The sequence below is a fragment of the Kitasatospora sp. NPDC059327 genome, assembly GCF_042752535.1.
Lineage (GTDB): Bacteria > Actinomycetota > Actinomycetes > Streptomycetales > Streptomycetaceae > Kitasatospora.
In genome coordinates this window covers 173,053-221,585 of record NZ_JBHYYB010000001.1, presented here as the reverse complement: position 1 = coordinate 221,585, position 48,533 = coordinate 173,053, and the positions used below count along the sequence as shown (strand labels likewise).

Genomic DNA, 48,533 nt, shown 5'->3' with positions numbered 1-48,533 from the left:
CACCGTCCCGCGGCGCTGCACCCCCGGCTTCCTTCGCGCCCCGGGGGTGGTAACGGACAACGGCGTCCGTTCCCACCCCGGTCGCATTTCTCTGCCGGTCTGCCCGTCTGCCCGTCTGCCCGTCCGCAGGTCTGCCCGCCCGGTCGCCCGTCCGCCCGCGGGTCTGCCCGCCCGGCTGCCCCGAGGGGCCGCCCCGGGTGTGGCCGCGGCCACGTGTGTGGCTGGCCGGCCCTGGCCCGGCCGGCTGCCAAGCTGGAGCGCATGACCAGCAAGAACCGCCTGTCCGCCCTGGTGGCCGTCCTGATCTGCGTGCTCGCCGCGGTCGTCGGCTACCTCCTCTCGGACGACGGGTCGGACCGTCCGAAGGCCGCCGCCACCTCGGCCCCCTCCTCCGTCGCCTCCGCCACGGGTCCCAAACCCTCCGCCCCCAGGCCGTCCCCGCCCGCCGGCACCACCCCGGCCCCGGCCGGCGGCTGGGTGCCGACCGATCCCGCGCTGGCCGACGTCTGCCGCACCAAGCTGCCCACCCAGGCCCTCGACACCCTCGGCCTGATCGCCAAGGGCGGCCCCTACCCGTACCGCTCGGACGGCATCGTCTTCGAGAACCGGGAGAACCGCCTCCCGCGCAAGGCCTCCGGCTACTACCACGAGTACACCGTGGTGACCCCGGGATCCGGTGACCGCGGCGCCCGACGGGTCGTCACCGGCGTTATCGGAGAGCAGTACTGGACGGCCGACCACTACGGCTCCTTCCAGGAGATCGACGCGCGCTGCTGACTCCTCCGGGGCGGAACGCCACCATGGAAAGTACTTTCCAGTCTGGAAAGTAGATGCCATAGTGGAAGTACCGACGACGCCCGGTGCCTGCGGGCACCCGGCCACCCAGGGGGATTCCATGAGCACCGCCGAACCCGCCGACCTGCCCGCTGCCGAGGCGCTGCGCCTGGCCGCCCGGGCCAGGGCCGCCGCCCAGGCCCCGGGCCGCCTGCCCGGCTGGTACGGCCCGGCCTTCGCGGTGGCCTTCGCGGTCTACGGCACCGGGGTCGGACAGGCCGTCGGGGCCGGGCTGAGCTGGCTGAGCGCGCTGTTCGGAGTGGTCTTCGCCGCTCTGACCGGCGCCCTGGCCCGGATCGCGATGAACGAGGGCGGCATCGTGCACCGGATGGCGCCCGGCCTGACCCGCCCGGTCCTGCTGGCCGTCCTCGGAGTGATCGCGGCGGGGCTGGCCGGGATGCTGCTCGCCTGGCTGGCGGGCGGCGGCGCGCGGTGGACGGGAGCGGCGGCCGGAGTGGCGGCCGGGGCGGCGTTCTGGGCGGCCACCGGCCGGCTCAACGCGTGGATCCGCCGGACGCCGGTGGTCCACTGATGCCGGCCGCACTCGATCCGCTGCTCCAGCACCCGACCAGGCTGACCGTGCTGGCCTTCCTGAGTGCCTGCGCCGAGGCCGAGTTCGCCACCGTCCGTGATCACTGCGAGGTATCCGACTCGGCGCTCAGCAAGGCGGCGGCCGCCCTGGAGGAGGCCGGATACCTGGCGGTGAAGAAGGGGTACGTCGGCAAGCGCCCGCGGACCTGGCTCGGCGCCACCAAGGCCGGCCGCAAGGCGCTGGCCGCCCATCTCGGCGAACTCCAGCGGCTGGTGGCCGCGGCCGAGGCCGCCGGCGCCGCGCAGGACCGGGCCTGAGCCAGCGCCCGGCCCGCACGTCCGCGCGCGGTGCGCACGTGGTACCCGGCCTCCGCTCCCACCCGCCCCGCGGCCCGCGCCCGCCCTACCGGGCCGGCCGCCAGCCGATCCGCGCGTGCGGGCCGTGCGGGCCGGTGGCGAGCAGCGCGCGCAGCTCCCGCAGCACCGGGTCCGGGTCCCGCCGCAGCTGGACCGGCGTGGCGCGGACGACCGGCAGGCCGGCGGCGGTGAGGCGGTTGGCCCGGGCCAGACTCCGCTCGTGGTCGGCGGGGCGCAGGTGCCAGGCCCGTGAGTCGATCTCCAGCGCCACGCGGGCCCGCGGCCAGTAGGCGTCCGGGACGGCGAGGAAGTGTCCGTCCAGGAACAGCACCGGGTTCCAGAGCGGCTCCGGCAGACCGGCCGCCCGGAGCAGCTCGCGGGCCTCGCCCTCGACGACCGAACGGACCCCGGCCGCGAGTTCCTCCACCACCTGGGCGACCCACGGCAGGGCCGACGCCCCCGGACGGGCGAGCAACTGGTTCAGCAACTCGCCCAGATCGCAGTGCCGCCGCTGGACAGCCTCCGCGCAGAGCGCGCGGAACCGCCGCTGCCCGGTCTCCCGCGACGCCAGGTCGGCCAGGGCCCGCGCGACCGTCGTGCTTCACAGTCCGTCGTCCCGTTCGAACCCGCCCGGCATCGCCCCGAGGGCCCGGTGGATCCGGACGAAGTCGCGGTCCGCGACCCGGCGCGGGCCCGGGACCAGTACGTCGACGCCCACCAGATCGGCCGGGTGCCCGGCGGACGGCAGCCCGGCCGCGGCCAGCACGGCCTCCCCGGTCAGCAGCACCTCGCCGGGCCGCGCCGACCGTCCCTTCGGAGCCGCGTACGCGAGCGCCGCGCGCAGCCGTTGGTGCGGGGTCAGCCGACCGCTCTGCAGCTGGATCACCCGCGGCAGCACCCGCTGCCACGGCCCGCCCGGTCGAAGCCGGTGCGCGATGGTGCCGGACGGCACCCCGAGCCGGCGCAGCTGCGCCCGGGTGACGATGTGCTGCTGGTCGGCGCCGAGCAGCAGCAGGGGGTCGAGGAGCTCCGTACGGGTCATGCCGGGGTGCTTCCCGACCGGGTCGGGGGTATGCGGAACATCGCCCGTCGGGGGAGCCTCCCGAGAACGGTGTTGACGCGCCGTCGGCCGGCGGGGTGAGCTTGGCCACGATGACGACCCCTCACACCGGCCCGGCGCTCGACGCCCTCAACGGCCTCTCCGTGGGCGACGCCCTCGGCGCCCAGTACTTCGTCCCCGACACCGCCGCGACCCACTTCGCGGCCCGTACCGTCCCGCCCGGCCCCTGGCCGTGGACCGACGACACCGAGATGGCCTGCTCGGTGTACGCGGCGCGGGTGGAGCGCGGCACGATCGACACCTTCGACCTCACCCACGCCTTCGCCCGCCGGCACGACTTCGACCGCGGCTACGGCCCCGCCGCCAACCGCCTGCTGCGCCTGGTCCGCGAGGGCGGCGACGCCAGGGCGCTGGCCGCCGAGCTGTTCGACGGCCAGGGCTCCTACGGCAACGGCGCCGCGATGCGGATCGCCCCGCTGGGGGCGCTGTACGCGGCCGATCCGGCGGAGGTGATCCGGCCGGCCGCCGAGACGGCGCTGATCACCCACACCCACCCGCAGGCCGTCGACGGCGCGGTCGCCGTCGCGGTGGCCGCCGCCTACGCGGTGCGGGCCCGGACCGAGGCCATGACGCCGGAGGGCTTCCTGACGGAGGTCCGCCACCACACGCCGGCCGGCGCCGTCCACGACGGTCTGACCGAGGCGATCGCGCTGCTGGCCGAGCCGGACCTCCGGGTCGCCGCCCGGGTGCTCGGCAACGGCAGCCGGACCAGCGCCGCCGACACCGTCCCCTACGCCCTCTGGTGCGCCGCCCGCGGGCTGACGGACTACCCGGCGGCGGTCCGGGAGGCGATCGGCGCCGGCGGGGACATGGACACCGTCGCCGCCGTCACCGGCGGCGTGGTCGCCGCGCACACCGGGACGGCCGGCATCCCGGCCGGCTGGCTGGCCGCCCGCGAGCCGCTGCCGACCTGGGCGTTCCCGGAGCCCGGCAGCGTCCCCGGCGACCGGGGCACCCCGCCGACGCGGATCCCGCGCCCCCACCCCGTGCCGGACGTGGTGTGGACCGAGGAGCAGTGGCAGCGGATCCGGACCGGGGCGGCGCCGGACGCGTTGGACCGGCGGTGGCGCGTCCACACCCGGGAGGGTGTCCTGCGGTTCTGCCGTCCGGAGGGGCACGTCGTCTTCGAGGTCGTGGTCGGCCGGGTGCGCGGCGGCTGGCGCCCGGTGTCCGCGGTCGTCGAGGCGAGCCACGACCGGTGGCCGGCCGCGCCGGGCCCCGGTCGCGACCTCGACGTCCTCACCCGCCTGCTGAGGGGGGCCGCCACCGGCGAACCGCCGCTCAGGCCGTGATCAGCTGCCCCGCGCCGCCGCCGTGTCTAAGGCACTCCTGGTTGATCGCCCGCTCGGGGGCGCTCGGCGAGGTGGCGGCGGCGATCCGCAGCTCGATGATGTCCCGCACGGCGGGCCATTCGGAGTCGAGGATCGAGTAGAACGCGGTGGAGCGCACCACCCCGTCCAGCCCGCGCGAGTGGGCCCGGCGCACGCCTTCCGAGGTCGCGCCGAGCCGCTCGATCGCGGCCCGGGAGCGCAGGTTGCGGGCGTCGGCGCGCATCGAGATCCGCTGCACCCCCCACTCCTCGAAGGCGTGGCGCAGCATCAGCAGCTTCGCCTCGGTGTTGATGCCGCTGCCCTGGGCCCGGGGGGAGAGCCAGGTGTTGCCGATCTCGGCGGCGTCCGGGACGGCCGTGGCCGGATCGCCGAACGGCACGCCGGGAACCGGCGGCCAGACGACCGGGCCCTGCCAGTAGTCGAGTTCGAGGAACCGGGTGGAGCCGACCACCCGGCCGTCCGCGAGGCTCACCGTCGCGAACGGCAGCGCCCGGCCCGCGGCCCGGTCGGCGAGGGCGCGCGCGATGTACTCGCGGGCCGCTTCCAGGCCGTGCGGGACGGGGGTGAAGGCGTAGGTCGTACGGTCCTCGGCGCCGGCCTCGGCGATGGCCTCGGCATGGTGCGCGGCAAGGGGCTCCAGCCGCACAGTGCGGCCGGTGAGGATGACAGGTACTGGCACGGAACCTTCGGTCCTTCATCGGTCGGAGGGCGCGTCCCGCGCCGGGGTGCGGCTCGGGCTGCGTGGACGTTCGCCCCGACCCCGGAGTCGGACCGCCCGTGCCCGTGCACGCCGGAGGCCGGTCGAGCGGGGTGGGGGGCGGCGGCCCGGAGGCGGGCAGCGCGGTGCCGGAGCGGACACGGGTCGACGGACCGGTCCGGCGGGATGAGCGAGGGGACAGTGTGCGTCCGCGAGATGGCCGAGGAGGAAACGGGAGCGCGAAGGGAAGCAGGCGGCCAGATGAAGGCAAGATGCGTCGTGGGTGGCTGGCCGAGCACCGGGCCGGGACGTGATCGACGGCGTTACGGACGACGTGACGACGACGCGACGATGCGAGGCAGCGAGAGGACGATACCCGCCAGAAGGCGGTGCGTCACCTCACCGCACACGAATGGGCGCGCGGGCCCCCCGGACGGGCGCCCGGGCGTGGCTTCGGGCGCCCGTGACCAGCGGGTTTCCCGTCGGGTGCGATCATGGTTCGGAGGGCGCCGCGGCGGGGCTCCGGGGGCACCCGGGCGGGTCGCCGGGCGTTGGCCGGGGGAAGCGGCCGGGCGACGGTCGCGCGCGGCGGGAATTCCGGCGGCGCCCGGCACGCTGCAGACGACGAGTGGCCGGTACGAGTCGACGAGTAGAGAACGGGGTTGGGTGCGCGGTGCGTGATCCCCAGGAGCTGTACGAGCTGGATCAGCGGGGCGTGGCCGCCGTGGCGGCGGCGAAGGCCGCGTTGGCCGACACCGGTGCGGGCCTGGTGCTGCTCCACCACTTCGAGGGCTTCATGGACGCCGGCGAGGCCGGCGGCCAGGTGGTGGCCCACCTGCTGGAGGAGGGCACGCCGCAGGTGGTGGCCCGCTTCGACCACGACCGCCTGGTGGACTACCGGGCCCGCCGCCCCGCGATGCTCTTCGACCGGGAGCACTGGGCCTCCTACGAGCCGCCGGAGATCCTCCTCCGGCTCGTCCACGACGCGGCCGGCTCGCCCTTCCTGCTGCTCACCGGCCCCGAGCCGGACGTCGAGTGGGAGCGCTTCGCCGCCGCCGTGCGCCTGCTGGCCGAGCGCTTCGAGGTCCGGCTGACGCTGGACTTCCACGGCATCCCGATGGGCGTGCCGCACACCCGCCCGGTCGGCCTGACCCCGCACGGCAACCGGCTGGACCTCGCCCCCGGCTACCCGCAGTGGTTCGAGCAGGCCCAGGTGCCGGGCAGCGCCCAGGCGCTGCTGGAGTACCGGCTCGCCGAGGCCGGCCACGACGTGCTGGGCTTCGCCGTGCACGTGCCGCACTACGTGGCGCGCTCGGCCTACCCGGCGGCCGCGGTGCTCATCCTGGAGGCCGTCCAGTCGGCCACCGGTCTGGTGCTGCCGGGCACCACGTTGCGCGAGCGGGTGGGCGAGGTGTACGCCGACATCGAGGAGCAGCTGACCCACGGGGACGGCGAGTTGCGCTCGGCGATCCGCGGCATGGAGGGCCAGTACGACGCCGTCGCGGGCGCGGAGGGCCGGGAGAGCCTGCTGGCCGAGCCGGTCGACCTGCCGTCGGCGGACGAGCTGGGCCGGCGCTTCGAGCAGTTCCTGGCCGAGCACGAGCGCGGCCCCGAGTAGTCCGCGCGCCCCGGTCGCCCCCGGCCGCGAGCCGGGCCGGTCGGCCCCGAGTCGCCCCGACGTCCGCGCCGGGAACGGCCCGCCCGGCCCGGGAGCGATCGGGGGCCGTCGTTCGTTGCCGGTGCGGTGCCCGGGGGACGGGCCGTTGTCAGAGAGAAACGCCGCCGGCTCCGGCCCCCGGGGGGATTCCATGCCCATGTCCACACGTCCGACCGCGGTGCTCGTCGCCGGGCTCAGCGCCCTGCTGCTGGCCGCGTGCAGTTCCGCCGGCGGCTCCACCGCCGCCCCCGCCGGGTCACCGGAGGGCCCCCGCCCGGTGCGGGCCACCCCGACGCCCACCCCGACCCCGACGCCCGCCGGCCCGTACGTCGCCCTCGGGGACTCCTACACGGCGGGCCTGAAGATCTCCCCGCAGGTCGGCGAGCCGAGGGGCTGCGCCCGCTCGGCCGTCAACTACCCGTCCCTGGTGGCGAAGGCGCTCGGGCTGGCGGACGGCCGGTTCACGGACGTCAGCTGCAGCGGTGCCCGCACCGGGGACCTCACCGGCTCCCAGCAGACCGACGCCGGCGGGGCCAATCCGCCGCAGCTGGACGCGCTCTCCCCGGCCACCCGCCTGGTCACGGTCGGGATCGGCGGCAACGACGCCGGGTTCATGGAGGTCGTCGGCGAGTGCGCCAAGGAGAACCTGGCGGACGCCGTGAAGAGCCTGATCGGCTCGGAGCGGGCCGCGGCGCCGTGCCGGGAGCACTACGCCTCCGCCGGCGGCGCCGCCGACCAGGTGCAGCGCAAGGTGGACGCGGCCGGCGAACGGCTGGGCCAGGTGCTGCGGGAGGTCAAGCGCCGGTCCCCGCAGGCCCGTGTCTACGTGGTCGGCTACCCGGGGCTGCTGCCGGCCGATCCGGCGAGCTGCGTACCGGTGCTCGGCCGGACGGTCTCCGAGGGCGACCTGGGCTTCCTGGCCGAGAAGGAACAGCAGTTGAACGCGATGCTCAAGCGCCGCGCGGAGACGGCCGGCGCGGTGTTCGTGGACGCGGCCGCGTCCTCGGCCGGCCACGACATGTGCGCCGGTGAGGCGGTGCGCTGGGTGGAACCGCCCTTCCCGGCCCCCGGGCTGGCGGCGATCCACCCCAACGCCAGGGGCCAGGAGGGCGTGGCCGCAGCGGTGTTGAAGGCCGTCCGGGGCTGATCCGGGGGCCCGGCCGGACCGGCCCCGCAGGGCCGGGGCGGGGCTGCCCGCCGCCCCCGGGCGGGCGGCCAAGGTTCACGCCCCGGCCCGCGCCCCTTCGCGCGCGGCTCACCCCGGCTGTCCGAGCCGCGGCGTACGGTGATTGACATATGGACGACACCGCGCACCGCCTCACCGCCGCCCCGATCCCGTACGACCACGCCGCCGAGGCCCGCTGGGTGCCCGAGCCGGACAAGCGCCCCGGCCGGACGGCGTTCCAGCGCGACCGCGCCCGCGTGCTGCACTCCGCCGCCCTGCGCCGGCTGGCCGGCACCACCCAGGTGGTCGCCCCGATGCGCAGCGACTTCCCCCGGACGCGGCTGACCCACTCGCTCGAATGCGCCCAGGTCGGGCGGGAATTGGGTGCCGCCCTCGGCTGCGACCCGGACCTCGTCGAGACCGCCTGCCTGGCCCACGACATCGGCCACCCGCCGTTCGGACACACCGGCGAGGAGGCCCTCGACCAGGCCGCCGAGTCCTGCGGCGGCTTCGAGGGCAACGCGCAGTCGCTGCGCATCCTCACCCGCCTGGAGCCCAAGCGCTTCGCCCCGCAGGAGGAGCGGCCCGCCCGGCTCGCCCCCTGGCCCGGTCGCAGCGTGGGCCTCAACCTGACCCGCGCCGCGCTGGACGCCGCCACCAAGTACCCCTGGACGTACGGCGCGCACCCGGTCGACCCGGCCTCCTCCAAGTACGGCGTCTACGCCGACGACCTGCCGGTGTTCCGCTGGCTGCGGGCCGGCTCCCCGGCCGGGCGCAAGTGCTTCGAGGCCACCGTGATGGACTGGTCCGACGATGTCGCCTACTCCACCCACGACGTGGAGGACGGTCTCCAGGCCGGCCACATCGAGCCGGCCGTGCTGCGCGCCCCGGGCGAGCGCGCCGAACTGTTCAAGGTGGCCGAGCGCTACGCCCCCGACGCCGAACCCGAGGAACTGGCCGCCGCGCTGGACCGGCTGCTCGGCCAGGAGTGGTGGCCCAGCGCCTACGACGGCTCGGCCCGCGCCAGGGCCGGTCTGAAGGACCTCACCAGCCAGTTGATCGGCCGGTTCTGCCTGGCCGCCGAGCAGGCCACCCGGGCCCGCTACGGCCCCGGCCGGCTCACCCGCTACGGGGCCGAGCTGGTGGTGCCGCGGGACGTCCGGCTGGAGTGCGCGGTGCTCAAGGCCGTCGCCGTCCGCTTCGTGATGCAGCGCGACGAGCAGGCCCAGCTCCGGGCCCGCCAGCGGATCGTGATCGCCGAGCTGGCCGATGTCCTCGTGCGGCGCGCCCCGGAGGGTCTGGACCCGGTGTTCGCCGCCCTCTACCGCGAGGCGGAGGACGACGGCGCCGCCCTGCGCGCGGTGATCGACCAGATCGCCACCCTCACCGACGCCTCCGCCCTGGCCCTGCACGCCAGGCTGCTGGGAACGGCCCGGCCGTGAGGCGGCCGCCCCGGCGCGGTCGGCGATCGGCGCCGTCCCAGTAGACTTCCGGGGTGGCCGGGCGGATCAGGGACGAAGACGTGCAGGCGGTGCGGAGCGCACTGCCGATCGACGTGGTGGTCGGCGACTACGTACAGCTCACCAATGGTGGCGGAGGCGAGTACAAGGGCGTCTGCCCCTTCCACGACGAGAAGTCCGCCTCCTTCTACGTGAACCCCGCCAAGGGCGTCTTCCACTGCTTCGGCTGCCAGGAGAACGGCGACACCATCGCCTTCCTGATGAAGATCGAGCACTTCACCTTCGCCGAGGCCGTCGAGCGGATGGCCGCCCAGGCCAACATCACGCTCCGCTACGAGGAGGGCGGCTACAGCCCCCGCCACCAGCAGGGCGAGCGCACCCGACTGGTCGAGGCGCACAAGGTGGCCGGTGCCTGGTTCCGGGAGCAGCTCGGCTCGCCGGAGGCCGAGATCGGGCGGCGCTTCCTCGCCGAGCGCGGCTTCGACGAGGCGGCGGCGGCGACCTTCGGCGTCGGCTACGCCCCGGCCGGCTGGGAGAACCTGGTCCGCTACCTGCGGGGCAAGGGCTTCAGCGACAAGGAGATCCTGCTCGGCGGCCTGGCCTCGCAGGGCCAGCGCGGTGGGCTGATCGACCGCTTCCGGGGCCGGCTGGTCTGGCCCATCCGCGACATCGCCGGTGAGACGGTCGGCTTCGGCGCCCGCCGCCTGCGCGAGGACGACAACGGTCCGAAGTACCTGAACACCCCCGAGACGCCGATCTACAAGAAGTCCCACGTGCTGTACGGCATCGACCTGGCGAAGAAGGAGATCGCCAAGTCGGGCCGGGCGGTGGTGGTCGAGGGGTACACCGACGTGATGGCCTGCCACCTGGCGGGTGTCACCACCGCGGTGGCCACCTGCGGCACCGCGTTCGCCGAGGACCACATCAAGATCATCCGACGGCTGCTGATGGACACCTCCCAGTACCGCGGTGAGACGGTCTTCACCTTCGACGGCGACGCGGCCGGCCAGAAGGCCGCCCTGCGGGCCTTCGAGGACGACCAGAAGTTCGCCGCCAAGACCTCCATCGCGGTCAGTCCCGGCGGGATGGACCCGTGCGAGCTGCGCCTGGCGAAGGGCGACGAGGCGGTCCGCGAGCTGATCGACAACCCCGTCCCGCTGTTCGAGTTCGCGCTGCGCTCGGCCGTGGCCCGGCACCGGGTGGAGAACCCGGAGGGCCGCTCGGCCGCGCTGGAGGAGGCCGCGCCGATCGTCGCCAAGATCAAGGACCGCTCGATCCAGCACCAGTACGCCGTCCGGCTGGCCGGCATGCTCGGCATCCTGGACGAGCAGTTCGTGGTCCGCCGGATCTCCCAGCTGGCCCGCTGGGACCGGGAGCGCCAGCAGAACCCGCGCGCCGCCGGCCAGCAGCGCCGCCCCGAGCAGCCGCAGCCGGTCAGGGCCGTCACCCCGCTGTTCCGCCTCAACCCGCGCGACCCGGCCCAGTTCGTCGAGCGCGAGCTGCTCAAGCTGGCCCTCCAGCACCCGGACCTCGTCGCCCCGACCTTCGACCACTACGGCGAGGACGAGTTCCCGACCCCGCCGTACACGGCCGTGCGCCGGGCGATCGGCCAGGCCGGGGGAGCGGCGTTCGGCGCCGCCCAGGCCGACTTCACCAGCGCGGTGCGGGAGGCGTGCCCGGACGACCAGGTGCGGTCGCTGGTGACCGAGCTCACCGTCGAGCCGGTGCGCTCGCGCCGCAAGGTGGACGCGATCTACGCGGGCGAGTTCCTGGTGAAACTGCGGCTCCAGGCGGTGGAGCAGCGGATCACCGAGGGGCGTGCCTACCTCAACCAGCTCCACGCCCGTGGCGCCAGCGAGGAGTGGAACGCGGTGAGCGGCGAGCTCTGGCAGCTCGAACAGTACAAGCAGCGACTGCGCAGCCAGGGCGCCGCCGGGCTGTAGTCCCGTCGGAGAAAGTGCGCGCACGAGTCTCGGCCACGGAGTGTGGCGTGCCGCACACTGGAGGGCGTCCCACCTCCGTCCTGCGCGGGTCCGCCAGAGTCGCGCCCGCCCCGAGGGATGCCCGTGGACCAAGGCCTTGCCGCGACCGCCCGCCCGACCGCCGATCCGCTCGCCCCCCACGACGACGACCACGGCCGGGCCGGGACACCGCCCGCCGACGGTGCCCGGGTGCCCGCGCCGGGCCGTCCACCCGGCCACCCCCGGGCCGAGGACCCGGACCCCGGCCCCGACACCGGCGGAGAGCGGCGGCGCGACGCCGAGACCGAGCCCGAACCGGACCTGGACGCCGACCGGGACCGCGCCCCCGCGGGCGGCACCGGCCCGGCGGCGGACCTCATCCGCCAGTACCTGCGCGAGATCGGCCGGATCCGGCTGCTGAACGCGGCCGAGGAGGTGGAGCTGGCCCGCCGGATCGAGGCCGGCCTCTTCGCCGAGGAACGGCTGAACCGCGAGCCCCCGCCGCCCGACCCGCTGGCCGGGGAGCTGGACGCCCTGGTGGTGATCGGGCGGATCGCCAAACGGCGGCTGATCGAGGCCAACCTGCGGCTGGTGGTCTCGGTGGCCAAGCGCTACATCGGCCGCGGCCTCACCATGCTGGACCTCGTCCAGGAGGGCAACCTCGGCCTGATCCGGGCGGTCGAGAAGTTCGACTACGCCCGCGGCTACAAGTTCTCGACCTACGCGACGTGGTGGATCCGCCAGGCGATGAGCCGGGCACTGGCCGACCAGGCGCGGACGATCCGGGTCCCGGTGCACGTGGTCGAGCTGATCAACCGGGTGATCCGGGTGCAGCGCGCGCTGCTCCAGGAGAGCGGGACCGAACCGGGCCCGGCCGACATCGCCGCCGCGCTGGAGCTGACCGAGGCACGGGTGCGCGAGCTGCTCCGGCTCGCCCAGGAGCCGATCTCGCTGCACACCCCGGTCGGCGAGGAGGACGACGTCGCGCTCGGCGACCTGATCGAGGACGCGGACGCGGCCTCACCGGCCGAGTCCGCCACCTTCCTGCTGCTGCGCCAGCACCTGGAGGCGGTCCTGGCCACGCTCGGCGACCGCGAACGCCAGATCGTCCAGCTCCGCTACGGCCTGGACGACGGCCGTCCGCGCACCCTGGAGGAGATCGGCGCGCTGTTCGGGGTGACCAGGGAGCGGATCCGCCAGATCGAGTCCAAGACCCTGGTCAAGCTCCGGGACCACGCCTTCGCCGAGCAGCTCCGGGGCTACCTCGACTAGGACCCGGCGGCGGGGGCGGCCGTGGGTGAGGGGGCGGACGCGGACGCGGCGGGCGCGGTGGGTGAGGCCGGCGGGGAGGCCGGGCCGATCGGGATCGGGGTCGAGGCGACCACCTGGGCCAGCCCGGAGACGCTCCCCGTGCAGTCGTCCCCGGCCGGCGTGTGGCCGCAGACCCGGAAGGTGACGGCCGGGTCCGCCGCGTTCACCATCGCCGAGTAGTTGTCGTACCCCCAGTGGATCAGCGCGGTCTCCGTCTCGCCGGCGCCGCTGGTGATGGTCGAGTAGTCGTCCGGCGCGCCCTCGGTGATCGCCGCCCAGGCCGCCTGGCACCGCTGGCTGTACCGGAGGTAGATCACCACCTTGCCGATGTTGCCGGTCAGCAGGGTCCGGGCGTCGGCACCGCAGCCGGTGGCCTTGGGGTCCTTGTGCGAGCAGCCCATCGCCTGGCAGGAGGGCGAGCCGGGGGCGGTGCGGGCGGCGGAGGAGGTGGCCGTGCCGGTCACGGCGGGCTGCGCGACGGCGGCCGGCTCGGCCTCGCCGCGGGAGTAGCGGACCCCGGCCAGCACCATCAGCGCGGCCACCACGGCCGCGCAGCCGACCAGCGCCACCGGCCGACGCCACCAGCGGACCGGGGCGCCCGGCTCCGTGTCCTGCCGCTCGGCGGCCGCCGGTGCCGGTGTCGCGTGCTCGGCGTCCGCGTGCTCGGCGTCCGCGTGCTCGGCGTCCGTGCGCTCGTGGCCCCCGTGCTCGGCGTCCGTCGGCCAGGGGTCCGTCGACACCGTGTCGGCGGGCTCGGTGTCCGCCGTCGTGTCCGGGCGAGCCGGGTCCGACCCCGCCGCGTCCGGGGTGGCGCCCGTCACGCCCTCCGCGGCCGCCGCCGTCAGCTCCCACAGGGACCGCAGCGTGCGGCCGTCGCAGTCGACCGCCTTGACGAGGGCGTCGAGCGCCTGCTCGGTGATGACCCGCTTGCCGTTCAGCCAGCGCTCCCACGAGGCCCGGCTGTAGTGGGTCCGGGAGGCGAGCTCGGACAACGAGAGCCCGGTGGCGTCCTTGACCGCACGGAGCTCCTCCGTCAGGCGCCTGGCCGGCACGGAGAGGTCGTCCGGCAGTTGCTTCCAGGCGGAGCCCATAACGGTCATTCCCAACATCGGAGGCGGCGGCGGGGGGAGCGGGAGGGCCCGAGCGGGCTCCGGCCCGGGCCGTGGGGGGCGGGTCCGCGTCTCCAACCTCATCGGCCTGTCGTCTCAAACGCCAGGTCCTGGCCCTGAGACGGACGGAAGTGTCTCACAACCGGGGGTGACGCTCGAACATGTGCCTGCCCGTCATGCATGGTTCTCACACCGGCGCGTTTCGCGGCCCGGATCCTTCGTCCGGGCACCGTTCCCACGGCCGGTCCCTGACGTCCCGATCCCCCACCGGTCGGGACAGCCTCGCGGGGGGAGGCTGCCCCAACCGCAGGGACGCGCGGCGAGGGGAGGGCGCTTCCAAGCGCCCTCCCCTCGCCGTGATCACGGCGCCGGAACGGTTCCGTCCGTCTCCTCGCGCCGGTGAGCGGGCGTCAGTGGTGGAAGGCCGTCCGGTTCGGCACGCCGAACTCCTTGAGCGGCCGGGGCTGCTTGCGCAGCTCGGGCAGCAGCCGGGTGAGGTCGGACAGCAGCAGGTCGGCCAGGTCCCGGGAGAATCCGTTGCGGCAGACCACCCGCAGTACCGAGAGGTCCTCCCGCTCGGCGGGGAAGGTGTACGCGGGCACCTGCCAGCCGCGCTCGCGCAGTCGCAGCGAGACGTCGAACACGTCGAACGTCACGTCCTCGGTGGTGGTGAAGGCGAAGACCGGCAGTTCGTCGCCCCGGGTCAGCAGCCGGAAGCAGCCGAGCGCCTCGATCCGCTCGGCCAGGTAGACCGCGACCTCCCGGCAGGCACCCTGGACGGCCTGGAAGCCGCTCCGGCCCAGCCGCAGGAAGGTGTAGTACTGCGCGATCACCTCCGCGCCGGGGCGGGAGAAGTTCAGCGCGAAGGTCGGCATCTCCCCGCCGAGGTAGTTGACCCGGAACACCAGCTCCTCGGGCAGTGCCTCGCGGTCCCGCCAGAGCGCCCAGCCGACGCCCGGGTAGACCAGGCCGTACTTGTGGCCGGAGGTGTTGATCGAGGCGACCCGCGGCTGCCGGAAGTCCCAGACCAGGTCGGGGTCGAGGAAGGGCGCGACCATGGCGCCGGAGGCGCCGTCGACGTGGACCGGGATGTCCAGGCCGGTGCGCCCCTGCAGCGCGTCCAGGCCGTCGCAGAGCTCCGCCACCGGCTCGTAGGAGCCGTCGAAGGTCGAGCCGAGCACGGCCACCACACCGATGGTGTCCTCGTCGCAGAGCGCCACCGCCTCCTCGGCGCCGAGGTGGAAGCGCTCGCCCGACATCGGCACGGTGCGGGCCTCGACCTCCCAGAAGGTGCAGAACTTCTCCCAGCAGACCTGGACGTTGACGCCCATCACCAGGTTGGGGCGGGCACCGGCCGCGTACCGGTCCGCGTTGCGCCGCATCCAGCGGCGCTTGAGGGCGAGACCGGCCAGCATGCAGGCCTCGCTGGAGCCGGTGGTGGAGCAGCCGACGGTGGCCTCCGGGTCGGCGGCGTGCCAGAGGTCGGCGAGGATCGCCACACAGCGCCGTTCCAGCTCGGCGGTCTGGGGGTACTCGTCCTTGTCGATCATGTTCTTGTCGAGGCACTCGGTCATCAGCCGGGTGGCCTGGACCTCCATCGACGTGGTGACGAAGGTCGCCAGGTTGAGCTTGGCGTTGCCGTCCAGCATCAGCTCGTCGTGGATCAGCTGGTACGCCGTGTCGGCCGCCACCGGACCGTCGGAGAGCCGGTGCAGCGGTGGGGCCAGCTCCATCGCGCTCAGCGGGTCGGCGGCGCCGACGAACGGATTGATGGCCAGCCGGCGGTCGTCGCCGGTTCCCTTGTGCAGAGCCATGAGGTACTGCCGCCCTTCGCGCCGGTGACCGCGTCGCCTCTCACGCTGCCACCGGCCACCCGGCCGCGCATCTCCACGACGGCGCCCCGCCCGGGCACCCCGGGGTACCCGGGCGGCTCAGGCGGCCGTCTCCGGGTGGATCTGCTCACGGGCGGCTCGGTACTGCTGACGCACCGCCGAGCCGACCGGCAGGTCCTGCTCGGCGTCCGGCGTGACGGTGACGGCCTGCGGCAGCTCCCAGTGCGGCGGTTCGGCGGTGCCGGCCAGGGCCCAGGCGGCCTGCCGGGCCGCACCGCGGGCGGCGTGGGCGCCCGGCGGCGGCACCACGACCGGGGTGCCGAACAGCAGCGGGGCGATCTGCCGCACGGCCGGCAGCCGCCCGGCGGCGCCCAGCAGGAAGACCCGCCCGACCGCGACGCCCCGGGCGCGCAGCACGTCCAGCGCGTCCGCGATGTTGCAGAGCATGCCCTCGACGGCGGCCCGGGCCAGGTGCTCGGGGGTCATCGACTCGGCCCGGAGTCCGGTCAGGGTGCCGGCCGCGTGGGGCAGCGCGGGCGTCCGCTCGCCGTCCAGGTAGGGCAGCAGCACCAGGCCGTACGCGCCGGGGGAGGAGCGCAGCGCCAGGTCGCTCAGGCCCTCCAGGTCACGGCCGAGCAGCGCCGCCGTGGAGCGGAGCACCTGGGCGGCGTTCAGGGTGGCGACCATCGGCAGGTGGCGGCCGGTGGCGTCGGCGAAGGAGGAGACCAGCCCGGTGGCGTCCACCACGGCCCGCTCGTGCACGGCGAAGACCGTTCCGGAGCTGCCCAGGGAGACCACCGCGTCGCCGGTCCGCAGGCCCAGTCCGAGCGCGGCGGCCATGTTGTCACCGGTGCCGGCCGAGATCAGCAGGCCCTCGGGGGTGTGTCCGGCGGGTTCGGCGGGGCCCAGCACGTCGGGCAGCCGCAGCTCGTGGCCGAGCGCGAGCTCGACCAGGTCCTGGCGGTACTCGCCGGTGATCGGCGACCAGTAGCCGGTGCCGGAGGCGTCGCCCCGGTCGGTGGTGCGCCGCTTCGGGTGGCCGAGCAGCTGCCAGACCAGCCAGTCGTGCGGCAGCAGCACCTCGGCGACCCGGCGGGCGTTGGCCGGTTCGAACTCGGCCAGCCAGCGCAGCTTGGCGATGGTGTACGTGGGACCCGGGACGGCGCCGATCGCGGCCGTCCAGGCCGCCGGCCCGCCGAGCGCGTCCAGCAGCGCGGCGGCGGCTCCGCTGGAGCGCGGGTCGTTCCAGAGGATCGCCGGCCGGACCAGGACGCCGCCGGCGTCCAGGCCGATCATGCCGTGCTGCTGCGCGCTGACGCCGATCGCCCGGACGCCCTCCAGCAGGCCGCCGGCGGCGGCGTCGCCCAAGGAGTGCAGCCAGACCTGCGGGTCGGCCTCGCCGGCCCGCTGGTCCGGCCCCTCCGGCGTGGGGTGCGGTGCCTTGCCGGACCGCAGCACCGCGCCGGTCTCGCTGTCGCACGCGACGATCCGGGTGCGACCGGTCGAGCTGTCTATCCCCGCGACGATGGCCATGTCGAGATCATGCCTCAGCGCGCGTCCGGACGCGGCCGGGCCCGGTAAGTGTTGCTCGTTCGGTACCGCTCCGGAGTCGTCCCGGCCGATCCGCCGTCACCTCCCGGTCACGGGCGGAAGGTACCCCAGCTGTCGTCCTCGACCCGGGTGCGGTTGAAGTACGACACCCGGTCGGTGACGGCGTTCGGCAGCTTGTCGCCGACCTTGTCGGCGACGGCGCCGGCCGCCTTCCCGGCCGCCGCGCCGGCCTGCTGCTTGGCCTTGTCGGCGGCGCCCTGCACCTTGGGGTTCTGGGCGACCTGCCGGGTGACCTTGGCGATCTGTTCGTACCGCTGGCGACCGGCCCGCGAGCCCAGGACGTAGCCCGCCGCGAGTCCGACGATCAACGACAGCTTCCACATGATCGGATTCCACCCTCTCCTGGCGGCCATTGCCGCAATGCCCTACCCGTCCGTCGGGGCGGCGAACCGCCCGCGCCCCCAGCATCCCCGGGTGCCGCGCCGGGCGCGCGCGGGGCACGCCGGGCAGGGGTGCTCCGCGGGCGGCGGGGGAAAGCGATTGGCGGACCACCCCCCCGAGTGCGCTAATGTATGTCCCGCAGCGAGCGCCGAGGAGCCCGGGGAACCGGGGGCCGAAGCGGAAGCTCGTTCCCCCATAGCTCAATTGGCAGAGCAGCCGACTGTTAATCGGCAGGTTATTGGTTCGAGTCCAATTGGGGGAGCTCAGGTGGCGGGCCTTCGGGTCGGCCGTCCTGGCCGTGGTGCGACTGTGGTCCACCGCGATCCCGCATAGCTCAATTGGCAGAGCAGCCGACTGTTAATCGGCAGGTTATTGGTTCGAGTCCAATTGCGGGAGCTGCACCGGGTCCGCCCGGTGACTGCTCAGAGCGAAGGCCCCCCGGCCACCGGGGGGCCTTCGTGTTTCCCGGGCGCCGGCCGTCCGCCGGGCCCGGGGCCGGGGCCGGCGGGTCAGTCGGTGGCCCGCCGGTAGAGCGCGGTCACCCGGTCGTCGAAGGTGATGCTGTACGAGGTGCCGGGCGTCTCGCCGCCCTCCTGGTAGCCGCCGATCACGCCGACCACCACCCCGGCCCCGGTCACCCAGGGGCTCCCGCTGGTGCCGTCGGTGTAGCCGCCGCAGTCGAAGCGCTCCTGGGTCGGGCTCTGGGAGCGGGTATGAGCCGAACAGGTGATCGGTTCATCGCGTTCATTGGGATAGCCGGTCACCGAGACGGCGAGGCCGAAGCCCTGGTCGGTGCCGAGCGGGTTCCCGCCGACCGCGTCCTCGACCTCCCGGCCGCCGGCCGGCCGCACCGTGACGAACGCCACGTCGTACTCCGGGTCGCCGTCGGAGGCCCAGCGCGGGTCCACGGTGATCGACTGGACCGGCCAGCTCCCGTAGGGCGAGTACCCGTTGCGGTAGCCGGGGGTGAACACCAGGCCGTCCAGCAGGCCGATCCGGTGGCTCTGCACGCAGTGCGCGGCGGTCACCAGCAGATTGCGCCCCGGGCTCCGCACCACGCTCGCGGTACAGGCCCGCGGGCCCTCCGGGGTGCGTACCGCGAGGGTGCCGATCCGGTCGCCCACCGTGCTCTGCGGCGCCACCTCGGCGGTCGGCGCCCGGTCGCTCCCGCCGCAGCCGGTGCCGACGGCGAGCAGCAGGGCCGCCAGCGCGGCCGCCTGGGCCGCACGCGCGGGCCGTACCGGGCGGGAGGGCATCCGGGGCTCCGTCTCGTCCTCGGGGCGGGCACTGCGGGTCGTGCGGTCCGCCGTTCGTGAGGAAGATCTACCAGGCCGGGCCCGGCGACGCCAGCCCGGCCCGGTCAGCCCGTGGCGCGGTCGTAGAGGGCCTGCGCGCGGTCGCCGAAGTAGCTGCTGTACGAGGTGTCCGGACTGTCGCCACCCTCCTGGTAGCCGCCGATCACGCCGACCACGGTGCCGGTGCGGGTCTCCGGGTCGAAGTCGGTCACCCAGGGGCTGCCGCTGGTGCCGCCGGTCCAGTCCGGGCAGTCGATCCGCAGCTGGGTGGGGCTCTGTTCGGAGGTGGTGTTGCTGCAGGTGATCGGGACGTCGCTGGTGCCGGGGTAGCCGGTGACCTTCACCGGCAGCCGGTAGCCGCGGTCGACGCCCAGCCGGTTGGCGCCGAGCACCTGCTGCACCTGCAGACCGCCCTGCGACTGGACCACCGCGAAGGCGATGTCCACGTCCGGGTCGGCGCCGTCCTTCCACGCCTGGTCGACGGTGACGGCCAGCAGGGGCCAGACCCCGCTCGGGGTGTCGCCGTCCCGGTAGCCGGGGACGAAGACCAGGTCGCCGCGTTGGCCGAGCTTCGGGTCCCAGACGCAGTGCGCGGCCGTGACGATCAGATTGAGTCCGGCGCTGTCCACCACGCTGGCGGTGCAGAAGTGGTCGCCGTCCGCGTTGCGCGTGAAGACGGCGCCGACCAGGCCGTTGAGCACGGTGGGCTTGGCGGTGCGGGTGACGCCGGTGTGCCGGGCGAGCGCGCCGCGCAGCCGCTCCCGGCTCCAGCCGTGGGCGTCGGTGCTGCCCGAGGCCGGGTGGGAACTCACCGTCGGGGCGCCGCCGCCGGGGCCCGCCGCGGTGGTGCAGCCCGCGGCCGCCAGCACCACCAGCGCGGCGCCGACCGCCGCCAGCTCACGTACCGTCATCCGCCCAGGCTCCCGGGGCCGCGGGGGGCCCGCCAGCGGGGCTGGGCCGGGCGGGGAGGCGGATATCAGAGCGCACCCCATGTGCGCCCCCGGCGCGCACCACGGGTGATCGACCGGCTATGCTGCCCGGGACGGCCTTCCGGGGCCGTCTGCTGCTGCCGCGACCGGGTCACCGGCGCGCGCGGCGAACCGGGGCGGTAGCTCAGCCGGTTAGAGCAGGGGACTCATAATCCCTTGGTCGTGGGTTCGAGTCCCACCCGCCCCACCCTTCGCCCGTACGACCGGGCTTGACCAGGTGTGGTCATCTGCACGAACTCTAGTGACCGCCGACTGCGGCGACCGTACCGACAGGCCGGGAATCACCCGAATAGGGCCGCGCCGGGGGTGCGTTGACGTCCACCCGCCCGATCCCGGCCGCGGCGCCCCGCCACTGGGGCCGGTGCCGCCGGCTCCGTATCCTGGCCCGATGCTCGAACCCGCACTGCTGCCGACCCCGCTGACGGACTGCGCCGACGAGACGCTGGCCCGGGCCGGGGTGGAGCTGCGGCTCAAGCGCGACGACCTGCTGCACCCCGCGGTGCCGGGCAACAAGTGGCGCAAGCTCGCGCCCAACCTGGCGGCGGCCGTCGAGCGGGGGCACACCCGGCTGCTGACCTTCGGCGGGGCCTACTCCACCCACCTGCGGGCGGTCGCGGTGGCCGCCGGCGCGCTCGGGCTGGAGAGCGTCGGGCTGGTCCGGGGCGAGGAGCTGGCCGACCGGCCGCGCAACTGGTCGCTGCGGGCGGCCGAGGCGGCGGGGATGCGGCTGGAGTTCCTGTCCCGGCCGGCGTACCGGGAGACGGCCGGCGGCTGGGCCGCCGACGCCGGGGTCGAGGCCGCCCTGCAGCGCCGCTGGGGCCCCTGTCTGGTGCTGCCGGAGGGCGGCTCCAACGCCTTGGCGGCGATCGGCGCGGCGGTGATCCCGGCGGAGCTTCCCGACCTCGGTGAGCGGGACGTGGTCTGCTGCCCGGTCGGCACCGGCGGCACCATCGCCGGCATCGCGGCCGGTCTGCCGCCGGGCGCGCGGGCGCTCGGGGTCGCGGTGCTGCGCGGCGGCGCCGGGTACCTGGAGGGTGAGGTCGGCCGGTTGCACCGGGCCGCGTACGGCCGTGAGTTCGACAACTGGCGGATCGACCACGACCACCACGGCGGCGGCTACGGCAAGGTGCCCGCCGAGCTCGCCGCCTTCGCCGAGGACTTCCGGCGGCGGCACGGGATCGCGCTGGAGCACCGGTACGTCGCCAAGCTGCTCGCCGCGCTGACGGACCTGGCCGGCGCCGGTGCCTTCCCGGCGGGCACCCGGCTGACCGCGGTGGTCACCGGCCTGCCCGATCCGCCGCGGGGCGGTCCGGACCGGGGCTGAGACGGCACCGCTAGCCGAAGGTCAGGTCCTTGCAGGGGTCGGTGTCGGCCCCGCGGGCGTTCTCGGCGATGCCGGTCGGGACACCGCTGGGCGCGGCGGTCGTCGGACCCGCCGTCGGACCGGTCGTCGGACCCGCCGCCGGACCGGCCGGGGCGGCGGCGTCGAGCCCGGTGGCCGCCGCCGGGTGGTAGTCGCGGCCCAGCGTGACGATGATCCCCCCGGCGCCCGGCTCCTCGACCGAGCGGGCCTGCGGGAAGAGCAGGGCCAGTTGGTCGGCGGCGGTCTTGAAGGCCGGGTCGTACGCGATCTCGGTCCGCAGCCGGCTGCCGCTGGTGGCGTCCAGGGTGACGTTCTGGAAGCCCTGGGCGCGGACCGTCGCCGCGCCCTTCCCGGCGAGCCCGGGGGTGCCGACGCCGTTGACCAGGGTGATCGGTACGGCGGCCTGTTCGGGGGAGAGCGTGGTGGGTGACGCGCCGGGAGCGGCGGGCGAGGAGGCCGCGGGGGACGGCGAGGCACCGCCCGGGTCCGTCTTGCCGGTGCTCCGGCCGTCCAGCGTGCGGTCCTCCCGCAGCAGCTTCCAGAGGGTGTCCACGTCCGGGTGGACCAGGGCGACCCGCTCGCCGGAGAAGCGCCACGGGGTGGTGACGAAGGTGATGTCGGCGAGCTTGATGCCCTGCAGCGACTGGGTGAAGTCCACCAGCTTCATCGCGGTGCCGAGGCCCTCGTCCACGGTGAGCGAGCGGGTGGCGGCGTCGGCCAGCGGGAGCAGGGTCGGCAGGGAGAAGCCGAGCCCCTGGATCTTGCTGATCATCGAGGAGAGGAAGGCCTGCTGGCGCTTCATCCGGCCGATGTCGGAGTTGTCGCCGAAGCCGTACCGCGCCCGCAGGTAGTCCACCGCGGGCTGCCCGGAGAGCTTCTGCAGGCCCTTCCTGAGCTTGATGTTGTGCGAGTTCACGTCATTGGGGACGCAGACGTCCACGCCGCTGATGGCCTCGGTCATCGCGGCGACGCCCTTGAAGTCGACCACGATGGTGTGGTCTATTCGCAGGCCGGTGAGCGCCTCGACGGTGTTCTGCGTGCAGGCCGGGTTCCCCTGGGGGAACTCGCCTATGGTGAACGCCGAGTTGAACATCTGGTTGGTCCGGGGCTCGGTCCACTTGCCGCTGGGCAGCTTGCAGGACGGGATGGTCACCAGCGCGTCGCGGGGGATCGAGACGCCGACGGCGTGCTTGTGGTCCGCGTAGACGTGCAGCAGGATCGCGGTGTCCGAGTGGCCGACACCCTCCTCGCCGCCGCCGAGGTCGGCGTTGCCGTCGTCCCGGGTGTCCGAGCCGAGCACCAGGACGTTGACCGGGACGGAGGCGCCCGGGGTGACCGGGACGGGCGCCGGGGGCCGCTCGGTGGCGACGCCGCCCGCGTCGAAGGTGGTGATGTTGCTGTCCAGCCGGTGGTAGAACCAGGCGCCGGCCCCCGCGACGGACAGCACCAGTACTGCGGCGAGCCCCACGGCGGTCCGTACGATGCGCCGCCGGCGCGTGCTGCTGCTCATCGTCCGGGCCCCCGCCTTCTGGTGTCGTTCCCGCGCGCACCGGCCCTGGGAGGGCCGGTGCAAAGTCTCGAACTTTAGACGATTCGGCGGAGTGTTCGGTTACAGCCGATGGCGGGCCAATTCGGCCGGATCGGCCGCTGGGGCTGTGATGCTGCTCACGCCCCGGGGCCGGAGGCGCCCGCCAGCATCCGGCGGAGCAGGTCGCGCAGGGCCGTCCGCTCGTCCGGGCCGAGCGCGGCGAGCGGTTCCCGGGCGAAGTTCAGCGACTCGCGCAGCTCCTCGGAGGCGGCCGAGCCGGTCTCGGTGGCGGCGACGAGCTTGACCCGGCGGTCCTGCCGGTCGGCCTCCCTGGTCACGAAGCCGCGCGACTCCAGGCGGTCGACGATGCCCGTGATGTTGGAGGGCTCACAGCTGAGCGTCTGGGCGATGTGGCGCATCGGCATCGGTCCGCGCCGCAGCAGGGCGAGGACCTTGGCCTGTGCGCCGGTGAGTGAGCGGGCGGCGGCGGCCTCTTCGTACTCGCGATGGAAGAGCGCGACCAGATTGGCCATCAGGTCGACGACCTCACGGGTGATCTCGTCGGGCTGCTGCGTGGCGGCCCCGGTCGGCTGGGTGTCCATGGGTGACAGTCTACCTGAACAGTTGACAACATGAACCTTTCATGTCCATCGTTACTTCAGTCGCTCAACCTTTCAGGTCGGGCGGTATGACCCGGGGGACCACCCAGAAACCGCAAGGAGCACCACCGATGGCAGAGCAGGAAGCGCCCGCCACCGCCCGCGAATGGCACCTCGCCGCCCGTCCGCAGGGTTGGCCGGTCCCGACGGACTTCGCCCTGGTCGAGGCGCCGGTCCGGACCCCGGGTCCCGGCGAGATCCTGGTGCGCAACGCCTATCTCTCGGTCGACCCCTACATGCGCGGCAGGATGAACGACGTGAAGTCGTACGCCCCGCCGTTCGCCCTCGGCGAGGCGATGGACGGCGGCGCGGTCGGCTACGTGGTCGCCTCCGCGGCCGACGGCTTCGCCCCGGGCGACGCCGTGCTGCACGGTCTGGGCTGGCGCGAGTACGCCACCGTGCCCGCCGAGCGCGCGGTGAAGGTCGACCCGGCCGACGCGCCGCTGTCCGCCTACCTCGGCGTGCTCGGGATGCCCGGCCTGACCGCCTACGCGGGCCTGCTGGCGGTCGGCGGCCTCAAGGAGGGCGACCGGGTGTTCGTCTCCGGCGCGGCCGGTGCCGTGGGCACGATGGTCGGCCAGATCGCCCGGCTCAAGGGCGCCTCGCTGGTGGTCGGTTCGGCCGGTTCGGCGGAGAAGGTCGCCAAGCTGGTCGACGAGTACGGCTTCGACGCCGCGTTCAACTACAAGGACGCGCCGGTCCACGAGCAGCTCGCCAAGGCGGCCCCGGACGGCGTGGACCTCTACTTCGACAACGTCGGCGGTGACCACCTGGAGGCCGCGATCGGCGCGCTGGGCGTGCACGGCCGGGCGGTGCTCTGCGGCGCGATCGCCCAGTACAACGACACCACCGCCCCGGCCGGCCCGCGCAACCTGGCCCAGGCGATCGGCAAGCGGCTGCGGCTGGAGGGCATGCTGGTGCGCGACCACGCGGCCCTGCAGCCGAAGTTCGTCGCCGAGGTCGGCGGCTGGCTGCGGGACGGGCGACTGCGCCACGAGGAGACCGTGGTGGACGGTTTCGAGAACACCGCGGCGGCCTTCCTGGACCTGCTGCGCGGCGCCAACACCGGCAAGATGGTGGTCCGCCTGAACGACTGACGCCGCGTCGGCCCGTCGGCCGAGCGCGCCGCCCCGCCGCCCCTCCCGGGCGCGGGGCGGTTTGCGTACCGGGCGCAGGGGATCGGGCCGCACTACCGCATTCCGGCCCGATCCGAAAGTGCGTCATCCATCGTGCGGGACGGCGCGGTACGGTGGTCCCGCCTCACGATGGGGCCGTTCGGGGGAGAGATCCGACCGAGGGGTGGACCTCGTTGGGGATTCGATTAGCATTGAGCGAAAGCCTGTCCGTTTTGCTCAATTTAGTGGCTTAATGTCGGCTAACGTGGGTAACTGTGGATCAACTACAGGCGCGAACGCGAGGCAGCTGGGGAAGGCGACCCTCGTCCACAGCCTGGAGGTCCCGGTGACGACACGTGGAGTCCTGTACGTCCACTCCGCGCCCCGCGCGCTGTGCCCGCACGTCGAGTGGGCCGTCGCGGGGGTGCTCGGTGTGCGGGTGAGTCTGGACTGGATCCGCCAGCCGGCCGCGCCCGGGCACTGGCGGGCCGAGCTCTCCTGGCAGGGAGAACCCGGCACGGCCTCGAAGCTCGCCTCCGCGCTGCGCGGCTGGCAGTTGATGCGCTACGAGGTCACCAGCGAGCCCTGCGCCACGGCGGAGGGCGAGCGGTACAGCAGCACGCCCGCGCTCGGCATCTTCCATGCCGTCACGGGCATCCACGGCGACATCCTGATTCCCGAGGACCGGCTCCGGGCCGTCCTGCTGCGCGCCCGCAGCGAGGGCGCCGACCTGGAGGCGGAGATCTCCCGGCTGCTCGGCAAGCCCTGGGACGACGAACTGGAGCCCTTCCGCTACGCCGGCGAGGGCGCCCCGGTGCGCTGGCTGCACCAGGTGGTCTGAGCCGTCCGGGCGGAGCCGTGCGGCACGAGGGGGCCCGCGCTCGTACTGAGCGCGGGCCCCCTCGTCACGGGCTGCGGGGCGGACCTCAGACGGTGCGGAAGGCCAGCACCACGTTGTGGCCGCCGAAGCCGAACGAGTTGTTCAGCGCCGCGATCCGGCCCTCGGGCAGCTTGCGCGGCTCGTCCCGGACGATGTCCGCGTCCACGTCGTCGTCCAGCTCGTCGACGTTGATGGTCGGCGGGGCGATCCGGTTGTACAGGGCCAGCACGGTGGCGACGGTCTCGATGCCGCCGGCGCCGCCCAGCAGGTGGCCGGTCATCGACTTGGTGGCAGAGACGGCGATGTGGTCGAGGTGCTCGCCGAGCTCCTTGCGCAGCGCCTTCAGCTCGGCCGTGTCACCCTGCGGGGTCGAGGTGGCGTGCGCGTTGACGTGCACGATCTCGGCCTTGTCCAGCGGGTTGCGGTCGAACAGGTCGGCCAGCGCGCGGGCCACCCCGGCGCCGGTCGGCTCGGGCTGGGCGATGTGGTGGGCGTCCGAGGACAGGCCCTGGCCCACCGCCTCGCAGTAGATCCGGGCGCCGCGCGCCTCGGCGTGCTCGACCGACTCCAGCACGACCACGCCGGCGCCCTCGCCGAGCACGAAGCCGTCGCGGCCCTTGTCGTACGGGCGCGAGGCGCTCTCGGGGTTCTCGTTGTTCTTGGACATCGCCATCATGTTGGCGAAGGCCGCGATCGGCAGCGGGTGGATCGCCGCCTCGGTGCCACCGGCCACCACGACGTCGGCGCGACCGGAGCGGATCATCTCGATCGCGTAGCCGATCGCCTCGGCGCCGGAGGCGCAGGCGGAGACGGGGGTGTGCACGCCCGCGCGGGCGCCGACCTCCAGGCCGACGTTGGCCGCCGGGGAGTTGGGCATCAGCATCGGGACGGTGTGCGGGGAGACCTTGCGGGCGCCCTTGTCCTTCAGCACGTCGTACTGGTCGAGCAGCGTGGTGACACCGCCGATGCCCGAGGCGATCACGGCGCCCAGGCGCTCCGGCGCGAGCTTGGAGGATTCGTCGGTGGCGGGGGTCTGGTAGCCGGCGTCGGCCCACGCCTCGCGGGCCGCGATCAGCGCGAACTGCGCCGAGCGGTCCAGCCGGCGGGCCAGCGGGCGGGGGAGGATCTCGCCGGGCTCGACCGCGGTGCGCGCGGCGATCCGGACGGGCAGCTCGGCGGCCCACTCCTCGGTCAGGGCAGCCACTCCGGAGCGCCCGGCGACCAGGTTCTCCCAGGTGGTGGCGGCGTCGCCGCCCAGCGGCGTGAAGGCGCCGATACCCGTGACGACCACGGTACGGTTTTCAGTCACTGGAATGTCTTCTCTCACGTTTTCTGCGGGGTTCGGCGGCGAGCCGTGGATGGCCCGGCCGGGCGCCCGGTGGGGCGGCCCGGCCGGCGTGGCGGCCGGCTGCGGGCGCCGGCCGACGTCAGGCGTCGAACGAGTCGAACGCTCAGGCGTTGGCGAGGATGTAGTCCACCGCGTCGCCGACGGTCTTCAGGTTCTTGACCTCGTCGTCCGGGATCTTCACGTCGAAGCGCTCCTCGGCGGCCACGACGACCTCGACCATGGACAGCGAGTCGACGTCCAGGTCGTCGGTGAAGGACTTGTCGAGCTCGACGTCCTCGGTCGGGATGCCGGCGATCTCGTTGACGATCTCAGCGAGACCTTCCAGGACCTCGTCCTTGGTAGCCATACTGGCTGCTCCTCTTCGGTGTTGATTGCGGCCGCCCGGCGGACGGACGCAGGCTTGCGGATGGGCGGGGCGAAAGTTGCCTAGGGGAGCGTAACGACTGCTGCCGCGTAGACCAGACCCGCCCCGAACCCGATGATCAGCGCGAGGTCACCACTACGGGCCTCGCCGCTCTCCAGCATGCGTTCCATCGCCAGCGGGATGGAGGCCGCGGAGGTGTTGCCGGTCTCGGTGATGTCGCGGGCGACGGGCACCGATTCGGGCAGCTTGAGCGCCTTGATCATGGCATCCGTGATGCGCATGTTGGCCTGGTGCGGGATGAACGCGCCGAGCTGGTCGGCGGTGATCCCGGCGGCGTCCAGCGCCTGCTGGGCCACCTTGGCCATCTCCCAGACCGCCCAGCGGAAGACCGACTGGCCCTCCATGCGCAGGGCCGGCCACTTGAGCGCCTCGCCGACGCCGTTGACGGCGTCCTGCTTGGCGAAGGCGGTGTCCCAGGCCTGGGTCTGCGAGATGACGTCCTTCTGGGAGCCGTCCGAGCCCCAGACGACCTTGCCGATACCGGGCGTGTCGGACGGGCCGACGATCGCGGCGCCGGCGCCGTCGCCGAAGATGAAGGCGGTCGAGCGGTCCGACTGGTCGGTCAGGTCGCTGAGCCGCTCCACGCCGATCACCAGCACGTACCCGGCGCTGCCGCCGCGGACCATGCCGTCGGCCAGGCTCAGGCCGTAGCCGAAGCCGGCGCAGGCGGCCGAGATGTCGAAGGCCGGGGCGGTGCCGCAGCCCAGCCGCTCGGCGATCTCGGTGGCGATCGCCGGGGTCTGCTTGAGGTGCGAGACGGTCGCGACGATCACGCCGTCGATCTGGTCGGGGCTGATCCCGGCCTGCGCGATGGCCTTGCCGGCGGCCTGCACCGACATCTCGGCGACGGTCTCCTCCGGGCCGGCCCAGCGGCGCTCGGCGATCCCGCTGCGGGTGCGGATCCACTCGTCCGAGGAGTCGATCCAGTTCAGCACCTCGGCGTTCGGGATCACCCGGACCGGGCGGTAACCGCCGACGCCCTGGATGCGCGAGTACCGGGCGCCGGTGACGGGCCTGATCTGAGGCTGGGTCATGCCGTGATCTCCTGCTCCTGACCGCCGTGCTCCGCGACGAGCTCACGGGCCCTGTCCAGATCGGCGGGGGTCTTGAGGGCAAGCGTCGCCACACCCTTGAGGTTGCGCTTGACCAGTCCGGTGAGGGTACCCGCAGGGGCGAGCTCGATGACCGCGGTGGCGCCCAGCTGCCGCAGGGTCTCCATGCAGAGGTCCCAGCGGACCGGGTTGGAGACCTGCGAGACCAGGCGGTCCAGCACCTCGGTGCCGTTCGTCACGACCTCGCCGTCCCGGTTGGAGACGTACGCGACCTTCGGGTCGGCGACCTCCAGCGTCGGGGCCAGCTTGGCCAGGCGCTCGACACCGGGCGCCATGTGCTCGGTGTGGAACGCGCCGGCGACCTTGAGCCCGATCAGTCGGGAGACGGGCGGCGGGTCGGCCTTCAGGGCCTCCAGCTGGGCCAGCGTGCCGGCCGCGACGATCTGACCGCCACCGTTGTTGTTGGCCGCGGTCAGGCCGTGCTCCGCCAGCTTGGCGGCGACGGTCTCCGGGTCCCCGCCGAGGACGGCGAGCATGCCGGTCTCGATGGCCGCGGCGGCCTCGGCCATCGCCAGGCTGCGCTCACGGACGAAGGTCAGCGCGTCGTGCGCGGACAGCACACCGGCGCCGGCGGCGGCGGTGATCTCGCCGACGCTGTGGCCGGCCACGGCACCGACCAGCGCACGGGCGCGGTCCTCGTCCGGGAACAGCGCGCGGGCGGTCACCAGACCGGCGGCGACCAGCAGCGGCTGGGCGACGGCGGTGTCCTTGATCTCCTCGGCGGACGCCTCGGTACCCGCGTGCACCAGGTCGAGCCCGGCGACCTCCGACCAGCCGCGCAGGCGGTCGGTGACACCGTCGAGCTCCAGCCAGGGGCTGAGGAAACCGGGGGACTGGGCACCCTGTCCAGGGGCGACGATTACGAGCACGGTTCAACCCTCTCTCGCCAGGCGCCCGGGGGCGGGTAGGCGACGGTAACGAAGAAAAGCATCCGGGATTGTCAGTTCCCTACATCGGGGTCAACTCTGCTCCCCGGCCGCGGCGAGTCGGCCCAGCGCCAGTGCGATACGCAGGGTGAAGGCCGAACGTACATCGGAGGGAGCGTAGCCCGTGACATCTGTCACACGTCGGAGCCGGTAGCGCACCGTGTTGGGGTGAACGAAGAGCATCCGGGCGGCTCCCTCCAGGGAGGAGGCCTGCTCCAGATAGACACTCAAGGTCTCCAGCAGTGCCGAGCCGGCCTCGTCGAGCGGTGTGTAGATCTCCTCCACCAGCTGACGGCGGGCCGCCTGGTCCCCGGCGAGCGCCCGCTCGGGCAGCAGATCGTCGGCCAGCGCCGGGCGCGGGGCGTCCGGCCAGGCGGCGCAGGCCCGCAGGCCGGCGGCGGCGGCGTGCGCCGAGCGGGTCGCCGACAGCAGGTCGGGGACGGTCGGGCCGACCACCACCGGGCCGGGCGCGAACTGGCCGATCAGGGCCCGGGCCGCGTGCACCGGCTCCTTCTCGCCGCCGACCACCACCACCAGGCGCTTGCCCAGCACCCCGGTCAGGACGTGCAGTTTGGCGTAGCGGGCGGCCCGTCGGATCGCCTCCACGACCAACTCGCTGTCGCCGTCCGGGGCGCTGCCCATCACCACCCGGACCTGGCTCGGCTGGCCCCAGCCCAGCGCGGCGGCCCGCGAGAGCACCCCCTCGTCGGCGTCGCCGGAGAGCAGCGAGTTGACGACCAGTGCCTCCAGCCGGGCGTCCCAGGCCCCGCGCGCCTCGGCGGCCTGGGCGTACACCTGGGCGGTGGCGAAGGCGATCTCCCGGGCGTAGACCAGGACCGACTCGCGCATGTCCGCCTCGTCGCCGGGGGAGGCCACCTCCTCGATGGCCTCCTCCATCACCTCGATGGTGGTGCGGATCAGTTCGACGGTCTGGCGCAGCGTGATCGCCCGGGTCAGCTCGCGCGGCGCGGTGCCGAAGACGTCGGTGGAGATCGCCTGCGGGGCGTCCGGGTGGCGGTACCACTCGGTGAAGGCGGCGATGCCGGCCTGGGCGACCAGGCCGATCCAGGAGCGGTGCTCCGGCGGCATCCGCCGGTACCAGCCGAGCTGGTCGTCCATCCGCGCGATCGCGGCGGTGGCCAGCTTGCCCGAGGACTTCTCCAGCCGCTTGAGCGTCGCGACCCGCCGTTCGGCCCGCTCGGCGGAGAGTCTGCGCTCCTGCGCGGTCAGGCGTGGCGCCGCCCGGCCGGGCCGGTCCCGGCCGGAGCCGGGCGTCGGGCCCTTCCCGGTCTTGTCGGGCTTGGCGGTCGGATCGTTCTTGGAGTTCGCGGAGGCGGCTGGCACAAGGACAAGACTGCCTCACCGGAGTGACTGCTCGTGCACACCCCCCGGCGCAGCGGCCCGGTGAGGACCGTCGCACCCGGTGGCCGGAGCGACCGTCGGCGGCCCGGGCCGCGGCGGCTCCCCGTGGCCCGGGGCCCCGGAAGGAGCCCCTGTCCCGGAGGCCGGGGCGCCCCGGGGCGGACCTTGATCCGCGCTACCGTGGGGCCCGTGACCGACGCCCCCGCCCGCCCCCGCGCCGACCTGCGCCGCACCGCCGAGCGCTACCGCTCCACCCCGGCCGAGGGCATCGAGACCAGACACGCGTTCTCCTTCGCCGGCCACTACGACCCGAGGAACACCCACTTCGGCGCGCTGCTCGCCTGCAACGAGGAACTGCTCGCGCCCGGGGCGGGGTTCGAGGAGCACAGGCACCGGGACACCGAGATCCTCACCTGGGTCCTGGAGGGCGCGCTGGCGCACCGGGACTCCCGGGGCCACAGCGGCGTGGTCCGCCCCGGCATGCTCCAGTACCTGGGCGCGGGCTCCGGGGTCAGCCACACCGAGCGCAACGTCGGCGGCGCCGACGGGCCGGTCCGCTTCGTCCAGATGTGGCTCCAGCCGGACGTGTTCGACGCGCCCCCGGCGTACGGGCTGCGCCGGGTGGAACCGGCGGACGGCGGGTTGACGCTGCTCGCCTCCGGGCTGGAGCGGGACGCCGGGACGGACGCCCTGCGGCTGCGCCGAAGCGACGCCGCGCTCTGGCTGGTGGCCGCCGACCCCTGGCAGCCGCTGCCGCCGCTCCCCGCCGCCGCCTGGCGGTACGCGCATCTGACGGCCGGCTCGCTGGGCTACCGGACGGTGCCGGGGCCGCAGGGCGGCGGCCGCTCGATGGCGCCCGGCGACAGTGTCCGGATCACCGGTGAGGCCTTCGCCGACCCGACGGCCGGCGCGGACGGCGCCCGGCTGTTGCTCTGGGAGATGCACTCGCCGGTCACGTACGGCTGAGGGCGGGCCCCGGGCGGCCCGCCCGTCGGGCTCAGCCGCGCGGTTCGGCCAGGACCGCGTCGCCGAGGACCGGCCAGACCTCGGCGGCCCACGGCCCGAAGTCCCGGTCGGTGAGCGCGACGCAGGCCACGCCGGCCTCCGGGTCCACCCAGAGGAAGGTGCCGGACTGGCCGAAGTGGCCGAAGGTGGCAGGGGAGTTGGTGGTGCCGGTCCAGTGCGGCGCCTTGCCGTCCCGGATCTCGAAGCCGAGGCCCCAGTCGTTCGGCCGGCGGTGGCCGAAGCCGGGCAGCACGCCGCTCGTCCCCGGGAAGGCGACCTCGCGGGTGGCCGCGCGCAGCGTGCTCGGGTCCAGCAGCTTGGGCGACTGCAGCTCGGCCGCGAACAGCGCGAGGTCCGCCGCGGTGGACAGGCCGCCGGCGCCGGCGGGGGACTTGTGGGCGGTGTTGATCAGCGTCGCGTTCATCCCGAGCGGTTCGAACACGGCCTCGGCGGCGTAGCGGCCGAACTCGATGCCCGAGGCCTGCTGGAGGGTCTGCGCCAGCACGTCGAAGCCGGCGTTGGAGTAGAGCCGGCGGTTGCCCGGCTCGGCCATCACCCGGTGTTCGTCGAAGGCCAGACCGGAGGTGTGCGCCAGCAGGTGGCGGACGGTCGAGCCGGCCGGCCCGGCCGGGTCGTCCAGCTCGAAGACGCCCTCCTCGACCGCGACCAGGACGGCGTACGAGGTGAGCAGCTTGGTCACCGACGCCAGCGGGAACAGGTGCCGCAGCGGGCCGTGCCCGCCCAGGACCGCGCCGTCCGCGCCCCGCACCACCACCGCCGCGGCGTTGGGCACCGGCCAGGTCTCGATCATCCGCAAGCTCTCCATGGCGCCGACTCTAACGGGCGGCCGGAGCCGGGTGCCGGGAGTGCCCGGATGGCAGGCTTGCTTGGAGTGCGCTCCAACTCACTAGCGTCGTCGTCACCGCGAACCACTGGGGGTACCGATCATGGCAACGCTCGCACCGATCCACGTCGACCTGCGGACCTGCTCCGACGTCTTCAACACTCCGGTCGGCGAGCCGGACCGGACCCCTCGGCACTCCATCAGCGAGGTGGCGGCGGCCAGCGGACTGACCGCCCACACCCTGCGCTGGTACGAGCGGATCGGTCTGCTCGACCCGGTCGACCGCTCCGCCTCCGGCCAGCGCCGCTACCGCGACGCCGACCTGCACCGGCTGGCCTTCCTCGGCCGGCTGCGGCTGACCGGCATGACCGTCGCCGACATGCTCCGGTACGTGGAGCTGGCCCGCCGGGGCGAGCGGACCATGGAGGACCGGCGCGACCTGCTGCTCGCCCACCGTGAGGAGGTGCGGCAGCGGATCGCCGACCTGCACGCCACCCTCGCCGTCATCGACTACAAGATCGACCTGTACACCGGGAAGATCGCCGACCGCGACGACCAGGCGGACGGCGGCGCCCCGGTGGACGGCCCGAAGCGAAGGAAGCAGAACGCATGACGCGCCCCGCCCTCCCCACCGTCCGGCTCGGCCAGGACGGACCGGTCGTCGGCGCCCAGGGCCTCGGCTGCATGGGCATGAGCGAGTTCTACGGCCCGACCGACACCACCGAGGCGCAGGTGGCGCCGGCGTGGGCGCACCAGCGGGCCGAGGTGCACGGCCTGACGGTCGTGCCGATCCCCGGGACCCGCAGGCGCGACCGGCTGGCCGAGAACACCGCCGCCGCGACGCTGCGGCTCACCGCCGAGGAGCTGGCCGTGCTGGAGCCGGTCGCCGGCCGGGTGGTGGGCGACCGCTACCCGGACATGGCGTTCACCTCGGTCGGCCGCGAGTAGCCGCGACACGCCGGTCGGGCGTGAGTGGCCGCCGTGAGCGGTCCGCCGGGAGGGGCGCTCCCTCCCGGCGGCGGGGTCTCAGACCTCGCGGCCCAGCCAGGCCGCCAGCCGGGTGTAGGCGTCGGCGCCGGCCGGCGCGGGCCGCACCGGGCCGAACGGGACCGGACCACCGCGGTGCTCGGGCGCCAGCACGGCCTCGGCGATCGACAGCGCGGTCAGCGCCAGCCGCTCGTCCAGCGCGAGCCGGCTGCCGAGGGCCCGCGCGATGTCCCAGGAGTGCGTGACCGTCTCCATGACGTAGCCGCCCAGCGCGGCCCGGCCGGGCACCTCCCCCCAGGGCGCGACGGCCGGGCGGTCCAGCTTCGCGTCGTCCGCCCAGGCGGCGACGGCCCGGGCGCGGGCCCGGCCGAGGGCGGCCGGCCAGGCGTCGTCGGCCAGTTCGTCGGTGGCCGCCACGACGTCCTCGGCGCGGCCGCCCTCGCCGATGTAGGCGAGCCGGTGCACACCGCCGACCACGTGGCTGAGCAGTTGCCGCAGGTCGTACGCGGTGCACGGGGTGGGGCGTCCGAGCGCCTCCGGGGTCACCTCGGCGATCAGCTTCTCCAGCTGTCCGAGCGCGAGCAGGTACAGCGGGCGGGGGTCCTGGGTGGTGTCCATGGGCGATCGGCTCCGTCGGCGCGTAGGTGTTCGGCTTTCAGGAGGCAATCTCCCGGTAAAACCTGACAACCGGCGTCATGATTTTTGGAATCCTCCTCGCATGAAGGCCGACCGTCTGCTCTCGATCCTGTTGTTGCTCCAGACCCGCGGCCAGGTGTCCGCCACCGAACTGGCCGAACGCCTGGAGGTGTCGGTCCGCACCATCTACCGCGACGTCGAGGCGCTCTCCTCGGCCGGCGTCCCGGTCTACACGGAGCGCGGCCGGCACGGCGGGATCGCCCTGCTGCCCGGTTACCGCACCGACGTCAGCGGGCTGACCGCCGACGAGGCCCGCGCCCTGTTCGTGCTCTCCGCCCAGGGCGCGCACAGCGACCTCGGGCTGGACGGCGCGCTGGGGTCGGCCCTGCGCAAGGTGATGGCCGCGCTGCCCGCCCCGCACCGCCCGGCCGCCGAGCGGATCAGCGAGCGCGTCCTGGTCGACCCGGCCCGCTGGCTCCAGGCCGGCGCACCGGCCGGGCCGGACCTCGGCGACCTGCAGTACGCCGTGTTCGCCGACCGCCGGCTGCGGCTGCGCTACCGGCACAGCGGCACACCGGCCCCGGTCGAGTACACCGTCGACCCGTACGGCCTGGTCAGCAAGGCCGCCGTCTGGTACCTGGTGGCCGATCTGCGGGGTGAGCCCCGGCTGTTCCGGGCCGACCGGGTGCTGGTCGCCGAGACCACCGAGGAGCCGGTGCGCCGGCGCCCGGGGCTGGGGCTCGGCGAGGTCTGGGCGGTGCTGCGCGAGCAGGTCGAGCGGCTGCCGAAGGAGGTGTCGGTGAAGGTCCGGGTGCGGCGCGGGCGGCTGGACCTGTTCGTCCGGATCCACGGCGGCCGGCTGACCGCGCCGCCGCCCGAGTCGGGGGCCGGGGCCCCGGACGAGTGGGTCGAGCTCGCGATGGGTTTCCAGGCCCTGCCGGCCGTCCGCGCGCTGCTCTCCTTCGGGCCGGACGCCGAGGTGCTCGCGCCGCCGGCCGCCCGGCGGGAACTGGCCCGGGCCGCCGCCGAGGCGCTCCGGCTCTACCAGGACCAGGGCCCGTCGCACTGACCCGGGCGGACCGCGGCGGGCTCAGGCCTCGGGGGCGGGCCGGACCACGTCCTCGTAGTGGCCGAGCGAGATGGCCGCGAAGTTGTGCAGGCTGTCGGTGCCCTCGGTGAAGTAGCCGTTGTGGCCGGAGGAGCGGGCCGAGGAGATCTGCTCGGCGCCGAACTCGGCCGAGGTCGGGTCGGCGCCGTGACCGAGCCCGCCCACCTCCAGGTACGGCACGTTGCCGATCCAGTCGCTGCCGTTGCGGGTGGCCCAGACGTGCACGCCGGTGCCCAGCTCGGCGGTGCTCTGCACGCCCATGCCGGGGCTGCCGAACACCATCAGGTCGGTGACTCCGGAGGTGTCGGACGGCGAGGTCGCCGCCCGGGGGATCTCGGGGGCGGCGTTGCCGCAGACCACCGAACCGTAGGAGTGGCAGAGCAGCGACGGCGGCACGTCCGGCCGGGTGGTCTCCTTGAGGCCGGCGAGCAGCCGCTCCAGCCGGGGCGCGCCGACGTCGGCGAGCCGGGAGGTGACGGCGTCCGGGCCGAGCCCGGAGGGCGTGACGTAGCCGGTCCAGGCGATCACCGCGGTCCGGGTGCCGGGCGACTGCCGCCGTTCCTCGGCGTACAGCGCGCGGGCCATCCCGGCGGGGGAGCGCAGGGGTTCGGCCGCCTGGTCGAAGTGGCCGAGGTCGGCGTCCGAGCCGGGCACGAGGACGGCGATCCGGTCGGCGTCCGCGAGGTCGCCCCAGACCTCGGTGACCAGGCCGCGACCGCGCGGGTCGAAGGCGAGCACCTGGCGCTCGGGGGCCAGCAGGTGCTCGGCGTCGTTGGCGCGGGAGACGGCGAGCGCGCGCAGGTCGGAGTCCAGCTTCGGGTCGGCGGCGCGGGCCCGGGCCCGGTCCCGTTCGGCGGCGAGGGCGATCCGGTTGGCGCGGTAGCGCAGCTCGACCGGGGCTCCGTCGAAGTTGCCGACCACCAGGGGGTAGTCCTGGATCAGCCGGTCCAGCTCGGTGGGCGCCAGCGAGGCGAAGAACTCGGCGGCGGCGGCCGGCGTCGTGCTGCCCGGGTCGGGCAGGGTGCGGCCGAAGGAGTGGTCCTCGACCCAGGCGGCGCTGCCGGCCGGTGGCGTGGAGATCGCCAACTGCTCGGTGGAGGCGGCGGCCTGGGCCGCGGCGGCGCCGGCATCGGCGAGCACGGCGCACCCCGCGAAGGCACCGATCAGAACACGCTTCCACCGCCGACGGCGCATCGCGTCAACTCCCTAGGGGCCCGTGACCGTTCTGCGGGCGGGGCCCGAAGGGTGGTACGACTGCCAACTTCCCTGGGTAAGCGTAGGGGGCTCGGCGCGGTGTCGGGCCCGCGCAAACTGTGGGATGGGTCACATGAACCTCCGGTGTCGTTCCGGCGTCACCGGGCCTGCGTCGCGTCGAACTCCCTGACCATGCGCTTCGGCGCGGCGCGCCGCCAGGCCTCGGTCAGCAGCTCCCGCAGTTCCTCCGGGTCGACCCGGTCGAGCCGCACGCCCACCCAGCCGTGCCGGCCGACGTACGGGGGGTACGAGAACACCTCGGGCTCGGCGGCGAGCAGCTCGCGCTGGTCCTCGTGGGAGGCCTTGACGCTGACGCTCCCGCCGTCCGGCGAGCCCATCGCGAAGATCTTCGTGCGGACCCGCAGGGTCTCGATCTCCCAGGTGGGTTGCTGCGCGGCCTCCGGCAGGGCGAGCGCCATCGCGCGGAACTCATCGAACGTCACCATGGCGGCAGCGTAGGGCAACGGACCGACACCCGGGCCCCCGTCCGCGTCGCGTCGCGGACGGGGGCCCGGGCGGCCGGCTCAGGCCAGGGAGTTCCAGGCGTCGCACGGGCGGTCGTCGGCGAGCTTGCGGTCCGGGTGGCCGCTGCCGTCGGCCACCGAGATCCGGCGGTACCGCTCGCCGTGGAACACCCAGTACTCGCTCGTGCCGCCGGCCCGCTGCTGGTCGGGCACCGGGAGGAAGCAGTCCACCTTGGTGATGCCGCCCAGCGAACCCCACTGGGTGAGTTCGCGGTCGCCGCGTTCCCGCACGTCGGTGTGCGCGGCGCCGTCCGCCACCGAGATCAGCCGGTACTGCTGGCGTCCGCCGGTGCTGTGGAACGCCCAGTACCAGCTCTTGCCGCCGACCCGCTGCTGGTCGGGCACCGGGAGGAAGCAGTCCATCCGGTCGACGCCGCTCAGCGAACTCCAGGCCGAGAGGTCGCGGTCGGGGCGCTCCAGGGCGGTGGTGTGGCTCCCGCCGCCGCAGGTGATCGAGACGGCCCGGTACTGCCGGCGTCCGCCGGTGCTGTGGAACACCCAGTACCAGCTCTTGCCGGCCGGGTTCTGCAGATCCGGCATCGGCAGCACGCAGTCGATCCGCGCGATGCCCTGCAGGGCGGGCCAGCCGGTCAGCGCGGCGTCGCGCTCGACCGGGCGGTCGGTGTGCGAGGCGCCGTCCTCGACCGCGATCCGGCGGCGCTGCTCGCCGTGGAACGCCCAGTACTGGCTCTGCCCGCCCAGGCGCCACTGGTCCGGGACGGCGACGAAGTCGTCGCACGGGTAGCCCTTGCCCGGCTGCGGGGAGACCTGGCCGTTCGGCCCGCCCTGCGACTGGCCGGTGAGCCGCCCGTCGGCGAGCGCCCGGAGGGTGCTGAGGGACGGCGCGAAGGCGTAGACCGAGCCCTGGGTCTGCACGAACTGCTGGAAGGTCAGCGGGGTGTGCTTGATCGCGCCGTCCGGGCCGCGGCTCTCGAAGTCGACGTCGTCGGCCTCGGTGATCACCGGGTCCTTGCCGGGCACCGGGTTGCGGCCGGGCGGGAAGTCCGGCTGGTCGATCCAGTCGGCCTGGATGAACTCGAACTGCCGGGCGATGTCGGCCTGGTAGCAGACGAACAGCAGGCCGCGCGGGTCGTCGGGGCCGCCGGGGCCCTCGGAGGCCGGGTCGAAGGGGTGGCCGTAGGGCGCGCCGCGCCGCATGATCCGCCGGCCGTCGAGTTCCTTGGCGTCGAAGGGCGGGCGGCTGGGGTCGGGGGCCTGCAGTCCGGCCCGCGGGCTGGACTTGCGCAGGTGCGAGAAGAGCGGGGTGGCCAGGCCCTCCAGGTCGTCCCGGAAGTCGAAGTCGTTGTCCGAGGAGGCCGTCGGGTCGTTCGGGACGTCGCGGTCCTGGTGCTTGCAGACCGGTGCTCCGGAGCGCCAGCGGCCGACCAGCCGGGCGGCCAGCCACTCGGTGGTGGCGGTGTCCGGGACGGCCTTGGCCTGCTTGAGCTCCTTCAGCTTGACCGAGACCTGGGACCACCAGCCGGGGACGTCCTGGGAGAGCCGGCGGACGACCTGGAAGGAGCCGTCGCGGGCCCACGCGGGGTAGTCGGTGAAGCTGCCGGGAGCGGGCTGCTCACCGACGACGAACTCGCCGGCCGGGATGATCCGGGTGCCCGGGTGGCCCGCGACCTCCTCCTCGTTGTCCGGGGCGGGCTGGTCGAAGAACCGGACGCCGGGCTCGCTGATGCCGTCCTTGAAGCCGAAATGCTCCTTGCCGCGCCGGCTGCCGAGCAGGGTCTTGGCGTTCTGCTGGAAGATGATGACGATCCTGGCCTCGGCGGCCGCCTCGCGCTGGGCGGTGACGGCGGCGGCGAGGTCCTGCTCGGTGTCCGAGGCGATCGTCAGCACCGCGTGCACGGCCTGGGTCCGGCCGTTGCCGAAGAGCCAGTTCTCCGGGGAGTTGTCGCCGGTGTCGCCGAGCGCGCCGGCCCGCTTGGCCGCGCCCTCCTTGAACGCCTCCAGGCCGCTGCCGACCGGCGGGGCCTGCGCGAACGGGTCGGTGGCGGAGAGCTGGCGCATGCCCTCGTAGGTGAGGCTGACGCCCAGCCAGGTGGCCTTGAGGGTCTTGGGGTCGTCGCCGCCCGAGGACTTGCGGGCCTCGCTGAACGCGGCGTTGAAGTCGGCGACCTGGCGGGTGGTGGCGATCTGCGGGGCGAGCACCCGCAGCCAGTCGCGGGCCCTGGCCGCGTCCTCGAACTTGAGGAACAGCAGGGTGACGTTGTCCTTCTTGAAGCCGGCGACGACGTCGCCCTGGATCTCCTCGCTCCGGCGCAGTCTCAGATCCGTTGCCATGGATTCCTCCGTGAGGTGGGTGGGGGAGGCCGGGGTCAGGCCGAGGGGCTGAGCTGCACCCACTGCGCCACGCTGGGCACGCCCTGGTCGTTGAGCAGGAAGAGCATGTACCAGCCGGGCGGCGCGGCCTTCGCGTCCGGCGGCGCCTGGAACTCCAGCCGGTTGCGGGCCCGGCTGCTGAGCCGCAGCTCGATGTGTCGCTGGCTGGTGTTGACCGAGTGGGTCGCGGTGGTCGGCGACAGCAGGACGGCCTTGGCGGCGCGTTCCGGGGTCGACGTGGTGACCAGGAACTTCTTGTCGTAGCCGACCGGCGTGGTGGGGGCCCGGTCGAGCGAGGGGCGGTTGCCCTGGTGGAGGTAGGCGGGTTCGTAGATCTCGATGGTGCCGTCCATGGTGACCGGGCCGGCCGTGCCGGGGATGCCGCTCACCCTGCCGTTGATGTCCGGGTTGTTGGCGATCTGCTGGAGTTCGTCACCGGTCACCATGACGCGTCCGTCCGGCAGGACCACCGCGTTGGAGTGGTAGCCGCGCGGGAGCCGCTGGACCGGGCCGAGCTTCCAGTTGCCCTGGGCGTCGCGCAGCTCGACCTGGCGGTACTTGAGGTCGGCGTTCGGGTTGTAGGGGCCGTTGCCGTAGTCGCGGATGTCGTACGCGCCGTTGACGGTCAGCAGCTTGCCGTCGGGCAGCAGCAGGGTGTCGTCCTGGGTGCGGCCGAACGCGCGCGACTTCTCGGCGGTCCAACTGCCGTTGGAGAAGCGCAGGGTGCTCGGGTTGTCCCGGTCGCCGCCGAGGACCAGCGCGGAGTCCGGGCCGTTCGGGCCGCCGGGGAGGGGGACGGCCGAGCCGTAGTTGCGCTTGCGGCCGTCCGGGCGGGCGGTCAGGTCGCTGCGGGACTCGGCGACCGGGTCGAACTTCCACTGCTCGTTGGCCTGGCGGCCGAAGCCGTAGATGTTGCCGTCGTTGAGCGAGAACAGGTGCGGGTAGTCCAGGCTGAACGGGGCGTCCGCCTTGAACCGGTCCACCGGGGTGTTCTTCGGCGTCTCGGTCTTCAGGAGCGGCACCTGGTAGCCCTTGGCGGGGAAGCGCTCGACCACCGGGGTCGGGGTGCCCCAGCCCAGCTCGGACTGGCCGGACATGATCAGCTGGCGGCCGTCGGCGCCGGTCACCACGGACGGGTACCAGCGTCCGACCGACATGTCCGGGTTCTTGGTCCAGGTCTCCGTCCACGGGTCGAAGACCAGCGAGAGCTTGGCGCCGGTGCCGCCGTTGCCGCCCAGGTTCCCGCCGAAGACGCCCAGCATGCCGTTGGGCAGGAACGAGTGGCCGGAGCAGAAGAACGGGGCGGGGCGGGGCTCGTGCAGTCCGTCCGGCATGTCGACGACCGGCGGGGTGACCTGCTTGAAGGCCTCCGAGGCGTAGCCCTTGGCCGGGTCCCAGAGGAAGGCCCGGCCGGCGTTCTCCTTGCCGATGGTCTGGGTCGGCGCGGGCTCCTTCTCCGGGTTGGTCTCGATCCGTTCGAACGAGAAGACCAGGACCTTGCCGGTCGGCAGCAGGGCGATGTGGTCGCCGAAGTCGGGTGAGGGGAAGTACTGGTTGAACGCGCCGAAGACGGTCGGGTCGAAGCCGGCGTTGGTGGTGGTCTGGGAGTCCGTCAGCGCCTTGAGCCGGTTGGTCCGGGTGGTCTGCGGGTAGTCGCCGACGCCGCGGACGGCGGCCCGCATCCGGGCGTGCTCCTCGGCGTGCTCCTGGCCGAGTGCCGCGACCTCGTCGTCCCGCATCTCGGCCAGCACCCGGGGCGAGGTGACGTGCGGGGCCAGGTCGTCGTCGTGGGCGCCGCCGTGGGCGAGGACCAGGGCGGCGGCCGGGGTGACGGCGGTCAGCACGGTTCCGGTGGTCAGCGCGCAGACGACGGCGGTGGCGACGGCGGACAGTCGGCGGGGGGCCCGCGGCCGGCGCCGTGGCCGCGGTGGGGACAGGGACATGGAACTCCTCGGAGGGGATGTCGGGAGAGGGGCCGGCGGGAGCGCGGACGGCCTGCCGTGGGCGGGCAGGAGCGTACGGACAGTGGCCGACGGTCACAGGACATCACAGTGTGTGGTGGTTCGCATGCGGATGCATCGCTTCGGTGGGCGCGTGTCTCCGCCGGACGGGGCGCGCGCCCACGTGGCCCACGCCCCGTCAGTTCCCGGTGTCCGCTCGGCGGCTCAGAGCACGCCCAGGGCGTACGCGGCGAACACGGCCGCCGCGCCGCCGGCAACCGCCTTCCAGGTCCGCGAGAACGCCGTCCAGGGGCCGTCGAACCGGCGGGTGAACCACCCGATCGCGATCAGCACGGCGCCGAACAGCGGTAGCAGCGCGACCCGGGCGGCCACCCAGCCCAGCGAGTCCGGCGCCCCGGTCAGGCCGGGCACGGTGCCGAAGACGGCCGCCCCGGGCACCGCCACGGCCAGCATCGCGCTCTGGTGCCAGCAGAAGATCGTCATCGCCGAGAGGTTGACCGCCACCACCGGCAGCCAGAGCAGCGGGCGGCGCAGCAGCCGGCCGAGCCGCTCCCGCAGCAGGACCGCCGCGCCGCACTGCACCGCCGCCAGGGCCAGGACCAGCAGGGACGGCGGGTGCGAGTTGGTGCGCTCGGCGCCGGGCACACCGACCATGCTGGCCGGGTAGTGGAAGACCAGCAGCAGCACGGCGAACAGCGCCCCGCCGCCGAACAGCAGCAGCCGGGCGGCCGGCCGGCCCAGCCGCCCGCGGGCCCAGAGCACCCCCAGCTGGTAGCCGAAGAGCCAACCCGGCAGGACGTTCAGCAGCCCGATCCAGGACGGCACCGCCTCCGCCCACGGGCCGTACCGCAGCAGGTCCACCGCGCCGACCGCGGCCACCAGGACGCCGGCCGACCAGCCGCGCAGCCGCCGGGCGGCGGCCGCGCAGAGCGGGGTCAACGCGGTCAGCCCCAGATAGACGCCGATGTACCAGAGCGGCTGCACCACCAGCACCGAGCCGGTCCGGACGGTGTCGCCCGGGACACCGAGCCGGCCCAGCAGCGGGATCAGCAGCGCCCAGACGGCCGCCACCCCGAGGACCGGCCGGAGCAGCCGGACCGAGCGGGCGCGCAGCCAGCCGGCGTAGCCGACGCCCCGGGCGCGGGCCCGGTCCAGCGAGCGGGCCGAGGAGTGGCCGCCGACCAGGAAGAACACCCCGAGCATCTGGAGCACCCAGCTGACCGGCGCGAAGAAGCCGAGCGAGCCGAGCGGGCTGGCGTTGTGCAGCGCGCCGTCGGCGGAGAGGGTGAAGCCGCCGAGCAGCCAGTGGCCGACGGGGACGGCGAGCAGCGCCAGCGCGCGCAGTCCGTCCAGGGCGCGGTCGCGGGTCTCGGGGGTACGGGTGTCGACCTGGCGCGCGGCGCGGCGCAGGGCGGTCAGCGGTCGGGCCATGGCGTGGCTCCTCGGGAGGTGGCGGGGTCCGGCGGGCGGGTGCGGGTGTCAGCGGCCGAGCGCGACGGCGGCGAAGGCGGCGAGGGAGGCGGTGCCGGGCGCGAAGTAGCCGGTGTGGCCGTGGGATCCGGTGGCGGGCAGCGGGCGGGCGCCGAAGCCGGGCGCGGTCGGGTCGGCGCCGTGGCCGAGGCCGAGGAGCGAGACGTTGGGCACGTTGCCGATCCAGTCCGAGCCGTTGCGCTCGGTGGCCCAGAGCGGCACCCGGGGGTCGAGGTCGGCGGCCGAGCCGACGCCCATGCCGGGGGAGCCGAGCACCACCAGGCCGGCGGCCTGTGCGGGGCCGGGCCGGGCCAGGCCGCAGACCACCGAGCCGTAGCTGTGGCAGAACACCGTGGCGGGCGCCACCGGCCGGGTGGTGACGGCGAGTCCGTCCAGCAGCCGGGTGAGCCGCGCGGCTCCGGCCCGGGCGAGCGTCTCGGTGGCGGCGTCCGGGCCGAGGCCGACCGGGGTGGTGTAGCCGGCCCAGGCGATCACGGCGGCCCGCCGGCCGGTGGCCTCGTACAGCGCGCGGGCCATCCCGCCCGGGGTGCCGTACGGGTCGGTGGACCGGTCGAAGCTCAGCAGGTCGATGTCCGAGCCGGGGACGACGACGGCCGTCCGGCCGGCGGCGGCCAGGTCCCCGTGGACCTCGGCGACCTGGCCGCGTCCGCGGGGGTCGAAGGCGAGGATCTGCCGTCCGCCGTCGAGCAGGGTGCGGTAGCGCTCGGCGCGCCCGCGGGCGGCGGCCCGGTCGCGCGGGGTGAGCGCCGGGTCGGCGGCGCGGGCGAGTTCGCGCCCGTGCTCCTCGGCCAGGGCCAGCGCGTTGGCCCGGTAGCGGAGCCGGACGGGGGCGCCGTCGAGGTTGCCGACCACCAACGGGTGGCGGACGGCCAGCGCGTCCTGGGCGGCGGGCGGCAGCTGGGCGAAGAAGGCGGCCACCGCGGCCGGGGAGGCGGCGGCCGGGTCGGGCGGCCGGATCCCGAGCGTGGTGTCGGCGACCCAGGCGGCGGTGCCGGGCGGCGGCCCGGTGACCGCGCGCTGGGTGTCGGCGGCCCAGCCGCCGGCGCCCAGGACGGTGGCCAGGGCCACCGCGGCGGCGGCGACCGCGCGTCCGAAGCGCCGGGGCCGGTGGTGGGTGCGAGGCTGCCGCATGTCCGTGCTCTCCCTTGTCCGTCGGGTGTCGACGGAGAGGAAGGTAGAAACACGGCGGCCCCGCGGGCGTCACACCGCGGGGCCAACTCCCAGGTGCTACCCGGGTATCAGGAGGGGGCTCCGGCCGGCCGGCGGGGAGGCCGGCCGCCCGGGTGGTCATTGACCCGGCGTCACCAGTCCGGACTCGTAGGCCAGCACCACCGCCTGGGCGCGGTCGCGCAGGTCGAGCTTGGCGAGGACCCGGCCGATGTGGGTCTTGACGGTCTGTTCGGCGAGCACCAGGCCGGCGGCGATCTCCTGGTTGGACAGGCCGCGGGCGATCAGCTCCAGCACCTCGGTCTCCCGGGGGGTCAGGCCGTTCAGCCGCAGCTTGGGGTCGCGGCGCCGGACCGGCGCGGTCCGGGCGAAGTCCTCGATCAGCCGGCGGGTCACCGAGGGGGCGAGCAGGGCGTCACCGGCCGCGACCACCCGCACGGCGGCGATCAGGTCGGCCGGGGGAGCGTCCTTGAGCAGGAAGCCGCTGGCCCCGGCGCGCAGCGCCTCGTAGACGTAGTCGTCCACGTCGAAGGTGGTCAGCATCAGCACCTTGGGGCGGTGGGCGCCGGGGACGGCCGGGTCGAGCAGCCGGCGGGCCGCCTCCAGGCCGTCCATGACGGGCATCCGGACGTCCATCAGGACGACGTCCGGATGGGTGCGGCCGCAGACCTCCAGGGCCTGCGCGCCGTCCGCCGCGTCGCCCACCACGTCGATGTCGCTCTGGACGCCGAGCAGGGCGGCGAAGCCCGCCCGGACCATCGCCTGGTCGTCGACGATGATCACGCGGATGGTCATGCGGTGGTCTCCCGGGGGGTGTCGAAGGGCAGCACGGCGGCCACCTTGAAGCCGCCGTCGGGCAGCGGGCCGGTGTCCAGCTTCCCATCCAGCAGTCGCACGCGTTCCCGCATCCCGACCAGCCCGTGGCCGGTGCCCTCGGCGGCGGCCTCCAGCGACTCGGCGCGCCCGGGCGGGGCGCCGTTCACCACGGTGACCAGCAGGGCCGGGCCGTCGAGGGCCAGGGACACCCAGGCCTCGGCGCCGGGCGCGTGCCGGACGACGTTGGCCAGCGCCTCCTGGACGATCCGGTAGACGGAGAGGTTGACGGCCTGCGGCAGGGCCTCGGCCAGCTCCGGCGGGACGGCCAGCTCGGCCGGCACCCCGGCCCGGCCGACCGTCTCGACCAGCTGGGCCAGCTGCGCGACCCCGGGCTGCGGTGCCTTCTCGGCGCCGGATTCCTCGCTGCGCAGCACCCCGAGCAGCCGCCGCATCTCGGACAGCGAGTCACGGGCGGTGCCGGCGATGGCGGTGAACTCCTCGGCCGCCTCGGCCGGGACTCCGGTGATCCGGTACGGGGCGCTGGCCGCCTGGACGGCGATCACCGACATGTGGTGGGCGACCACGTCGTGCAGCTCGCGGGCGATCCGGGCGCGCTCCTCCAGCAGGGTGCGGCGCTCGCGCTCGGCCTCGCTGATGTGCTCCTGTTCGGCGAGCAGCCGCTGGGCCTCGGCCCGTTCCCGCAGGGCCCCGCCGAGCACCAGGACGGCCCCGGTCAGGGCCACCGCCAGCACGCTGTTGTCCGAGCCGAAGCCGCCGCCGAGGCCGAGCACCGACAGCGCGAGGCTGGCGGCGCCGGTGGCCAGCCAGACGGAGAGCAGGGTGCGCCGCCGCTCGCGCAGCGCCAGCGGCAGCATCAGCAGCAGGTAGCCGACCAGGCTGGTGGCCGGCCACGGCCAGGGGGAGGAGGTGTCCCGGCCGGTGGCGAGGACGAGCAGCGAGGTCAGCAGGTCGGCGGCGCCGATCATCCACCAGGCGGGCAGCGGGCGGCTCACCGCGAGCAGCAGCGGCGCGGTCTGCGCGACGGCGAGGGCCGCGGCGAGACCGGTGTTGAGCCCGTAGTCGTGCGTCAGCACGTTGATCCCGCTGGGCAGCAGGGAGGACAGCGCCGAGAGCGCGAGGACGTACGGCAGCCAGCGGAGCCAGCGGCTCCCGGCGTGGGCCAGCAGCGGGGTGTGGTCGGCGGACGGGCGGGCGAGCGGGGCGAGCAGACCGGGCAGCGGGCCGCCCCGGGCCGGCCCGGTGGGCTGATCGGTCATCCCGTCAGCCTAGGGCGGCCGGCGCCGCCGGGCGTCGGACCGTGGGCCGGGGTCCGTCGTAGTACCCCGGTATGACTCCGGCGCGGTCCCGGTGCCGCCCGGAGGACCTCAGTGCCGCCAGTCGCCGGCCAGGGCGGGTCCGAGCTGGTCGAAGTGACGGGTGATCAGCGCGATCATGTCCTCCGGTCCGGACTCCTCGCACTCGGCGCTCCAGGACAGGTGGGCCGCGCGCAGCACGCTGCCGAACACCGCGGCCATCACGGCGGGGCGCAGGTCCTCGGCCGGGTCGAGGCCCTCGCGGGCCGCGAGCACCTGGACCACCACCCGCTCCTGCTCGGTGACCCGGCGCAGGTGGGCGGCGAGCAGCGTGGGGGTGTCCTCGATCATCCGCATCAGTTCCAGCGCGCTGGTCACCGAGCTCGGTCCGGTCGGGTGCCGGGCGCCGAGGTCGCGCCAGGACTCGACGATCGCGGCGCGCAGCGCCTGGAGCGGGTTCTCCCCGGCGGGGCGGGCCCGCAGCCGGTCGATGAAGTAGTCCTCGGCCTCGGCCATGACGGCGAGGGCGACCTCGTCCTTGTTGGCGAAGTAGCGGAAGAACGTGCGCTGCGAGACGTCGACGGCGGCGGCGATCTCGTCCACGGTCGTCCCGGCGAAGCCCTGGCTGAAGAAGAGCCGGTGGGCGGCCTCGATCAGGGCGTCGCGGGTCTGTCGCTTCTTGCGCTCGCGCAGGCCGGGTCCGGCGCCCCCGGCCGGCCGGACGGCCGGGGCGGGGGCGAGGGGCGAGCGCTGAGCGGCCATGTCGGGGGGCCTTCCGGACGGCGAGGCGGAGGGGGCGGGTGTCCAACTCTAGCGGTCTGCCACATGTCAGTGGCAGTAACACGGCAGAGTTTGCCAAATGTCAGAGGCTGACATAATCTGCGGGAGCGTGGCGCCCGCCAGGCCGGGTAACTCGTGGGGACGGGTGGGCCGGGGCGCCACGACCACGTCTGTTCGCTGCCATGCCCCCGGAGGGCCCCAGATGAGCCAGTCCGTCGTCAAGAGCGCCAAGGCGGACGATCCGCCGCAGCCCGAGCCATCGTCCGGGGGCGGTCTGCAGGGGCACCCCTGGCTGACCCTGCTGACCGTCGCCGTCGGCGTGATGATGGTCGCGCTGGACGGCACGATCGTCGCGATCGCCAACCCCGTCATCCAGGCCGACCTCAAGGCCGCGCCCTCCGAGATCCAGTGGGTGACCAGCGGTTACCTGCTCGCCCTCGCGGTCTTCCTGATCACCGCCGGCAAGATCGGCGACCGCTTCGGCCACAAGCGGACCTTCCTGGTCGGCGCGGCCGGCTTCGCCGCCACCTCGGCCGCGATCGCCTTCGCGGGCAACATCCAGACGGTGATCGCCTTCCGCGTGCTGCAGGGCCTGTTCGGCGCACTGCTCCAGCCGGCCGCGCTCGGCCTGCTGCGCGGGGCCTTCCCGGTCGAGAAGCTCAACATGGCGATCGGCATCTGGGGCGGGGTCATCGGTGCCTCCTCGGCGGCCGGCCCGATCGTCGGCGGGCTGCTGGTCGAGCACGTCAGCTGGCAGTCGGTGTTCTTCATCAACATCCCGGTCGGCCTGCTGACGCTGGCCCTCGGCATCTGGATCCTGCGGGACGTCCGGGCCGAGAAGGCGGCCAAGTCCTTCGACGTGCCCGGCATCGTGCTGCTCTCGCTGGCGATGTTCGCGCTGGTCTTCGGCATCATCAAGGCGCCCGAGTGGGGCTGGGGCGACGTCTCCACCCTGCTCTTCCTGGGCGGCGCGGTGGTCCTGATGACGGCCTTCGCGTTCTGGCAGCGGGTCGCCCGCGAGCCGCTGATCCCGCTCAGCCTGTTCCGTTCGGTCCCGCTGTCGGCCGCCACCCTGCTGATGGTGCTGATGGCCTTCTCGTTCTTCGGCGCGATCTTCTTCGTCACCTTCTACCTGCAGAACGTCCACGGGATGTCGCCGGTCGAGGCCGGTGTCCACCTGCTGCCGATGACCGGCATGATGATCGTCGGCTCGCCGGTGGCGGGTCTGGCCATCGGCCGGCTCGGCCCGCGGATCCCGATCGTGGCCGGCATGCTGATCACCACCGTGGCGATGTTCGGGATGTCCACCCTGGACGAGGGCTCCGGCGCCGGTGTGATGTCGCTCTGGTTCGTCCTGATGGGCCTGGGCATGAGCCCGGTCATGGTCGGCGCCACCGAGGTGATCGTCGGCAACGCGCCGCTGGAGCTCTCCGGGGTGGCCGGCGGTCTCCAGCAGGCCGCGATGCAGGTCGGCGGCAGCCTCGGCACCGCCGCGCTGGGCGCGCTGATGGCCGCCAAGGTCGGCGACGTGCTGCCCGGCAAGTGGGCCGACGCCGGCCTGCCGCCGGTCCAGGGCGCCGAGGCCGAGGGCCTCAAGCAGGCGGCCCAGCTCGGCTTCGCCCCGCCCGCCCCGGCCGGTACCCCGGCGGAGGTGGTCGACGCGATGGCCGGCGCCGTCCACCAGTCCTTCCTCAGCGGTATGTCGCTCGCCTTCGCGGTGGCCTCCGTGGTGGCCTTCGCCGCAGCCCTGCTCGGGCTGCTGGCCCGTCGTGGCAGCGCCGAGGCCGGCCCGGCCGTCCACATCTGACACCCGGGCCCTCGTGCGCCGGCGCCCCGGTCACCCCGGGGGTGCGGGGCGCCGGCCCGGTGGGGTCAGCCGGGCAGGGGGCGCCGCGCCCCCACCGGGGCGGCGCGGCCCGCCCCGGCCCGGCAGGCCGCCAACCACGGCGGGGGGGCGC

Annotated in this window: 43 protein-coding genes, 3 tRNA genes and 1 pseudogene; 20 read left to right on the top strand and 27 right to left on the bottom strand. The window is 74.4% G+C overall.

The window, feature by feature from the left end; translation table 11 throughout:
- The first annotated feature begins 261 nt into the window (after window positions 1-261).
- From ACFXHB_RS00785 to ACFXHB_RS00775, 3 genes are all read left to right on the top strand, one after another.
- Window positions 262-777 carry a ribonuclease gene (locus ACFXHB_RS00785; protein ID WP_380571105.1) on the top strand — a complete coding sequence of 172 codons (516 nt, stop codon included), beginning with the start codon at window positions 262-264 and terminating at the stop codon, window positions 775-777.
- Window positions 778-895: 118 nt separating this feature from the next.
- Window positions 896-1,366, top strand: a complete 471-nt coding sequence (locus tag ACFXHB_RS00780) for a hypothetical protein (protein ID WP_380571104.1) — start codon at window positions 896-898, stop codon at window positions 1,364-1,366.
- On the top strand, window positions 1,366-1,683 hold the full coding sequence (locus ACFXHB_RS00775) for a transcriptional regulator (protein WP_380571102.1): 318 nt from the start codon (window positions 1,366-1,368) through the stop codon (window positions 1,681-1,683). Before ACFXHB_RS00780 ends, ACFXHB_RS00775 begins: the two co-directional genes overlap by 1 nt.
- 85 nt (window positions 1,684-1,768) lie before the next feature.
- Here ACFXHB_RS00775 and ACFXHB_RS00770 read toward each other — a convergent pair whose 3' ends face one another.
- Both ACFXHB_RS00770 and ACFXHB_RS00765 read right to left on the bottom strand, forming a co-directional pair.
- On the bottom strand, window positions 1,769-2,209 hold the full coding sequence (locus ACFXHB_RS00770) for a hypothetical protein (protein ID WP_380571101.1): 441 nt from the start codon (window positions 2,207-2,209) through the stop codon (window positions 1,769-1,771).
- A gap of 114 nt (window positions 2,210-2,323) precedes the next feature.
- Window positions 2,324-2,764 carry a hypothetical protein gene (locus ACFXHB_RS00765; RefSeq protein ID WP_380571100.1) on the bottom strand — a complete coding sequence of 147 codons (441 nt, stop codon included), beginning with the start codon at window positions 2,762-2,764 and terminating at the stop codon, window positions 2,324-2,326.
- A 110-nt stretch (window positions 2,765-2,874) separates the two neighbouring features.
- Between ACFXHB_RS00765 and ACFXHB_RS00760 the strand changes: the two genes are divergently transcribed.
- On the top strand, window positions 2,875-4,134 hold the full coding sequence (locus tag ACFXHB_RS00760; protein WP_380571099.1) for an ADP-ribosylglycohydrolase family protein: 1,260 nt from the start codon (window positions 2,875-2,877) through the stop codon (window positions 4,132-4,134).
- Here the strand turns inward: ACFXHB_RS00760 and ACFXHB_RS00755 are convergent.
- Window positions 4,124-4,852 (bottom strand): GNAT family N-acetyltransferase, encoded by a 729-nt coding sequence (locus tag ACFXHB_RS00755; RefSeq protein WP_380571098.1) that lies wholly within the window; start codon window positions 4,850-4,852, stop codon window positions 4,124-4,126. The two genes, ACFXHB_RS00760 and ACFXHB_RS00755, sit on opposite strands and share 11 nt — an antisense overlap.
- Before the next feature lie 691 nt (window positions 4,853-5,543).
- Between ACFXHB_RS00755 and ACFXHB_RS00750 the strand changes: the two genes are divergently transcribed.
- The 5 genes from ACFXHB_RS00750 (at window position 5,544) to ACFXHB_RS00730 (ending at window position 12,385) form a co-directional block, all read left to right on the top strand.
- On the top strand, window positions 5,544-6,488 hold the full coding sequence (locus tag ACFXHB_RS00750) for a PAC2 family protein (protein ID WP_380571097.1): 945 nt from the start codon (window positions 5,544-5,546) through the stop codon (window positions 6,486-6,488).
- Window positions 6,489-6,684: 196 nt separating this feature from the next.
- Window positions 6,685-7,674 (top strand): SGNH/GDSL hydrolase family protein, encoded by a 990-nt coding sequence (locus tag ACFXHB_RS00745; RefSeq protein WP_380571096.1) that lies wholly within the window; start codon window positions 6,685-6,687, stop codon window positions 7,672-7,674.
- Window positions 7,675-7,823: 149 nt separating this feature from the next.
- On the top strand, window positions 7,824-9,134 hold the full coding sequence (locus ACFXHB_RS00740; RefSeq protein ID WP_380571095.1) for a deoxyguanosinetriphosphate triphosphohydrolase: 1,311 nt from the start codon (window positions 7,824-7,826) through the stop codon (window positions 9,132-9,134).
- A 53-nt stretch (window positions 9,135-9,187) separates the two neighbouring features.
- On the top strand, window positions 9,188-11,095 hold the full coding sequence (gene dnaG / locus ACFXHB_RS00735; protein ID WP_380571094.1) for a DNA primase: 1,908 nt from the start codon (window positions 9,188-9,190) through the stop codon (window positions 11,093-11,095).
- Window positions 11,096-11,212: 117 nt separating this feature from the next.
- Complete coding sequence (locus ACFXHB_RS00730) at window positions 11,213-12,385, top strand: RNA polymerase sigma factor (RefSeq protein WP_380571093.1); 1,173 nt, start codon at window positions 11,213-11,215, stop codon at window positions 12,383-12,385.
- On the opposite strand, the gene ACFXHB_RS00725 is transcribed toward ACFXHB_RS00730, so the two are convergent.
- From ACFXHB_RS00725 to ACFXHB_RS00710, 4 genes are all read right to left on the bottom strand, one after another.
- Complete coding sequence (locus ACFXHB_RS00725) at window positions 12,382-13,524, bottom strand: DUF2690 domain-containing protein (RefSeq protein WP_380571091.1); 1,143 nt, start codon at window positions 13,522-13,524, stop codon at window positions 12,382-12,384. The two genes, ACFXHB_RS00730 and ACFXHB_RS00725, sit on opposite strands and share 4 nt — an antisense overlap.
- A 419-nt stretch (window positions 13,525-13,943) precedes the next feature.
- Window positions 13,944-15,347 carry a glutamate decarboxylase gene (locus ACFXHB_RS00720; protein ID WP_380571090.1) on the bottom strand — a complete coding sequence of 468 codons (1,404 nt, stop codon included), beginning with the start codon at window positions 15,345-15,347 and terminating at the stop codon, window positions 13,944-13,946.
- 117 nt (window positions 15,348-15,464) lie between these two features.
- Window positions 15,465-16,898, bottom strand: coding sequence for an FGGY family carbohydrate kinase (locus ACFXHB_RS00715; RefSeq protein WP_380571089.1), 1,434 nt, complete (start codon window positions 16,896-16,898; stop codon window positions 15,465-15,467).
- 107 nt (window positions 16,899-17,005) lie between these two features.
- The gene (locus ACFXHB_RS00710) at window positions 17,006-17,302 is read right to left on the bottom strand and encodes a hypothetical protein (RefSeq protein WP_380571189.1); all 297 of its coding nucleotides are present in this window, start codon (window positions 17,300-17,302) and stop codon (window positions 17,006-17,008) included.
- A gap of 244 nt (window positions 17,303-17,546) precedes the next feature.
- Between ACFXHB_RS00710 and ACFXHB_RS00705 the strand changes: the two genes are divergently transcribed.
- A tRNA-Asn gene (locus ACFXHB_RS00705) sits at window positions 17,547-17,619 on the top strand.
- Window positions 17,620-17,680: 61 nt separating this feature from the next.
- Window positions 17,681-17,753, top strand: a tRNA-Asn gene (locus ACFXHB_RS00700).
- A gap of 113 nt (window positions 17,754-17,866) precedes the next feature.
- On the opposite strand, the gene ACFXHB_RS00695 is transcribed toward ACFXHB_RS00700, so the two are convergent.
- Complete coding sequence (locus tag ACFXHB_RS00695; RefSeq protein WP_380571088.1) at window positions 17,867-18,613, bottom strand: trypsin-like serine peptidase; 747 nt, start codon at window positions 18,611-18,613, stop codon at window positions 17,867-17,869.
- 104 nt (window positions 18,614-18,717) lie between these two features.
- Window positions 18,718-19,563 (bottom strand): trypsin-like serine peptidase, encoded by an 846-nt coding sequence (locus ACFXHB_RS00690; protein ID WP_380571087.1) that lies wholly within the window; start codon window positions 19,561-19,563, stop codon window positions 18,718-18,720.
- A gap of 191 nt (window positions 19,564-19,754) precedes the next feature.
- On the opposite strand from ACFXHB_RS00690, the gene ACFXHB_RS00685 reads away from it, so the two are divergent.
- Both ACFXHB_RS00685 and ACFXHB_RS00680 read left to right on the top strand, forming a co-directional pair.
- Window positions 19,755-19,828: transfer RNA gene (locus ACFXHB_RS00685), tRNA-Ile, on the top strand.
- 201 nt (window positions 19,829-20,029) lie between these two features.
- A complete protein-coding gene (locus tag ACFXHB_RS00680; protein WP_380571086.1) occupies window positions 20,030-20,965 on the top strand; it encodes a 1-aminocyclopropane-1-carboxylate deaminase/D-cysteine desulfhydrase in 936 nt (311 codons plus the stop codon).
- A 10-nt stretch (window positions 20,966-20,975) separates the two neighbouring features.
- On the opposite strand, the gene ACFXHB_RS00675 is transcribed toward ACFXHB_RS00680, so the two are convergent.
- The gene (locus ACFXHB_RS00675) at window positions 20,976-22,514 is read right to left on the bottom strand and encodes an LCP family protein (RefSeq protein ID WP_380571085.1); all 1,539 of its coding nucleotides are present in this window, start codon (window positions 22,512-22,514) and stop codon (window positions 20,976-20,978) included.
- 155 nt (window positions 22,515-22,669) lie between these two features.
- Window positions 22,670-23,134, bottom strand: coding sequence for a MarR family winged helix-turn-helix transcriptional regulator (locus ACFXHB_RS00670; RefSeq protein ID WP_380571083.1), 465 nt, complete (start codon window positions 23,132-23,134; stop codon window positions 22,670-22,672).
- Window positions 23,135-23,262: 128 nt separating this feature from the next.
- Between ACFXHB_RS00670 and ACFXHB_RS00665 the strand changes: the two genes are divergently transcribed.
- Entirely contained in the window at window positions 23,263-24,288 is a 1,026-nt protein-coding gene (locus tag ACFXHB_RS00665; protein WP_380571082.1) for an NADP-dependent oxidoreductase, read from the top strand.
- Window positions 24,289-24,652: 364 nt separating this feature from the next.
- Window positions 24,653-25,147: a DUF3145 domain-containing protein gene (locus ACFXHB_RS00660; RefSeq protein ID WP_380571081.1), complete on the top strand. Its 495-nt coding sequence runs from the start codon at window positions 24,653-24,655 to the stop codon at window positions 25,145-25,147.
- 85 nt (window positions 25,148-25,232) lie between these two features.
- Here ACFXHB_RS00660 and fabF read toward each other — a convergent pair whose 3' ends face one another.
- The 5 genes from fabF to ACFXHB_RS00635 all read right to left on the bottom strand — a co-directional run bounded on the left by fabF (window position 25,233) and on the right by ACFXHB_RS00635 (window position 30,226).
- The gene (gene fabF, locus ACFXHB_RS00655) at window positions 25,233-26,495 is read right to left on the bottom strand and encodes a beta-ketoacyl-ACP synthase II (protein WP_380571080.1); all 1,263 of its coding nucleotides are present in this window, start codon (window positions 26,493-26,495) and stop codon (window positions 25,233-25,235) included.
- Window positions 26,496-26,637: 142 nt separating this feature from the next.
- Window positions 26,638-26,880: an acyl carrier protein gene (locus ACFXHB_RS00650; RefSeq protein ID WP_360183576.1), complete on the bottom strand. Its 243-nt coding sequence runs from the start codon at window positions 26,878-26,880 to the stop codon at window positions 26,638-26,640.
- 80 nt (window positions 26,881-26,960) lie between these two features.
- Window positions 26,961-27,992 carry a beta-ketoacyl-ACP synthase III gene (locus tag ACFXHB_RS00645; protein WP_380571079.1) on the bottom strand — a complete coding sequence of 344 codons (1,032 nt, stop codon included), beginning with the start codon at window positions 27,990-27,992 and terminating at the stop codon, window positions 26,961-26,963.
- Entirely contained in the window at window positions 27,989-28,939 is a 951-nt protein-coding gene (locus ACFXHB_RS00640) for an ACP S-malonyltransferase (protein WP_380571078.1), read from the bottom strand. The genes ACFXHB_RS00645 and ACFXHB_RS00640 overlap by 4 nt, the downstream gene beginning before the upstream one ends.
- A 90-nt stretch (window positions 28,940-29,029) precedes the next feature.
- Window positions 29,030-30,226 carry a PucR family transcriptional regulator gene (locus ACFXHB_RS00635; protein ID WP_380571187.1) on the bottom strand — a complete coding sequence of 399 codons (1,197 nt, stop codon included), beginning with the start codon at window positions 30,224-30,226 and terminating at the stop codon, window positions 29,030-29,032.
- 321 nt (window positions 30,227-30,547) lie between these two features.
- Between ACFXHB_RS00635 and ACFXHB_RS00630 the strand changes: the two genes are divergently transcribed.
- The gene (locus tag ACFXHB_RS00630; RefSeq protein ID WP_380571077.1) at window positions 30,548-31,324 is read left to right on the top strand and encodes a pirin family protein; all 777 of its coding nucleotides are present in this window, start codon (window positions 30,548-30,550) and stop codon (window positions 31,322-31,324) included.
- 31 nt (window positions 31,325-31,355) lie between these two features.
- Here ACFXHB_RS00630 and ACFXHB_RS00625 read toward each other — a convergent pair whose 3' ends face one another.
- Window positions 31,356-32,189: a serine hydrolase domain-containing protein gene (locus tag ACFXHB_RS00625; protein ID WP_380571076.1), complete on the bottom strand. Its 834-nt coding sequence runs from the start codon at window positions 32,187-32,189 to the stop codon at window positions 31,356-31,358.
- Between the two features lie 121 nt (window positions 32,190-32,310).
- Here ACFXHB_RS00625 and ACFXHB_RS00620 point away from each other — a divergent pair, with 121 nt between their 5' ends.
- Entirely contained in the window at window positions 32,311-32,820 is a 510-nt protein-coding gene (locus ACFXHB_RS00620) for a MerR family transcriptional regulator (RefSeq protein WP_380571075.1), read from the top strand.
- Window positions 32,821-32,927: 107 nt separating this feature from the next.
- Window positions 32,928-33,155: pseudogene (locus ACFXHB_RS00615) on the top strand (aldo/keto reductase); the annotation flags it as partial.
- Window positions 33,156-33,233: 78 nt separating this feature from the next.
- On the opposite strand, the gene ACFXHB_RS00610 reads toward ACFXHB_RS00615, so the two are convergent.
- Window positions 33,234-33,812, bottom strand: a complete 579-nt coding sequence (locus ACFXHB_RS00610) for a TIGR03086 family metal-binding protein (protein ID WP_380571074.1) — start codon at window positions 33,810-33,812, stop codon at window positions 33,234-33,236.
- 100 nt (window positions 33,813-33,912) lie between these two features.
- Between ACFXHB_RS00610 and ACFXHB_RS00605 the strand changes: the two genes are divergently transcribed.
- Complete coding sequence (locus tag ACFXHB_RS00605; RefSeq protein ID WP_380571073.1) at window positions 33,913-34,899, top strand: helix-turn-helix transcriptional regulator; 987 nt, start codon at window positions 33,913-33,915, stop codon at window positions 34,897-34,899.
- 21 nt (window positions 34,900-34,920) lie between these two features.
- Here ACFXHB_RS00605 and ACFXHB_RS00600 read toward each other — a convergent pair whose 3' ends face one another.
- From ACFXHB_RS00600 to ACFXHB_RS00560, 9 genes are all read right to left on the bottom strand, one after another.
- Window positions 34,921-36,132: an alpha/beta hydrolase gene (locus ACFXHB_RS00600; protein WP_380571072.1), complete on the bottom strand. Its 1,212-nt coding sequence runs from the start codon at window positions 36,130-36,132 to the stop codon at window positions 34,921-34,923.
- A gap of 158 nt (window positions 36,133-36,290) precedes the next feature.
- Window positions 36,291-36,638: an MmcQ/YjbR family DNA-binding protein gene (locus ACFXHB_RS00595; RefSeq protein WP_380571071.1), complete on the bottom strand. Its 348-nt coding sequence runs from the start codon at window positions 36,636-36,638 to the stop codon at window positions 36,291-36,293.
- Between the two features lie 78 nt (window positions 36,639-36,716).
- Complete coding sequence (locus ACFXHB_RS00590; protein WP_380571069.1) at window positions 36,717-39,008, bottom strand: Dyp-type peroxidase; 2,292 nt, start codon at window positions 39,006-39,008, stop codon at window positions 36,717-36,719.
- 35 nt (window positions 39,009-39,043) lie between these two features.
- Window positions 39,044-40,990, bottom strand: a complete 1,947-nt coding sequence (locus tag ACFXHB_RS00585; protein WP_380571068.1) for a galactose oxidase-like domain-containing protein — start codon at window positions 40,988-40,990, stop codon at window positions 39,044-39,046.
- A gap of 222 nt (window positions 40,991-41,212) precedes the next feature.
- Window positions 41,213-42,439, bottom strand: coding sequence for an acyltransferase (locus tag ACFXHB_RS00580; RefSeq protein ID WP_380571067.1), 1,227 nt, complete (start codon window positions 42,437-42,439; stop codon window positions 41,213-41,215).
- 48 nt (window positions 42,440-42,487) lie between these two features.
- Window positions 42,488-43,630 (bottom strand): alpha/beta hydrolase, encoded by a 1,143-nt coding sequence (locus ACFXHB_RS00575; protein ID WP_380571066.1) that lies wholly within the window; start codon window positions 43,628-43,630, stop codon window positions 42,488-42,490.
- Between the two features lie 156 nt (window positions 43,631-43,786).
- The gene (locus ACFXHB_RS00570) at window positions 43,787-44,461 is read right to left on the bottom strand and encodes a response regulator (RefSeq protein WP_380571065.1); all 675 of its coding nucleotides are present in this window, start codon (window positions 44,459-44,461) and stop codon (window positions 43,787-43,789) included.
- Window positions 44,458-45,759, bottom strand: a complete 1,302-nt coding sequence (locus tag ACFXHB_RS00565) for a sensor histidine kinase (RefSeq protein ID WP_380571064.1) — start codon at window positions 45,757-45,759, stop codon at window positions 44,458-44,460. The genes ACFXHB_RS00570 and ACFXHB_RS00565 overlap by 4 nt, the downstream gene beginning before the upstream one ends.
- A 108-nt stretch (window positions 45,760-45,867) precedes the next feature.
- Complete coding sequence (locus ACFXHB_RS00560; RefSeq protein WP_380571063.1) at window positions 45,868-46,557, bottom strand: TetR/AcrR family transcriptional regulator; 690 nt, start codon at window positions 46,555-46,557, stop codon at window positions 45,868-45,870.
- Between the two features lie 220 nt (window positions 46,558-46,777).
- Between ACFXHB_RS00560 and ACFXHB_RS00555 the strand changes: the two genes are divergently transcribed.
- Entirely contained in the window at window positions 46,778-48,382 is a 1,605-nt protein-coding gene (locus ACFXHB_RS00555) for an MFS transporter (RefSeq protein WP_380571062.1), read from the top strand.
- Window positions 48,383-48,533: the final 151 nt, after the last annotated feature.

Coding starts and splice junctions, on each gene's coding strand:
- ACFXHB_RS00785 (WP_380571105.1), top strand. CDS start 262: ATGACCAGCAAGAACCGCCTGTCCGCCCTGGTGGCCGTCCTGATCTGC.
- ACFXHB_RS00780 (WP_380571104.1), top strand. CDS start 896: ATGAGCACCGCCGAACCCGCCGACCTGCCCGCTGCCGAGGCGCTGCGC.
- ACFXHB_RS00775 (WP_380571102.1), top strand. CDS start 1,366: ATGCCGGCCGCACTCGATCCGCTGCTCCAGCACCCGACCAGGCTGACC.
- ACFXHB_RS00765 (WP_380571100.1), bottom strand. CDS start 2,764: ATGACCCGTACGGAGCTCCTCGACCCCCTGCTGCTGCTCGGCGCCGAC.
- ACFXHB_RS00760 (WP_380571099.1), top strand. CDS start 2,875: ATGACGACCCCTCACACCGGCCCGGCGCTCGACGCCCTCAACGGCCTC.
- ACFXHB_RS00745 (WP_380571096.1), top strand. CDS start 6,685: ATGTCCACACGTCCGACCGCGGTGCTCGTCGCCGGGCTCAGCGCCCTG.
- ACFXHB_RS00740 (WP_380571095.1), top strand. CDS start 7,824: ATGGACGACACCGCGCACCGCCTCACCGCCGCCCCGATCCCGTACGAC.
- ACFXHB_RS00730 (WP_380571093.1), top strand. CDS start 11,213: ATGCCCGTGGACCAAGGCCTTGCCGCGACCGCCCGCCCGACCGCCGAT.
- ACFXHB_RS00725 (WP_380571091.1), bottom strand. CDS start 13,524: ATGACCGTTATGGGCTCCGCCTGGAAGCAACTGCCGGACGACCTCTCC.
- ACFXHB_RS00720 (WP_380571090.1), bottom strand. CDS start 15,347: ATGGCTCTGCACAAGGGAACCGGCGACGACCGCCGGCTGGCCATCAAT.
- ACFXHB_RS00715 (WP_380571089.1), bottom strand. CDS start 16,898: ATGGCCATCGTCGCGGGGATAGACAGCTCGACCGGTCGCACCCGGATC.
- ACFXHB_RS00695 (WP_380571088.1), bottom strand. CDS start 18,613: ATGCCCTCCCGCCCGGTACGGCCCGCGCGTGCGGCCCAGGCGGCCGCG.
- ACFXHB_RS00690 (WP_380571087.1), bottom strand. CDS start 19,563: ATGACGGTACGTGAGCTGGCGGCGGTCGGCGCCGCGCTGGTGGTGCTG.
- ACFXHB_RS00680 (WP_380571086.1), top strand. CDS start 20,030: ATGCTCGAACCCGCACTGCTGCCGACCCCGCTGACGGACTGCGCCGAC.
- ACFXHB_RS00675 (WP_380571085.1), bottom strand. CDS start 22,514: ATGAGCAGCAGCACGCGCCGGCGGCGCATCGTACGGACCGCCGTGGGG.
- ACFXHB_RS00670 (WP_380571083.1), bottom strand. CDS start 23,134: ATGGACACCCAGCCGACCGGGGCCGCCACGCAGCAGCCCGACGAGATC.
- ACFXHB_RS00665 (WP_380571082.1), top strand. CDS start 23,263: ATGGCAGAGCAGGAAGCGCCCGCCACCGCCCGCGAATGGCACCTCGCC.
- ACFXHB_RS00650 (WP_360183576.1), bottom strand. CDS start 26,880: ATGGCTACCAAGGACGAGGTCCTGGAAGGTCTCGCTGAGATCGTCAAC.
- ACFXHB_RS00645 (WP_380571079.1), bottom strand. CDS start 27,992: ATGACCCAGCCTCAGATCAGGCCCGTCACCGGCGCCCGGTACTCGCGC.
- ACFXHB_RS00625 (WP_380571076.1), bottom strand. CDS start 32,189: ATGGAGAGCTTGCGGATGATCGAGACCTGGCCGGTGCCCAACGCCGCG.
- ACFXHB_RS00620 (WP_380571075.1), top strand. CDS start 32,311: ATGGCAACGCTCGCACCGATCCACGTCGACCTGCGGACCTGCTCCGAC.
- ACFXHB_RS00610 (WP_380571074.1), bottom strand. CDS start 33,812: ATGGACACCACCCAGGACCCCCGCCCGCTGTACCTGCTCGCGCTCGGA.
- ACFXHB_RS00605 (WP_380571073.1), top strand. CDS start 33,913: ATGAAGGCCGACCGTCTGCTCTCGATCCTGTTGTTGCTCCAGACCCGC.
- ACFXHB_RS00600 (WP_380571072.1), bottom strand. CDS start 36,132: ATGCGCCGTCGGCGGTGGAAGCGTGTTCTGATCGGTGCCTTCGCGGGG.
- ACFXHB_RS00595 (WP_380571071.1), bottom strand. CDS start 36,638: ATGGTGACGTTCGATGAGTTCCGCGCGATGGCGCTCGCCCTGCCGGAG.
- ACFXHB_RS00590 (WP_380571069.1), bottom strand. CDS start 39,008: ATGGCAACGGATCTGAGACTGCGCCGGAGCGAGGAGATCCAGGGCGAC.
- ACFXHB_RS00585 (WP_380571068.1), bottom strand. CDS start 40,990: ATGTCCCTGTCCCCACCGCGGCCACGGCGCCGGCCGCGGGCCCCCCGC.
- ACFXHB_RS00580 (WP_380571067.1), bottom strand. CDS start 42,439: ATGGCCCGACCGCTGACCGCCCTGCGCCGCGCCGCGCGCCAGGTCGAC.
- ACFXHB_RS00575 (WP_380571066.1), bottom strand. CDS start 43,630: ATGCGGCAGCCTCGCACCCACCACCGGCCCCGGCGCTTCGGACGCGCG.
- ACFXHB_RS00570 (WP_380571065.1), bottom strand. CDS start 44,461: ATGACCATCCGCGTGATCATCGTCGACGACCAGGCGATGGTCCGGGCG.
- ACFXHB_RS00565 (WP_380571064.1), bottom strand. CDS start 45,759: ATGACCGATCAGCCCACCGGGCCGGCCCGGGGCGGCCCGCTGCCCGGT.
- ACFXHB_RS00560 (WP_380571063.1), bottom strand. CDS start 46,557: ATGGCCGCTCAGCGCTCGCCCCTCGCCCCCGCCCCGGCCGTCCGGCCG.
- ACFXHB_RS00555 (WP_380571062.1), top strand. CDS start 46,778: ATGAGCCAGTCCGTCGTCAAGAGCGCCAAGGCGGACGATCCGCCGCAG.